Genomic DNA, 57,671 nt, shown 5'->3' with positions numbered 1-57,671 from the left:
GGATGACAACGTTTAACCATTTCTATAGCTTCTTCACCATTACTAGCTAAACCTACTACTTGAATATTCTCCTGACAAGAAAAAACCAATTGTAAGGTTAGACGAGTCAGTTCATGGTCATCAACTACTAGAACACGCAAGGTAGAAAGCTCACAGGATAACATTAACATTGAGGGGAAAGACAAATTTATTCAGAATAACCTCTCTAGTCTATGGGAACACGTGCCAGCACTAACTCTATCCAATGGGTGATTGAAGAAGAATTCAGAATTTATAAATCAGTAATCTTGATGCTCTTTACGAGATGCTTTTGCTAGGAAGATCGCCGCAGGGGTAAGCGGACTCGCTATCCCTATGCTATCTGCTTTTTGATCGGAATTCATTCTGAATTTGGAATCCTGATTCATGAATTCTGTGTGAACCTATAACAAATAACTTAGATAACTTTTAAAAGTTATCTAAGTTTAGCTAGTTGTCAAAGTTAAAGTGACTTATTTTTTAATCAATCAAGTTTGAGATTACACCAGTTGAGCGTAATGCCATATTCATAAGAATTTTTTGTGAATTGGCTTCTGGAGAATCATCATAAGGACGGCGTTGAATGTAAGTGCCATCGGCTTGTAATTCCCAAGCTTGGCGATTATCTGCGAGCATAATTCCCATAATTTCTTGCAAATCCTTTGCAATATCTGGGTCTTTTACTGGGGTAATTACTTCGACTCGACGATCTAGGTTGCGGCGCATCCAGTCGGCACTGCCAATAAAGATTTCCTCCTGTGTATTGTTATGAAAATAATAAATGCGAGAGTGTTCTAAAAAGCGACCGACGATGCTGATAATGCGAATATTTTCACTAATATCTTTTAGTCCTGGACGCAAACAGCAAACGCCCCTGATAATTAAGTCTATTTGCACATCGGCGCGGGAAGCTTCATATAAAGTGGCAATAATTTGTGGATCGACTAGGGAATTCATTTTGGCAACAATGCGTCCAGAAAATCCATTTTGGACATTTTCAATTTCGCGGTTAATTAGTGCCAAAAAGCGATCGCGCATATTCACAGGTGCAACCAGCAATTCTCGATAAGACTTTTGCAGGGAGTATCCTGTCAAGAAATTAAATAAATCTGTGATATCAGCACCTAATTCTTCACGGCAACTAAACAATCCCAAATCTGTATACAGCCGTGCCGTTTTAGGATTATAATTACCAGTGCCAATATGTACGTAGCGGCGTATTCGATCTTTTTCCCGCCGTACCACCATGACAGTTTTACTGTGGGTTTTCAGCCCGACTAAACCATAGACTACATGAACTCCAACTCTTTCTAGTCGTTTTGCCCAGTAAATATTATTTTCCTCATCAAATCGCGCCTTTAATTCCACGAGTACAGATACCTGCTTATCATTTTCGGCCGCGGCGATTAGGGCATTGACTATAGGCGAGTCACCAGAAGTCCGGTAAAGGGTCATCTTGATGGCTAAAACATTCGGATCGTAGGCAGCATGGGTAATAAAGCGCACCACTGTAGCCGAAAAGGATTGATAGGGATGGTGTACTAGCAAATCCTTTTCCCGAATTACAGCAAAAAAGTCTTTTCCTTCGTCCGTTTCCAGCGTATCTGGATCTAAACTTGGTTCCCTCAGCCTTTGCAAGCGTAATGGTACAACAGATTGGCGTGGTGGATCTTTGAGTTCCGGCAATGGCAAGGACATAAAAGACATCAAATCCCGCAGTCCCAAAAGACCATCTACTTCATAGAGATCACTTTCTGTTAATTCCAAATCATGCAATAATCGCGATCGCACTATTTCAGGAGTCTGGGATTGAATTTCTAGCCGCACTGGACTTCCGCCTAGCCGCCGTTTTCGCAATTCCTGTTCAATCGCTAACAATAAATCATCTGCTTCATCTTCTTCTAAGACCAAATCGGCATCACGAGTAATGCGGAACGGATGATATTCTTGAATATTCATCCCTGGAAATAGAGATTCCAAGTTATGAGCGATCGCTTGTTCTAAAGGTACTCCAGTCCAGTGGGCAGGTTTGTCGTTATTTTGGTCTCCCAACTCCGGCGGTATCGGTAAAAATCGTGGGAGAACACTGGGAACTTTAACTCTGGCAAAGAATTCTTCTTCGGTGTCTGGATTTTTGACCACAACAGCCAGATTCAGACTGAGATTAGAAATAAATGGAAAAGGATGACTAGGATCAACAGCCAGAGGAGTCAAAACTGGAAATACTTGTTCCTCAAAATAATGGTTGAGATGAGTTCGCTGTTTTTGATTCAAATCTATGTAATCCAGAATATGGATGCCATGATTTGCTAGTAGAGGACGAAGTACTTGTTCAAAATGTTGATGCTCTTTTTTTACATGAGGAATCAGGGTAGACCTAATATCATCTAGCTGTTGTTGTGGTGTCCGACCATCGGGAGTTAACAGACTGACTTTCGCCTCTACTTGTTGCTTTAAACCAGCAACACGCACCATGAAAAACTCATCCAAATTAGAGTTGAAGATTGCTAAAAACTTGAGGCGTTCGAGAAGAGGCGTGCGATCGTCACAAGCTTCATGTAATACCCTGGCATTAAATTGTAGCCAGCTTAACTCTCGGTTAAGATAATATTGTGGATCGTTTAAATTGATGGGATTGGCGCTTTTCTTCGATTTTGCCATAACGATCTTAGGGTAGCCAGATGTAGCCCATACAGATGGAGAACAATACACATAGTAAATTAAATTGGGCATCCAAGTGAAGCGGTTTGTCCCTAATTGTCGCTTTTAGAAAAATCCTAAAAACTTATTTTTCTTGAGTTTCTTTTTTCTCCTGAGTTTCCTTAGCGGCTGCGGCAATCGGTAATTGAAGATTTTGGTCGTAGACAAACTCTTTATTAATTGCTATTTCTAATTTTGGTAAAGTGTTGCTGCTGGCGATGCCATCTTGAACAGGAACGCGCAATGTATAGTTACCAACAGGAACGGCATCTAGACGGTAAAGACCAAATTGATCAGTCACAGATGATACTACTCGTTTGCCTTGAGCATCAACTAGTTCTACTTCTACATTTGGTATTGGCTGACCTGACACATCAGTAATTTTACCTGCCATACCATATTCTAATCTAACGGGGAAATCTAATTGAGTCACAGCTGCACCTGCTACTTCCGCAACTATAGAAGTTTTCCGCACAGCAACTTCAATTGGTAATTCGTCTGGGTCTAGTGCAATTACATAGACACCTTCTCGCAAGTTACCAACAAAGAAATTACCTTGAGCGTCTATTTTAGCTGTACCGACAGTGCGACCACGGTTATCGTAAACATTGATAATACCTCCACCAAGGTCTGCACCATTTCTGTCACCTTGAACAACCATTCGTCCAGCGATCGCTCCTCTGTCTTTGCTAACTGTGCTATATTCAGCCGGCGACACTCTACCGCCAGCAAATGATAAATCTGATACTAAGGATATGGTCAGGCGATCGTCCCCAATGCCACCAAGAATGTTTCTATTTCTAGAGGGGATGCCTTGATAATCAATTGAGGCGAATAATCCTGGCACTATCCGCATACTAGCACCTACAACCGGCCCAACTTCTCCATCTCTATATCCTAGTCCTAAGCGCCAACTCAGACCTGAAAGGCTAGGAGAGCTATAATTTAGTCCCAAAGTGTAACGAGTCGCTAAATCACCACCCGATTCAGTTCCGAAGGATACTAAATAATCACGGCTTAGGTTATAGCCAAAATCTGTTGAGTAGACATCACCAAAAGAGTTAAAAGATAATCTGCTATTTCTTGTTGGTTGGTAAAAAGCATTTAATGAATAGTTACCAAAATAATCTGGTGTACCTCTAAAAGATAAGTTAGACAATGGACGGAATGAAAAAGTTGGCAGAATGTAATTACTTGAATCACTTTGGTTTTGGTAACTACGGGCAATAAAGCCTAAACTAAAATTATTGCTGAATTTATATCTGACATCTAGAGCATTATTCTTGCGATCGCGTGATCGGTCATTGCTGCTAAAATAGCCTGTTGGATATAATTCAGAAACTCCCAAAATTTGCCAACGAGCCAACTGAATATCCAAATTAGCCGTATAACCTAACTCACTTCTAGAAGTACCGACATTCGCTGATAAAATTACAGGGCTTGCTAAACGCCAAGCAAAACCTGCCTGTGCTTGTGTAGTATCAGGTAATAATTGTGCAGAGCTTTCCAACGTTAAATTATCAGATATACCCTGGCGTATCTGATAAAATCCAGCGAACTGGCCTGATTGAGTTGAAGGAAAATCATCCAATAAATTATTTTGGATATAGTTACCCGTTAATCCTATACCGGCTAACTGCACATTACCGCCTGCTGGTAACAATAAATCTGAAGCATTGAGTCTTAAAGAACGAACTTCTGTAGGTACGCTGAAATTATTGCGGTCAAATACAAACAGTTCAATATCATTACTTTGACCAGTAGGCAAATTGACATCTGCAAATTCATATTCTCCACTTAGTCCTACCTGCCGTTGAGCAATCACAACGCCACTAACTCTTAACTGAACAAAACTGGCTGGGGGAACTACACCACGAAATGTTTGTATAGGTTGGGAACGTCTTGGTAGAAGCTCATTAGCACTATAACCTGTATTAAACCTGTCGGCAGGTAGATTAGTATAACCAATCTGCGCTCCCGTCAAATTGAGATTAGTAGCTAAAGGATTTAACCCAATTTGTTGGCGACCTATTTGATAAAGCATTCGCCCTGAGCGCTTAAAGTAAAAATATTCACTTAATTGGGGCTGGTTAACAAAATCATTCTCTAAACGTAACCGCCACGCACCACCTCCTAAACGCCCACCCAAAAGAGAAGAACTACGCCAGTTTGCATTACCTGAATTACTGTAATAATTTAACTCTTGCCGGAAATTAGATAAACCACTACTAGGAGGTCTAACTTCAGGCTTGAGGTCAATTACCTGATTTCCAGATTCTCCACTGCCTCTGCGCCAAGGTAAATCAACATTCAAAGCTAAATCTGAAGTTTTTAGCTCTATTTCGGTAAGTAGTTTCTCTTTTAGGAAAGTATCACTAATATAAGTAATACCATTAATTTTTTTTAAGTCTGACTCTGTAACAGTTACTATACCTAAAGGTGTTTTCAGTTGGGTTTTTCCGATATCACTATTCTCAATCGTAAATCCAGCAATTTGGGCAAAATCAGACAGTGGAATTAATAATTTCCCTTCCTCTGGAATAACTTCTAAACTTCCAACTTCTTGTCCATTAATGAATACTCCCAACAATAAACTTTTAGCTTCCGCCAAGATATTATTAATAGGAGGATTTGCCGGAGGATTATTCTTACCTGTTGAGCTTTTTAAAACATCACTGCTATGAGGGCTTGGAATAACTATATTATTGTTAATCCTTTGTTCCTTTTCAGGAGATATCGGATTTTTTGCATTATGATTATGAGCGGCACTTCTGATATCTCTTAGAGTACTTTTGATATCACGAATAGCTGAATGCTGAGACGCTGCTGAGGGTGTGATACTTTGAGCTACAACCTGTTGACTAAGTTGCTTGGTGTGAGAATCTAAAGCATTTTCAGTAGTTATGTTACTAGCTGTAATGTTTTCATTGTCTACCTTGTAAGAATCCTGTGATTTATCCGTGGAAAACTCAGGTGGTAATGTTTCTGGTGGTGAAGGAGTTGCAATTGCTCCGGCAAATGCTTTATGTTCTTGACTAATGCGGGTATCTAACTGCGTTTTAAAAGAACCATTCTCTGACTGTATAATTGTAATCGGTGGGGGAGATGCTGAAGGTTGGTAGAGCATAAACTGAAGTACACAAATTTGTATGGGTAGCCTAAGAAACTTCCCGGCTATAAATCATTTATGGGAAGATAAATAAACTTGGTTAGCGAAATTTAAGCTTTTATAAACCCAAAAGCTAAAACACATTTATTTTGCACATTTAAATTCCATCCAACTCGTGGAATGAGCATCTTACCCAGACCAATTAACGCAATTTAAATGTGGAATAGTTTATCTGCGATGCTGAGGATTTTTGAGAGAATTTCTTAATTTTTGAGAAGCGGGCTGAGTTTGAGTGTTGATATTATTAGCTAGTGGAGCATTAATGGGCACTGTAAAAGGTATGCCTTTTTTAATCGCTACACCATTCAGTTCCCCATTGATATCCAAGACATAATTACCAGGGGGTAAGTTTTTAGTAATTGGTAGCAAAACTCGACGACGACTATCAGGTAAAATTGGTGTTGTAGGTAAAAATCCTACATCCACTAAAGGCCCAGCCTTTTTGTCCTTTGGTTTTTCTAAATTAGCTATGGGTTTTGTAGCCTCAGCACCTGGATATTTAGCAGCCGGCCAGATAGCATATTGACCTTGCATATTCACATATGCGTTACCTTGGCTAGAAATATCAAATACGGCATTGAGAGCATTAGGTTTGGTGTTTACGCTTACAGAATTTAATACACCAATTTTCTTGATATCTCCTACATAACCGTATATTGCAACTCCTAGTTTGCCAATTAAAGTTACACCCTTTGTGCGTGAAGTAGTCCGGGGTATTTCTTCAAAATAAAGTACTGCTCGATGTTCCCCAGATTGGGGCTTAACTCTAGGACGGATGGCGAAACGAACGGTTTGTGAGCCACCAGGTGGAATTGTAAATCTAGAGGGAGTAAAAACAATCCATTGCTCTAAAGATTGCTCTTTGGAAGGAAGTATTTGTACTTTATTTTGCTCATTCATTGTCCATGACTGCACATAAACCTTAAGCTCAACTGGTTGAGAATCAAGGTTTAGAACGCGAACAGCTTGAGAACGTGTTTTGTTGCTGTTCATATCTATGTGAAATTTGGGTGGACTCACACCAATATTAACTGCCATTACAGGAGGCATACTCAGAGCTAATGCTCCCATTACACCCAAGGCAATACTTATTGATTTTGGCAACATCTGCATTAAATTATTCACTTGAAAACACACCATAAAGTAACTATTTTCTGAATCCAAGTAGAGAAATTAACGGCGATCTACTATTACCGCTAATTCCCCAGCATATTGGCCTGCAACTTGGGTACCAGAAACGTCCATTTTTAATCGGAATCCGCCTTGTACCAAAGCTGTATTAGTATTGAGATCGCGAGAAATTTCAATGATGGGCAACGGCTCTAGAACAACTTGAACCACAGAATTAGAACGCTGTTCACTGCTAACTGCATTACTCTTGCCATTTTCGGCTTTCATCTCATAAGTGGCATAAAGTAAGTTCACTTGGTCTACAGGAACACGCATTTGCCAAATGTTAGGAAATTCCCGAACAATCAAGGTATTAAATTGGGGAGGTGCTAATAAATCTCCTGGATTAGTTACTGACTCACTTTTGGCAATCACAGAAATTTCTGACTGTGCAATGGGAGGAATTCTCAGCTTTTGGGGAGTCGCTAACTGGTAAATCTCTGTGGGTTCAACAGTGGAGATGAATTGTGCCACAGTCGGTGTTTGTGAACAGGCTAGCATAGCTAGACTGACAGCTATGGAGTTAAGCAGGTAACGTTTGCAACTCTTAGTTGGATACCATGACATATTGCTAAATTATTCACATTCAAATCATGTATACAGGTCAAATCTTTACTGAATTTTGTTGCTAATGGATTTAATATGGGAGATATCCCCCCAGGTTCTGAGGAATTGGGGAGATATTTAAAAAGTTAACCAGTTTACTGAGTTACGTCAGCAGAAAGAGAGCAATCTGTCTTTTGCTTGCCAAGGTTTGAGTCAGATTTCTTTTCCTACTGTCACCCAAAGAAAGGTTAGTTATGGTCTGAAAGCATCAACTGTCAAAACACCTGTGTAGGTTCCCGCTGGTGCAGTAGCATTTAATGTGACATCCAAAGCAATGTCTTTTGGAGTAGCAGCAGTTAAGCCTTCAGCAGTTATTGAGGCAGTACTAACATCACCACCATTAACAACAACTGCAAGATTATTCGCGCCGCTTACAAAAGGACCAGGTGTAATGTCTACTTCATAACTTCCTGTAGGACTGTTAGACCAAACGATGTAGGCACTGGGAATAGTTTTGAGCACAGGTGCTGCGGCTACTGTAAATGGGGATACAATATCAAGAGTACTACCAGCAGATTGACCACTGCCTTCGTAAGCAGCGGGAGTACCACCATTTGAAGTTAATAATGCTGCTCCTGCGGCGCCAACTAAATCAGTTGGAGTAATGGCTACATCAGCAGTTGTGATAGTTCTCAAAAACAGAATCTCTGGGACAGAGACATTGACAGTGATGGGCTGTGTTTGACTACCTGGAGCAATCTGAGCGTTAACAGGAGCAGAAAGAATTGCACCACCTAGAATAGCAGTACCAAAAGCAGCAAGAGCTAAAAATTTGTTCTTCATATTGGAAAACATCTCCCTATTTTTTGTGTTGTATTGTTAGCAAATCTCGTGGACTCGATAGTTTGTCTACAAATGGCTGAAATTTTAGTGAAACCGCAACCAGTTAAATTTCGCTTCTTCTTATATCGACTTTGTTTCTAAAATCACCTCCTGTTTAAAGCACGTATAATTCTGTACCGTTAGTCCCGTTGTCGGCGGTGAAGAACAGCTGTGTACCAACGACAGTCAGCCTGCCAGGGTTAGCATTTCCTGTAGCGTTAATGTTGCTAACCTTACGAGTATTGGCAGTTGTGCCGTCACTGAACCACACCTCCCTGTTGCTGCTTTCACCTTCAGAACCTTCCAAAGGATCAGAAGCTGCAAAAGCCAGGGTGCCATTGAAATTGACGAGACTAGTGGGAATACTGTTATTAGGCTGGCTATTTCCGTCTGTGCCAGCCCAAATATCTTTGACAACTGCTGTGTTAACGTCTGTGCCATCAGTTCGCCACAATTCTAGACCAGTTACTGGGTCGTTGCCAACAAAGTAAAGAATATTACCAACAGCAGTTAGAGAGAAAGACCCTAAACCAACATTAGGTGCTTGTCCATTAGTTCTGATGTTGACGGTTCCGCCAGATGTTCCATCACTCTTCCACAGTTCCAAGTTAAAGTCATTATCGCTATCTGTCACAAAGTACAAAGTGTTACCAACGGCTGTCAAATATGTCGGCGCGAACCTATTGTTCCCAGGTGTAATATCTTTCAGCAAGCTAGCTGTTGTACCACTTTGGTATTTCCAGACCTCAAAACCGCTTGTACCATTGCTGGCAGTGAAGTAGAGTGTACTATCAACTACTCTAAAGTTAGCAGGATATGATTGAGTAGTTCCTCCGACACTAATAACTTGCGTACCGCCTATAGTGCCATCAGTTGACCAAAGCTCACTGTTGTTTTTGGCTGTGAAAAAGAGCTTACTGTTAAAAGCAACGAAAGTGGGTGATTGAGAACTACTGAAACTAGGATTAATATCTACTAAACTGACACTTGTGCTGTTATAAACCCACAGTTTTTTGATATTGCTGCTATCAACTGCTACAAAGAAAAGTTTGTTACCAACAACGGTAAGATTACTGGGGTTAGAACTGCCAGTATTCAGATTAATATCACTAATCCTAGTTACAGACGTGCCATTGTACTCCCAAAGTTCTGTACCAAAAGTGCTGTTAGTAGCAGTGAAGTATAACTTGTTATTGAAAACAATCAAATCATCAGGATTAAAACCATTAGTATTAGTAATGCGGGTATTTGTAGTTCCATTAGTCCTCCATAGTTGAATACCTGTAGTACCATCATTGGCAGTAAAGTACAAAGCGTTATTCCAAGTGGTCAAGTTATCAGGGTCAGAACTACCAGCTCCAGGATTTATTTCCAGTTGTCGGGCTTGTGGCTGCGCCGTTATGTCTAAGTTGTAGAAAGTTTCGGCTGAACCAGAAGGATAGATCCGAATGTAGTATGTACCTGCACTCAGGGAAAGATTGCTGATAGTTTCGTTGCTATTTCCGGTTTGATTAGATATCGCTATTTGTGTATTAACGCTGTTGAATAGCCGTACATCTGCATTGTCACTCAAGCCAGAAAGGCTGAGATTAAAGGAACTGCTGGTATTAAGATTGAACTTATAGTAATCATTAGAATCTATACTGCCCACAAACTCACTGCGGGAAATAGAACCGCTTAAAGTACCTAAATTCTGAGCTGCCCCTTGACTGTTACCAGCTTGGTCTGGGCTTATAGTTTGTGCAACCGCACTTAGAGTATAGTTAGCTGTTGTTGTACCAGCACCACGAGTTACTAAGATGTTGTAAGTACCAGGATTTAAGCTGCGGCGAATTGCATCTAGGGTTGTTCCTGATTGGTTAGTGGTTGGAACAATGCCATTACCATTTTGGTCTTGCAGTGTTAAATTAGCATCTGCTGAGAGTGATGTGAATCGGATATCAACTAAGGCGGTTGAGTTGAGAGTGAACTTATAATAGTCTTGAGTATCATTAGTGTTGACTAAATCTGAGATAGTGGCAGGAAGACTGACAACAGTGGCATTTGCTACAGTGTTTCCTCCTTGATCTGGGGCATCTGCGGTAAAATTAACCTGCAAATTATAGTTAGTCGAGTCTGCGGCTCCATAGACTTGGATATAGTAACTACCTGCGGCTAAAGAACGATTTATAGAATCTTGGTTTGTACCTGTTTGAGTACTAGTGGCGGCAGGTTGAAGAGATTGTCCAGAGCTATTCAACAACTGTATGTCAGCATTCCCACTTGAAGGATTGAGGTTAATACCAATAGTGCCATTATTATTTAAGGTGAATTTGTAGTAGTCGCTAGTATCTGTAACAAAGCCACTACTTGCGACAAAATCAGTTCCACTGTAGCTGCCACCATTGACAAATCCACTAATATCTCTGTTAGTGTTTGCCAGTGCAATTGTATTGTCAGAGATACCACTATCTTGAATGACTTCGGCTGACAGAGTGAGATTATAAGTTGTGCTAACTGCCCCAGTTACTAAATAAATCCGGGCATAGTAAGTGTTGGGAGCTTGGTTATTAAGGGTAAAACGTATATTCTCTGATGCGTTACCAGACAAGTTAGGAGCAGTAATAGTTGAACCATTACTATCTGTCAAGATTAAATTGGCATTACTATTTGCTGCTAATCCATCTAGGCTTAAGGTAACTATACTAGAACTACTAAGAGTAAATTTGTAGTAATCGTCTCTATCAAGACTGCTGAGAGAGTCTTGAAAGGTGTTGCTTGTACTGGTAAGAGAACCACCGATATAAGTTGCAGTATTTAAAGCTGTGGCTGTTGTACTTCCTGGATCGGTGAATCCTGAATAAGTTGGCATAAGTTATCTATTATTTTTTATAAAATAAACACTTGTATTGGCTGAAATTACTTATGGCTTTGCAACTAATGCAAGTTTATTGCTATTAATCAACCACAAATTTTTTGTTACTTCTGGCAAATTATTAAACTGTGTCGTGATTATGCACCCATTCAGAAGTATGGTTTTTCCTTTTGGAATTTAAGTGTTTGTATGTGAATTAGTTGATGTTAAATATTTCAAATTCTGATATTTGTTGTACCTAGGTTTCAAGTTTTAAACACACTGCTGAATCTTCATAGTCTTTCGTTAGCAGTCAATTTGGTTCATTTCAGCGAAAAATAAGTACTAGATGAGGAAAGTTATTGCCATTACGAAGTTGCTCAAACTTTTTGTAGCCAATTGTAATTTTGTTACAACTTTATAAATTCATCCACAAAAGAGTTATGTATTAGCTGTTGCTATGAAATTTTTAATGTTCTTTTGTATTTCTCCTTCAAACTTCACTGCAAATAAAATTTAACTCTCAGGTAAAAGATACTGCCTGCGTAAAAATACTTAATTTATTGATTCTAATTGTTAAAAAAATAAATTAGTTTCTAGAGGATTTTAGTATAAAAGTTTTCCGGTTAGATCCTGACAGAGAGTATTTTAAAGGAGAATAATCGATAATACATATCTGTTTTTTTCTTTATCCAAAGCATTTTTCACAGCATTACAATATGTTTCAAGCTACTCGTCGCCGTCTTGCCCTTTGGTATACTGCTGTCACTGCTGTATTACTACTACTGTTTGCCAGTGGCGTTTATTTATACGTCCGCAGTACACTGATTGAGCGCATTGACGATACCCTTAACCATGTAGTGGAAATAGTGGAGCGTTGTCTCACAACAAGCCCCTGTGCATCTAAGCTCATATTTGAGCCAATTGATGCTGATGCAGATAAATTTCGCATTAATAATCTAGAAGCCAGTTTTCCTGAGAATGCCGACACCGTAGAAGATGACCACATCGACCTTGAATGGTTTAGTCCAACTGGTGAATTACTTTGGTCAACGCTATCTGAACCCCTAAATATTCCTATTCATGCCAACCGCACTGGTGAAACTGTGCGCGTAGTTAAGGGGGAGAAAGAAAAAGGCAAAGATGATAAACTCCTCACTCCTAACTCCCCACTCTTTACTCCCCACTCCCCATTGTTATTACGGCAAGTTACCCAACGGGTGGAAGTAGGGCGGCAAGTATTAGGATATCTGCGTGTTAGCCATCCCTGGTTTGAAGTCACTAAACCTAGTCGTGAGTTAATTTTTGATTTGGCGCTAGGTATTGGTTTAATGGTGGTTTCTGTAGGGGCAAGTGGCTGGTTTCTTTCGGGTAAAGCGATGGAACCTGTAGGTGAATCTTATCAACGCCTCAAACAATTCACTGCTGATGCTTCCCACGAACTTAGAAGTCCAATTACTTTGATTCAAACAAATGTGCAAGTTGCCCTTACTGATTTGGATTTAGCAGAGACAGAAACGACTAATTCTTTGCAGTATCGGCAACAGTTAAAGGTGGTAGAACGCTTAACCCAGCGTTTGGGTAAATTAGTCAATGACTTACTTTTCTTAGCACGACAGGATAGTGGGATTAGCAAAGATATTTTTTCACCTTGTCCGCTAGATGCCTTGCTGATGGAAGTGGTTGAAGAACAACAATTGTTAGTCCCTGAAAAAAAAATCGCCCTTTCTCTAGACTTAGTTGATCCTCCTGCCTCTGAAACTAACCCTGAATTACTGGAAAATTGGTTTACCTTTGTGGGTAATTGGGATCAGCTGGTGCGCCTGTTCACAAATTTAATTGCTAATGCCTTGCATTACACTCCATCTGGTGGACGGGTAAAAGTGGAATTAGCGCGGATAGAGGGAATAAATCGCGTTTCTGGACTACGTTATACCAGTGCCCAGTTGCAAGTTAAGGTGAATGATACCGGAGTTGGAATCCCCGCAGAGGCACTACCACGCTTGTTTGACCGCTTTTATCGGGTAGATCCGGCACGGACTCATACAACTGGGAATACAGCTACAGCTAGCGCTACTGGTTCAGGATTGGGATTAGCGATCGCTCAAGCTATTGTCGAACATCATCAGGGTCATATTCAAGTAGAAAGTACTCAAGGCATTGGCACAACGTTTACTGTGACTTTACCGATAACTCTTGAGTCTTAAATCGCAAATTCAACAATTGTTTCCTGTGACAGATGTAGATAAGTGAATTTATTTACTAATTTTTATGGCAACCATTGCAGATTTAGCCATTAATTTGAAACTTTAGAATGAGATATTTATGTCTGCTAATCTATTATTTCTAAACCTCTAGCTAGAGAACAAAGCTTGAGTATATTGTTAAAATCTAGGTGTTTAGATAAAAGATTAGCCACTAATTAAATTTGCTGGTTGAGAATTTTTTTAATAAAGAAAAATTCAATTAGATCGGGAGTTAATAATGAATATAAAGCCTCAAAATTTTCGTAAGTCTGCTGAGTTATTTGGTGCTATTTGTGGTGGATTAATAATTAGTCTGCCAATAATTCCTCAAGCAATAGCACAACAATCAGTAGGACAAGAATCTACTCCGAAGATTAACCCTTGCCCTAGAATTTTCTACGAAGAACCACATAATAGTCGGGTTGTGGTACCGCAAGGATGTCCTCCGAATGCGCTAACTCAAAGACTAGCTGCTCAAGGGCTTCTTCCCACCTCTGCTACTCCATCACAAGAGCAAACAAGATTGGGTGTCGGCGGTGAATCTCCAGAAACAGGTGTCACGCCACCACGCCCAGCCCCTGGAAATCAAACTCAACAGCCTTCACCAGGGGCGGCTTCGACCGATCAACCACAACTACTACAACCACGGCAAACTCCCAGCGCAACGATCGCACTGGCAAATGGTACTGTTAATGTCAGGTTGGTAAATGACACTGCGGCTAATGTAACTTTCCAAGTGATTGGCGATACGGCACCGCGATCGCTACAAGGTAAGTCAAATGTTATATTGCAAGGTCTAAGGGCACCAGTAACGGTGACGTTTGAACGAGAAGATGGTGGACAGTTGACAGTGACTCCACAAGCTTCTTCAGAGCCAGGAAGTTTGGAAGTTAAATTTAACGAAGCCACCAATGCCGCACAGGGTAGAAGTGCTATGAGAATTGAACGAAACGGTTCAGTATTCTTGAATTAATCAAATTGACTACGAAAGTAGGGGCAGAAATTGCCCCTATTTTCGCTGAAGCATTTTAGTTAGCTGATCTCGCAATTGCACTTCTTGCTTGCTGTCTTCCAATGTCCGCGCCAGTATAATCGCCCTTTCGTAAAAATTACGGGCAGTTAGATAATTACCTTGTTGTTTGTATAACTGAGCGTAAGACTCAAAAGATTTTAATTCTTCTCGCAAATTTTGCAATTCTTTAGCGAGTGCTAAACGTTGCTCTAGTAAATCAAAAGCTCTCTCGTAGCGTCCGACAGCAGTGTGAGCTTTCACTAAACCGTCAATTGCACGTAATTCATTGGTGCGATCGCGGTTAGTTTTAGCTGTCCGCATCGCTTCACCATAGGTAGCAATGGTATCTTGATAATTTCCCGACGCTCGGTAGGCATCACCTAAATTATTCAGGGTATTTGCTTCACCAATGGCATCGCCAGTCTGACGGCGGAAAATTAAGGCAGTTTCATACAATTTAATCGCCTTGTTGTAATCTCCCAACCTAGCAGTTACCAAACCCAAATTGCTCAAAGACAGTCCTTCCCCTTCAATGTTTTTGACACCGTGAGCAATTGCGAGTGCATCTTCAACTGTTTTACCAGCAGTAGAAACTTCTCCTTGTTGCAGGAGAAATGTACCGATATTATTTAGCACAAAAATCTGAGATTGGAAGTCTTTCGTATCACGAGCGATCGCTAATCCTCGTCGTAAAGCATCTTCCGCCTCTTTTAGACTATCAATCTGGATATAAGCCTTTGCAAGCAAATTGTAAGTCAGACCCTGTGCTTTTAGGTCGCCAATTGAGTGATATAGTTCTAGTGCCTGCAAGCAAGATGCAATTGTTTTATCGGCATATCCTGAAGCATATTGTTGTTTACCGATACGTAGCAAGCTATCTGCTTCATCTCTTGATTGTCGTCCAACAGAACTATTTAAAGGACGATGGAGTTGTTGCGTAATATCAACTGCACCAGCAGCGATGGGACTCAGCAAAAAAGTAAACAGTAAAAAGCTGTGTAAAAGCATCTGGGGACGAGAAATCACATCTACACAAACTAATTGCCTTGGAAATACAAGCCGTTGTTTCATAAAAATTACCCGTAAAGTTGCGGGTTTAAGTAGAAGGTCTAAGAAGAAGTTTTAAGTTTATAAATTGAAGACAAAGAATATACGCATTTACACTTAAGCTAGGATTAAGCTAAATCTTCCCCAAAGTATATGGTGCGGATATCTGTGGGTAATTTGTCCTCTAGCATACGATAGCCTTCCTGAAGAAAATTGGCTACTTCGTTGGGAGCGATCGCTTCTCCTTCGGCTTGCAGATAGGCAGCGATTCTTGTTTCACTCCAGTGAAAAGTTTGAGACATTAACACGATTAATCGTAAAACAGGGGGTAGTTGGTCTAATGCCTGTTGTACATAGCACCATAGCGGTGGTGAAGTCGCTTGCAGAGAATAATGAATTGCTTCTGTGGGTGGTAGCTTAATTTCGTTAATACAGAAAGCTGTCATATTAATTAACCAATTTTGCATGGTTAAGGCTGGCTCACCTGATTCAGGGCTGGTTAAATTTAGTCCACCGAGTTCGTAATAGATATGCCGCCAGGTAAGGGCAAACAGATAATCTGCTTGCACTGGCGATCGCGCCGAATGCCGAATTAAGGTATACACTATGGGGCTATAGCGGCAAAAAATCACCGTAAAATACTTTCCAGCATCTGGATTACGCTGAAACAGAGTCAGTAGTTCTTGATCGCTGTGATGAAATAGCGACTTTACCAGAGGATGATTAGCTTCAGGAAAATGAGGAATTTGCACAAGTCTTTGAGTTGATAGTTGTTAAAATAATTTTGGGAATTGCACTCCCGTAGTTAATCGCATAATATCTTGGTGTTGCCCAGTTTGTAGCCGAGACTCAGACAACTTGAGTTATTGATAAACTAGAAACAAGGACTTAATTTTAGTCTTAATCGACAATTATAAAATCGACTCCCCTATAGAATCCTTATTTGTTCATGGTTATAGCAGTTAGTGCGATGTCGTTCCTCCTCAGCCCCCTTACTTTAGGCTCCTTTCTCCCTTCCTTGCCCTTGGATAGCCTGTTTTCCACCCAAGGCATTATGGTAATGCTGCTAGCAGCTTACGCTGGTGCGATGTGGATGTTCCTCACCAGTGCCCCAAAAGTACACACTGTCATGGTGTCAGATTTGGAGATTGCCCGACAATTGTATGAAGGGCTGCTAGATTTGCCCGCAGCTGAGGTGCCCTTGCACTATTACTACAACTACGAACAAACTATAGGCGCAACTGGGATTGATCCGCTATACATGTCTACAGGGCCGAGTTTGTCAAGCAAAGTGATGAATAATGCTACCGAAGGGCTGTGGTATCAATTGAAGAAGAACACCCAGCTACACGTTATTACTGGTGCGAGTTTAGGTAGCAAAAATCAGCAACGCCACGTTTGCTTTGACCACGACTGCTTGGAAATGATTTTAATGCGAGTTGAAACGCGCGGTTTGAAATTCAAGATTCGTAACCAGAAGCCCCTAAACTTTTTGGTCAAAGACTATGAAGGGCGCGTGATTGAGGTGGCTGAGGTAGCGAATTAGTCATTAGATTTTAGATTATTTTAGATTGTGTGGTGCGTAGCTTGCGATCGTAGGTATCGCGCCACACAATCTTTTTTTAGTGGCTAGGCGTAAATAAATTAAAGTTTGTAGTAAGGACTTTAGTCCAGAGAAACCTTGCTATGAGCCAATACGGTTCAGTTAAGAAAAATTGTAGTAGCGCAGCAAGCTTAATGGGTTTGGCTTTAGCAATTCGAGAAACTGAGTTAGGTGAGCAAGTTTTTCCAGAAATCTGTCTTTATACTTTAAGCGAAACTCTAAATCCTGAATTATTACCAAATCTGAATCAGGTTGAGGAGCAGGGCGAGTAATTACCTAAATAATCTTTTATCACCGTAAACCGTGGCAAATAAAAGCAGCCCAGTAACGAGGGTCTGAAAAGGGAAATTGCTGAGTAGAATTTTCTATTTCTATAATTCGTTTGTTCAATTCGGCATACATATTATATTCACGCTTCCATTGTTCATATTCGATAGAATCTGAAGGATGTTTTTTTCTATTTCGTATCAGTTCTTTCTCCCTTACTTCTACTTCATGGAATACTTTCTTTAGGTCTATTTTTGTAAACTCTCGTAGCTGAATTTGGGCTTGCTGTAAAGCTTCAGGACGGTTTTTACCTTCTTGTCGCTGCTGGTAGTAGAAAATGGAAAATAATGCTGTAGCTAAATCATTAACTGACCACAGAGTACTAACTACACTTCTAGCACCAGCGCACAAAAAGCCTGTGGAGAGAGTCAGAATATCATCAGTTAGCGAAGGAGTACCTAAATTAGTTTCGCAACAAGATAGAAACACTTCTATAAGTTGAGGTAAACGCCAGCTTGGTGTCATTAATTGCCCTAATGTGATGCTACCATCAGCTAATTTTAACTGTGATTCTAAAGGATTATCGAGGCGAGATTGGGCATGGTGGCAGGAATGAAGTACTTGAACTTGTTGTGCTAACTGCCGATAGTTATTAGAGGTGGCTTGACTGCTGCCAATTAATCTATTTTCTGGTGGAATATTATACATTTGGGCAAGTTTTTCGCCTTCAAATCTGGCGCAGGGAAGGTTGTCTTCGGCATCTTCCACAGTTCCATATTGTAGAGATATTTCATTAAATTTCCCTACATTGTCGCGTTGTTGACAAAATTCTAAAATTTGGCCACTTGGGGTATAACGAATAAGAAATTTATCTCCTAAATATTCCTGATATTCTCCTGTAGGCAAAGCAGCGAAGGGAATTTGATGGAGTAACAGGTGAGGCACTAAAATTAATTCTTCTATTCTTTGAAGATGTTGGGATATGAGTTCAGATATTTGCAGGCGTTCAGCTAATTCGCGGAGAATGCTATTAATTTGAGTTTCCCATTTTTTGTAATCATTCATATAAGGCAATAACCAATTCTGGTTAATCCAGCCTTGCAACGTCTTTAACCCTTGTCCTGTGCAGGTGTGGAGAGTAATTTGGTGTTTCTGCACGACAAAAATATGGGTGTTGCTGTTGGTAGTGTAGAAACTGAGGATAGCTATATTTGGCTGGTCAATTAGCTTTTGAATTTCTGACAAGCTGAGGGGGTTAACTTGAATTTCGCCAGCTAATACGGGATCTTCGCGTCTGAGATTTTCCCAAACTTGTTGTTTTTGGGCTTCTAAAGATGCGATCGCTTCATTATAAGCTTCCCAAGCAGCGCGTGTTTCACTACGGTTATTTTCAGATTTATGGCTTTGTCGTTCTTGCTCAATTCGGCGTTGCAGTTCTTCGTATTGCTGCAATAACTCCGCAACTGCTGGGGGAATTTCCCCACTTTGGTAGAGATTGTTACTTGCCATTAAGTCTACCAGGCGTTTGGAACGCGATCGCTCTGAGTATTCAAAGGCTTTTTCTATTTGACCAGCATTGATGCAGGCTTGCACCATTTTTTCATAAACATCAATAGCTTCTTCTAAAATTTCTTGACGACGGAATTCAGAAGTTACCCAAGTACGGATTTTTTCAATAGCATTAATTGCTTTTTCATAGCCATAAATAGCTTCAGACCAAAGTTGAGTAGTAAATGCTGCATAACCAAGATTACGAGCGTTTACCCAGCAGCTATTCGGAAAACCATCTGGAGAGTTGATTTTTAAAGCTGCTTTTAAAGCTGCTATACCTAAGACCAAATTCTCTGATTTATCGCCTTTTATACGTTTAATGTAGGTAGTCCCTAAGCTATTTTGAGTATTTGCCCATGTTTGTGGGAAGCTTTCAAAATTACGAATCTGTAAAGCAGCTTGATATGCATTTATAGCTAATTCCAGATTCTCTTCTTCATTTCCTTTAACACGAGCATTATAGGCATTTCCTAGATTGTGTTGAATCTTCGCCCACTCTTCAGGAAACGCCTGTTGGGTATGTATCAGCAAAGCTTTTTGATGGTAAACGATTGCTCGTTCTATATTCTCACTAGGTTTTCCTTCAATCAGCTTTTGGTAGGCAATAGCGAGATTGCCCTGAATTGTAGCCCAAGTTTCAGGATAAGTTTCGCGGTTATATACCTGAAGGGAATTTTCTAGACAAAGAATAGATTGCTTCTGATTCTCAGATGCTTTTCCTCTGATACGCTTACAGTAAACATTTCCTAAATTATTTTGCGTCTCTGCCCAGCTTTCTGGAGCAGCTTCACGGGTAAAAATTTGCAAAGCTCTTTCAAAAAATATGATAGATTTTTCTAGATTATCTTTGTGATCTCCATGTATCCGATGAAAATAAGCCTTTCCTAAACAATTTTGTATGGCAGCCCAAAGGTCACAAGATATTTCGGGAGTATAAACTTGTAAAGCATTTTGATAACAAGTAAGCACTTGTTCCAAATTTTCAGCCTTTTCTCCTCTAATTCTACTCAAGTATATTTCCCCAAGGAATATTTGAACTAAACCCCATTCTTTAGGAAAAGATTGTTGAGTATAGACTTGTAAAGCTTGATCAAGAAGTGAAATAGCTTTCTCTAGGTTTTCTGAGCGGTTTCCAAATTCTCTACTATAGTAAACAAATCCTAATGATCTTTGAATAGCTGCCCAATCCTCTAGAAAATCCTCCTGAGTGTAAACTTGTTGTGCTTTTTCAAAGAAGCTAATAGCAACTTCTATATTTTCAGAACGATTACCCAATATTCTTTTGTGATAAGCTTCTCCTAAAGATTTTTGTAGCCCTGCCCAATATTCTATAAAATTGCCTTGAGTATACACTTGTAATGCTTTTGTAAAACAACTAATAGCAGATTCTATATTTTTTGCTTTTTCAGTATTAATCTGTTTTAGATAAGCAGTACCTAAATTGTTTTGAAGCGCTGCCCATGTTTCTGGAAAGGAATTTAGATGACAAGCTTGTAAAGCTTCTTGACAAAGGGAAATGGCTTTTTCTATATTCTGTTCTTCTTCTCCTTGAAGACGACTGATGTAAGCACTAGCCATATCGTTCTTAATTGCTAACCATTTATCTGGGTAAGCCTGTTTAGTGCTTACCAACAAAGCATTTTCAAAATAAATAATTGCATTTTCCAAATTTTCTGATTTCTCACCGTAGATTCTTTGACAGTAAGTAGCACCCAAATTATGATTGGCTCTAGCCCACTGTTCAGGAAAAAATTCATGAGTGAAAACTTTTAATGAATTCTGAAAGTATTTGATTGCTTGCTCCAGATTATCTCCAAAAATTCCACGCTGTCGCTCTCGAAAAATAAGACCTAAATTATAGTTAATATTTCCCCATTCTGTTGAATCCTCACTACGTGTATATATTTTTAAAGCACTCTGATAGCTACCAAGTGCTATTTCTAAATTACTCTCTTTATCTCCTTGAGTAAACTCACGAATCCAGTAGCTAAAGACAAATATTGCTTTTGCTTTTTTTCGTGCATTACTTTTAGTTAGATTAGGGAAACTAGAAGCTACCCAATCTCGCAATACTTCGGCAAATACATCATTTAACTTTTCCAGGTTTTTTTCTAAAAGAGAGTAAAGTAATTGGCCTTTCTGAAGCCCCTGTTCAGCTACTTGCAATACCTTATCTAAAAAATGCCTGTATACTTTGCGTTCTTTAATGCTAATGGTTTGCGTTTTAAATCCAAATCCTTTTCCCATATTTATATATGCAGCCAATCTCTAGTTAGATTTCCCAAAAACTTCTACCAACTTCTCTAGCAATTCTTCAGCTAAATCCAACAACTCAATTTCATCAATTTCATCACTACTATTTCCGCGATTACTTTCCCCACACGACACATTAGCAGCCAAAACATTTTTCACAGCGAAAATCCTATCTTCTTCTTCAGATAGACTTAAACATTTTTCCAACTCTACAGCAACTTCTTCGATTGTCCTTGAACCCAAACGCTCTCTTACTTTCACCGCTACCGAATCGTCACTTTCCAGCAGTTTTACCAAAGCTGTTCTCAGTCCATCATCCTCAACAGAAAACTTCTCAACGGCTACACGCACATATTCCCGCACGCTCATGTTTGCCGCCAATGCCTTTTGGAAAACTACATCTGGTACATCTACTAGCAATACACCTTCGTTATCGCTAGCTTGATATAAGTCATCCCCTTGTTTGACGGCTACCAGCAAATCTGCACCCAAGGCGTGTAAATAGTGCAACACTGATTCCAACTCATGTTCTTTTAACGCCGATTCTAATTTGGACACCGCAGCTTGCTTTACTCCTAGTTTTTGAGCTAGCTGTGCCTGAGTCAATCCTGCTTTATTACGTATTTCCCGCATGGCATCGGTAAGATATAGGCGCAGATACTCTAACTTTCCTGCCAGAATTACCTCTGGTTCGTCGCTTACCTTTTGCTGCAACCAAACTTGAAAATTAGGCTTTTTCATCACTGTTCCCTCTGCTGCAATTCACGTAACCTCACTCTTGCAGGTTCTTTGTCTCTATCTTTGATAGCGTTGTCGTATTTCTTCATAAAGGCGTGCAGCACCACAAACCTCTGAGGAGTAACAGCCGTTAAGATAAACCGTGGATTATGTTCGCTCTTAGTCATCCGTAACTCATACAAATCATCTTCCAGTTTCTCAAAGATGCCACTGGTAAGTGATGCGAGTCCTTTGTCGCACAGGTAGCGAAGATTAACTTGCAGACGCTTGGTTTCGGAAGCACTCAGTAACGGTTTTGGTGGATTTTCTGGTTGCTCCTCTTCAGGAATCATCCTGATGAAAAAAGCCAGCAAATCTTTGGGGATTTCCCCATTGACATCTAGATAAAGTTCCCAAGTCCAGGTCACTTCATACCTCACAGTATAGTATTCCTTACAAGGAATGTCAATTGTATTATTTCCTTAAAGGAATATTATATAGAATCAGTGAGTGCAACTTAGGTAATAAAAATGGTGCGTTAGGCAAAACCATAACGCACCCTATTGTTTATATGCTTAAGTAGGTCAACTCAACTGTTCAAACTTAAATTTCCCTTTAATCAACTTGTTAAAGTGTTGACCTTTAGACGGTGCATTATCTAAGTCATCCTTGACACTGGGAGGCACTTTGAAATACTCGTAAACACTTCCACTATCAAATTCAATAGTCAGTGTTTGAGTTTTTGGCTCATAGCTAAATTGCTTAATAACGCTGCCTTCTGGCTTGAGTAGTGGGAATGCAATTACATCCCGAATACTGGCACAATCAGTTAATAACATTACCAACCGATCGATCCCAATCCCTAAACCACCTGTAGGGGGCATACCGTATTCAAGGGCTGTCAAAAAGTCTTCATCTACACCTTGGGCTTCTAAGTCACCAGCAGCTTTTCTTTCAGCTTGGGCTTCTAAGCGTTCTCTTTGATCGATAGGATCTGTAAGTTCTGAGAAGCTGTTCCCAGTTTCTCTCCCGACGATAAATAACTCAAATCTTTCCACCAAACCAGGTTGAGAACGGTGGGGTTTTGCTAGAGGCGAAATTTCTACTGGGTAATCAATTACAAAGGTAGGTTGAATTAAATTAGCTTCTACTTTCTCTTCAAAAGCTAAATTCAGTAACTTCCCAATTGATTTGGCTTCATCCACACCAGGAATAGCAGCATTTTTACTTGCTGTTTTTGCTTCTTCCAAACTTTGGAAAGAATTGAAATCTAAGCCTGTAAATTCTTTAACTAAATCGTGCATTGTCACTCGCCGCCAAGGTGGTGTTAAATCTATCGGTTCCCCTTGGTAGGTGATTTGCAGTGTGCCGAGTACGTCTTGGGCGACAGTGGTAATAATTCCCTCAGTCAGCGCCATCATATCGTTGTAATCGGCGTAGGCTTGGTAAATTTCAATCGTCGTAAATTCGGGATTGTGTCGAGTCGAAATTCCCTCATTACGGAAAATCCGTCCCAATTCAAACACCTTTTCAAAACCACCCACAATCAACCGCTTGAGATGGAGTTCTGTGGCAATTCGCAGATACAATTCCATTTCTAAAGTGTTGTGGTGAGTGATAAATGGACGCGCATCTGCACCTCCAGCTTCACTCTGTAAAACTGGCGTTTCAATTTCGAGAAAATCTCGCTGTTCCAAATAACGGCGAATCCCAGCTGTAATTTGGGCACGACGGCGGAAAGTTTGCCGCACTTCCGGGTTAACAATCAAGTCAACGTAGCGCTGACGGTAGCGCTTGGCAACATCCGTTAATCCATGCCACTTGTCGGGTAGGGGTAACAGGGATTTAGTCAGGATAGTATATTGTTTAACGTAGACAGATAACTCGCCCTTTTCAGTCCGTTTAATAGTACCTTTAACTCCCAGGATGTCGCCTGCATCTGTGAGTTGTTTTAAGTGATTGAAGGCATCAGCATCAATATCTGCCATGCTTTCTTGGATGCGATTTTTATCCAAATAAAGCTGAATTGTGCCAGTTTCATCTTGCAAGGTGAAGAAAGCCAGTTTACCGAAAACGCGACGCGCCATAATGCGTCCAGCGATCGCAACTTCTAAATCAATTTCTTCACCACTGGCTAAATCAGCAAACTTTTCTTGCAACTGCGCTGCATGATGGGTAGATTCCCAACGATAGGCGTAGGGATTAGTCCCTAGCTGCTTGAGTTGTTCTACTTTCTCCAGCCTTGCGGCCCGGATATCTTCTTCCGACATGGTAACGAACTAAATAGGGCAAGATTAATTATAGATGCTGCAAAAGTTGAGAGGAAGAGATATTTGTCCTAGAGGGTGCGTGCGTAGGCGTAGCCCAACCCAGGCATCGCTAAAGGAAACACATAATGATACAAACTAGAGTCCGCCTGTGGACTGTAAACGAATATCACTGGAGTATCAAAAGTTTTAGATCGCTCTAAATACCCCGATAAATTGGGGACTTTGATTCTGGTTTCCCCCTCTTTTTAAGGGGGTTAGGGGGGATCTAAAGTGCCTAAAGTCACAATGAGATACTTTTCAAATACCCTCTAAAAATAAAACCTTTATTTCTGTACGATTTTTAGCGAATGTCTAGACAAAATAGCCTTCATTTTCAAGTTAGTAAATTGGACGATCGCCTTAACTAAATCTTGCTGTTCTGGTTGTAAATTTAGCTTTACTAGGGCTTGATTCATATTATTACCAGCCCGGAGATTGCGATTAAGTTGGGCGCGTTGTGATGTGTTTAAAACTGCCTCAATTTCTCTGTTTCTTCTTTGACGCACAGCCTGGAGTTCTTGGCTTTGTAAGGGAGTCAGATTAATATCCGACAAGGTGGAGTAACTTGCAGTTTTGGTAATTTGGGCGAAAATGACTCCAGAAGTAGTATGGAGTTGAACCGGTGTAGCTAAGGCAATTCCCGGCATGGAAAGGACAAGAGCTAGAATAGTAGCGAACACAGAAAGCCGTTTTGTCAAGTGAATTGCCATATTGATAAATGCCTACATCTAAATTTAATGCTCAGATATAGTTAAGCAATATTCAAGTTTTTAATTTTGAATATTGAATTTATCCTACCCCAAAGAGTGCGTTAACGTGGTATAATTAGCATCTTGCATCAATATTAAGTAGGCTAGGCACTATTTACTAATACCAGTGCCCGCCCTATGTGATTGCTCCTTAATTACGAATCCGTATCAGGTCTTCTCATTCTGTTAATTTCCCGTCGTAATTCCTCAATTTGACGGCGCAAATTATCTGTTTCATTTGGGGAAGATTCTGCTGCAACATTTACTGAGCCAGAAGCAGGCGATCGCTGATAATTCCCTCGGCGAATTTGCTGGTATTCTTCGGATACTGCCCACGCCCGTAAGTAATGCAGGCGTTCAACGGGGAAAGGATGACTTAACATCGTACCCTGAGCGCCGTTGTAAATCAAAAATTTATATATCTGATTCAGTCCATCTTCATCCAGTGCCTGATAATTTTCTGACTGCTTGATAAATTCTTGTAAACTACATTCATTGGCATATTTGTGACTACCGCCAGAGAGCTTCATCATGGTTGACATTACAGGATTCAAGTCATCCATTACCAGTAGTGCGGCGCGATCTGACGATAACTCGGCTTTACGCCGCCACTCAAAAAAGGCGTAAATCAAGCCTTGTGTTACAAGATTACCGAGGCCAAAGGTCAATTCGCCCAAGGCAGAAGCAGCACTCATCGCCCACATCGCCATTTGAATTAAAATAGTATGACCACATTTAATATGCCCCAGTTCATGGGCTAGCACCACCCGAATCTCAGCTTCGTCTAGTAAGTCTAGTATCCCTGTATTTATAACTATGTAAGGATTCTCTTGCCCCAGTGCATAGCTATTTGCTTGGGGATCTTGCGAGACAAACAGCGCGGGTTCTGGGTAAATGTCCAAATCTCGGACGCATTCCCGAAACATCTGGTAAATAGTGGAATACTGACGCGGCCCGACTTGGATGGTGTTACCCATTAGATAGACTAATTGAGGGCGTTCGTAGATAAATTCCACAAATTTACGAGCGATTAAATCAAATCCCGGTAAATTTCGTAAAGCTTGCTCGGCTTGGCGATCTAGTGGATGCCTGAAGGCTTCGCTGGAAATTCCTGTGTAAATTGGCATAATTCAGGGTATTGGGTGATTGATCATTTGTCATTGGTCATTAGTCATTAGCAAAGGACAACTGACAAATAACAAATGACAAGATAATAGAAATGGGGCAATTGGAAGTAAAAATCACTTTGTATGGAATTAAAAGCGTGTGATTGAGGCAGAAGTTCATTTGTCACTACATAACTTTTTGCGATCGCAAGCGGGGTTCCCTTCCTGGCCCCATCATTTGACGATGGCACGGTTGGTAGCACGCGCCTTGCGCCTGGGACGTAGTGCCCTAATTCAAGTAGGAGCAGTTTGTGGCTATCAAGGGCGGTATCGCACTAGTTTTGTAGCATCAGCCCTAATGTGGCACGGCCCTGTAATTATTGTTGCTCAAGAACCAGTGCAGCAACTTCTGCTGCGGATAGAAATTCCCCGTCTACAGCAGTGGCTACCAGCCAATAAATCAATTAGAACAGGTGACGCTTGGCCTGATCCTGAGTTCCAAGGGCTACTGTTAACCTCTCCAGAAGCTTGGTTAAGAGGACAATTTGCTGGTGGCGATCGCTTTCCCGAAGGCATCCCCACAATTATTGATGGGGTAGACGATCTCGAAGATTGGGTACGCGATCAACTTACCCAAGATATTCAACCCCATGATTGGGACGAACTCATATTGGCTTGTCCAAATCAAGCTGAGGCAATTAGCGAAGCACGGATACAACTAACGCACGAACTTTTTCAGCATCCTGTTAATCCATATCACTGCTATCTAATTTCCCAACCAGAAATAGAGATTTTAAGCCGTCTTTGTTTAGCTTTAGAGTCAGCACGATCACTGCCAGAACCCTGGAAACAATTCTGGCAACAATTTCAAACCCTTAATGAAAATCTTTCCTCCCCTGCCTCTGCTGCCTCCCCTCCCCTCTTCTGGGCGACTATAGCCCATAGACAAGGTTTATTTTCTTTGCACTATGCCCCAATGGAATTAAGAGAAATCCTCTTACCCTTATGGCAGCGACAACCAGTAGTTTTAATTGGCAGCGCTATAGAACCGGAAACTGAGGCTCCTCTTTTCCGACAGCGCCTTGGTTTGGAAGATTTAACTTGCCTGAAGTTCTCCTCGGAGAGTCAAGCGGAAGCAATTCAACTGTATGTACCCTATAAATTGCCCTTACCTAACACGCCAGAATTCCAAGCGGCATTTATTCATAAAGTCCGCACACTGGTTTGTCTAAGTGCTACAGCACCGGGGTTAACGGTTGTCTTGGTGGGGGATGTACCACTCAAGGCTCAAGTGGCGACAATTTTGGCTTCAGAATTTGGTTCACGAGTGCAGGTAGAAAAAACTTGTTTAGATGAAAATGGTATTTTAATTAGCGGTTGGGAATTTTGGCGAGAACATCAGCGAGTCTTACCAGCACCCCATTTGTTAATTATTGCTACTTTACCTTTACCATCTTTAGAAAATCCGCTAGTCGCTGGTAGGGTAGCTCTTTATAAGCGATCGCATCAAGATTGGTTTCGTTTATATTTATTGCCAGCAGCCTTGAATGAATTACAAAGAGCGATCGCGCCAGTCCGAGAAAGTCAAGGCATTGTTGCTTTACTTGATAGTCGTGTAGTTAATCGTAGCTACGGCGCTCAAATTCTCTCTGCTTTAAGTCCTCTGGCACGCATTAACTATCTTGACCCCAGTTTGTTTTCTAATACCGATGAAGAAAATTCCGCTTAAAGTCATTCTCATGCCCCATTCCCCAATTGTCTATAGCCATAATTCCTGGCAAGATAAATTTAGAACCTAAGTAAAAATTGAATTGCTGATTATGGGTGAAGCAAAGCGTCGCAAAACCACACAAGGGGAAACATACGGTCAAGAGACTCGAATCTTGCCTTGGCTTCCCATCACAAAAATTCAAGGCGAACAATTTGTCAGCTGGACAACTCGTGGTGCTTGGATAGGCATTATCCTTATGGTTATAGGATGGGCAACTATCCGTTTTATTGGCCCAGCCTTCGGTTGGTGGCAAGTAGTCTACTAAATCCTGCTGTTAATTTTCTCGCTCCAAGAAACCTTGAATCTTACTCCCCTTCCCTTGTCGGCTATCCATTAGTCTTATTTTTAAGTGAGTTGTAGTTTTGTTGATAAAGATCCGGGTAGTGGATAGCCCGCAAGCAAGGAGGTCATTAAAAGGAGCCAATGCGATCTTTTCCCAAAGGGAGAGGCTAGCACCCAGATGTCTCGCCAAGTGAGCAACTGGCGTGAGGGGTGCAATGGCTTTGGGAATCATAACTATTACCCGCCGGACATGATTGCTACGAATTATGAATTAGCCCGATCGCAATACACTTCACCAAAGCTATGATCGGCATGAATTTCAACCACTAGATCAACTGCTGTTGCATCTTTTACCAAGGGCTTGATAAATAATTCCGGGTGAAGCGATCGCCAAAAATAATTGACAAATTCCTCTATCTCTGCATTGGTCATCCCCGACTTACCCGCAGCAATCATCTGCTGTTCCGCCTGTTTGCGCCACTCCAAAGAACAGCGGTAATCAGTTGGACATAGCACAATTAAGCTGTCCAATCGATCCCACAGTGGTAAATAATCATGGAGGCGAAGATTCATATCACGGGCAAATGCTCTATCTTCATTTGTGACAATTGGCGGTGGTGCAGTATCAAATACATCTGCATTAATTGGTCGTACACCCACAAACCAACCTTCAAATAGTACAATATCTATACCTGTAACCATTTCTGAAGTAGTGCGATCGCCAGCGCCTTTGTATGCAGATTTATCAAACCGGGGAACCATAACTGAACTTTGCGACTGACAGATATGATCTAGTACATCTAAGCCTAAATCTATATCGTGGGTTCCTGGTGGGCCGCGCCAAATCAAGCGGGGATCTTGCTGTGTTAAGACCAAGCGATCGCTGTAAGTTTTATATAAGTCATCCAAAGATAAACTCAGAGTCCGGAATCCCAACTGATTCAGAATCAAACTGAGAACCTTAGACATTGTAGTTTTACCAGTGCCTTGTCCTCCTAATATTCCTTGAATCAGAGGGCGTTCCAACTGTTGGCGCTGCGATGCTAGTTTGATCCCCAAAGGCAGCCACAAGTCCCACAAAACCTGTAACATTTTCTTGGGTTCGATTTGGAGGGTAGTTTGGCAGAATTGGCTAAAAGCTGGGAGGACAGATTTTAGTAAATGCGATCGAAAAGCGATCGCTTCATCGACATTTTCCGGCGTGATCCCAAAAGCTTTTGCCCTTAACCTATCTGCTAGTGCTGCTTCTCTTGCTTGCTGCTGCCAAGTTTCAGTTACAGTTTCTGAAATTAAAATTTCACCCAGCCACAAACTCATAATTTCCCCTTATGCCCCTCTGTCCCCCTGCGCCTCCGCCCCCTGTCCCCTTGTCCCCTTGTCCCTTTGTCCCCTTGTCCCCTTACCCCCTGCTCCCCTGCCTATTCTCACGATCCCAGCTTAAAGGCTTCAAGAAACAGGCTGTAGGTGAAACCAACTTTGAGGAGATTTAGTGAGTCTACAAAGAGCGATCGCCTAGTAAAAAAGCTCTGACTGTAAAATATTCTACTAGTAACTTCCGTTAACACTACTAAAAAACCAGCTACCACAATATCTAATTCTGCCCGTTGACCAGCTGTAGTGGAAACTGCGTTTCCCAGAAAAAAACCAAACAAAAAACTAATTATCAGTAACGATAATCGCCGCCAAGGATTTAAAAACCATTGCCCCAAGCGTGTAGCAATGGCATCCAACAAGTTATTCAGACGAGTGTTTTGCATCAGATAGACTTCTGGGAAAAAGTCAAGATATCTTGAAATATCTTTATATTATTAAAGAATATATTGGTTGTAGCCTAAGCTTATTTGTTAATATTATAGATATATGCTGGGTTTCCAGCGTTAATTTAAATTTCCACATCCTATCATCTTTAAGGAAGCACAGGCGGTTTCAAGGCTGCTTTTTCTAACTCAAGATGAAATATATTTATCATCTGGGCTGGCAAAAGACACTTTGTTGTCTCTGCTAGTATCTTTACGATATTTTTATTTTTCTATACAAATACATTGACTAGTTCGGTATCTAATTTTCTTGTTTTTATCCAAGCCTACGGTCAATACACAAAGCAATTAGTGTCTGTAACTGTTGTTTTTCGGACATCAATGAAATAATTTCCTCCAAATATTTTCTAATCAAAATGATACTTATAATACATTGATGTGCTTAATCTGAATAAAATCTATCTTAAGCTACTTTTCATAATTGTCTTTCGTGATAATAGGCTACTATTTGGTCAAGCCTAGACAAAATATTTATTTCTAAAAACTATCAATATGAAATCTTTAGTGTATCGTAACGTCGGTGTTACAGCCTGTTGCTTGGGACTGCTTGTTGCTCTGGTGGGATGCTTTGGAGTGAGTGTATCCTTTGAGTCCACAAACCCAGATACATCTTCACAACTGCCAAGTGAAACTCAAGAGTGGGAGACAACTTCTTCTAAACCTGTTTCACCTGAAAAAAGTATTTCCGCTAATCTATCTACTCCAACCAATAAAGTAGAACATAGTAGTAAAGAGAATACTTATCCTGTCTTAGCAGAGCGTGATAAATCAGCAAGCAAAGCTAAGAATCAAGGGACTTTGCGGATGAGTAATCAAACAAATCAACCTGTACGCCTAGCTCTACTGGCACGAGAGTCGGTAGCAAAAGGTTCTGGTACTAAACAGACTCAATATGATGTACCGGCACATTGGGATTTTGCCCCCCAAGAAGGTAGTGAGAAGGGACTGCTTTTATCTCTACCTCAGAATAATTTAAAGCTGGAGAAGGGAGATATTTTAGTTGCCTTTGCACAAGATGGCTCCCGTCGTTATTGGGGCCCCTATGTTGTTGGTGAAACTCAATTACCTAAATGGAATTCCCAAAGCAGAGAATGGCAACTAGTGCTGAGTCCATAATCTATAACATTCAGAATTGAATTTTCTGTTTGAAAATGTGCTTATTAAGAGTTATGAAAACCTAGAAGCTGGAGGGGCAATTTATGTATTGCTCCTACGTTAATTAATCATAGCTTCATATAGAATCGGTATGAGGATTGCTAAATAGTTACCATAGATAACTTCTGCATTTAGCCTTGTAGATTGACTTTTGTTTCATTTATTTTTACTATTAAACCCCATTATGGTATAGGGCTAGAGTAAATACGCTCATCTGATGTTGCTAATAAATAGAGCAATCGGGGCAATCTCGGAAAAACGACTTATTAAGCGTGCTCATTACATTGTTTGAAGTTATGTAGCCTTTTGATTACGGCCTATCAAACACTGCGGTAAACTATGCGTTGATTATGATTCTTTCGCAGAGAAGAACACTCGAAAGGAGCGGTTTTTTCAATGTCTCACACCGTAAAAATCTACGATACCTGCATTGGCTGCACCCAATGCGTCCGCGCTTGCCCTACTGATGTACTTGAGATGGTTCCTTGGGATGGCTGTAAAGCTGCTCAAATTGCCTCTTCACCCCGTACAGAAGACTGCGTTGGCTGTAAGCGCTGCGAAACCGCTTGTCCCACCGACTTTTTGAGCATCCGGGTTTACCTGGGCGCTGAAACAACTCGCAGTATGGGTCTGGCTTACTAAAAAGCTAGTGCCGAGTGCTGAGTGCTGAGACAAAAAGAAGTAAATCAAAAAAGCTAATTTCTTGATTCTTCACTCAGAACTCGGAACTCGGAACTTAAGACTTTGAAGTGTGTCAATATCAAGCACCTTTAGCATCGTAGAGTGGACACTACCTGCTTTACGAAATTTTAATTTTAGATTGGGGATAAAAATCTCTGGGTACTTAAATCCTAGAAGCGTATTTGTACTGTCAGGTCAAAAGCTGACTGTGAATCTGCTTTAAAAGCCCAAAATCCATAACAATACCTAGTGGTAGAGGGAGTAATATTACTCCCTTTTTTCTTTGCAAAACGTCGAGTTTGTGCTAAACACTATACTGGATTTAATCATCCTGAAAAAAAGTGGTGTGAACAATGTGCGGAATTGTTGGATATATAGGCACTCAAGCGGCGACAGACATTTTACTGGCTGGGCTGGAAAAACTAGAGTACAGGGGCTACGATTCTGCTGGAATCGCCACTGTTTGGGAAGGTGAAGTTAATTGTGTGCGGGCAAAGGGCAAACTGCATAACCTACGCTCTAAACTAGAACAAATAGAAGCCCCCGCCCAGATTGGTATTGGTCACACTCGTTGGGCAACTCATGGTAAGCCAGAAGAATACAACGCCCATCCCCATTTAGATACGGCAAAGCGAGTGGCGGTGGTACAAAATGGCATTATCGAAAATTACCGCGACTTACGCGAAGAACTTAAAGCAAAAGGACACCAGTTTGTTTCTGAAACTGATACTGAAGTAATTCCCCATCTCATAGCCGAATTTTTAAAGAATATTCCCCCTTCATCTTCCTCATCCCCCTTTTTAGAAGCAGTTCGCCAAGCCGTTAACCACTTACACGGGGCATTTGCGATCGCAGTTATTTCTGCTGACTACCCCGATGAATTGATTGTTGTTCGCCAACAAGCGCCTTTGGTAATTGGTTTTGGGCAAGGGGAATTCTTTTGTGCATCTGACACGCCTGCGATCGTTGCCTACACCCGTGCGGTGCTACCTTTAGAAAATGGCGAAATTGCTCGTCTCACTCCTTTAGGCGTTGAGATTTACAATTTTGCTGGCGACAGGTTGAAAAAACAACCCCGCCTGCTCAACTTCAATCCTGCATTGGTAGAAAAGCAGGGATTCAAACACTTCATGCTCAAAGAAATTCATGAGCAACCAGGGGTAGTCAGAGCTAGTTTAGATGCTTACTTCAATCCAGCCGAATCTACCGAATCACCAATCAATCTTGGTTTACCTGCGGATTTATACAACGATTTAGAACAAATTCAGATCCTTGCCTGCGGTACAAGTTGGCACGCAGCATTAATCGGAAAATATTTACTCGAACAATTAGCAGGAATTTCTACTCAGGTACATTACGCTTCTGAGTATCGCTATGCACCATCACCCGTGACCGCTAACACGTTGATTATCGGTGTTACCCAATCAGGTGAAACAGCCGATACCCTAGCAGCTTTGACAATGGAAAAAGAACGTCGCCAAGGGAGAGAACCTAAATATCAAGCGCGACTACTGGGCATTACCAATCGCCCCGAAAGCAGCCTTGGTCATCTAGTGCCGCATGTCATCAGTACCTTAGCAGGAATTGAAATTGGGGTAGCGGCGACAAAAACTTTTACTGCTCAACTGATGGCATTTTATGCTTTGGCATTGGATTTAGCCGCCCGTCGTCAAACTGTTTCAAAAGACACATTAGATCAAATTATTAACGGGTTACGGCAGATTCCTAAAGAAATTGAAGCAACTTTGGAAAGTCAGGAACGTTTAACCGAACAGCTAGCCCACGAATTTGCCGAAACCCAAGATTTCATTTTTATAGGAAGAGGAATCAACTTTCCCATTGCTTTAGAAGGGGCGTTGAAATTAAAAGAAATCAGCTATATTCACGCTGAAGGGTATCCAGCTGGAGAGATGAAACATGGCCCGATCGCACTTTTAGATGCGAAAGTACCAGTAGTTGCGATCGCAATTCCTGGTAGTGTGTACGAAAAAGTTATTTCTAATGCCCAAGAAGCCAAAGCCAGAGATTCTCGGTTAATTGGCGTTACTCCTGTCAACGATGGCGAAGCTGCGGAAATCTTTAACGATCTTCTTCCCGTCTCTCATGTAGAAGAATTACTTTCTCCGATTTTGACAGTAGTTCCTTTGCAATTATTGGCTTATCACATTGCCGCCCGTCGCGGTTTGGATGTCGATCAGCCAAGAAATTTGGCCAAGTCAGTAACGGTGGAATAGTTTATTAATAGAGGTAGTAGCTGTTGTACAACAATAAAAAAGTCGTATAACAAATAAAATAATCATACAACTTATCCTGTAGGTGAATATGCAAGCATCTACAGGAATTTTTATGAGACAAATACAACAGTAATCTAATACCGATACAATACTACTCGGTTAAGGATTTTGAACTCAGAATTGGGTTTGGAGAAAAGGTTAAAGGGGAAGGGTTAAAGGTTTTTTCTTTCCCTTTTCCCCCGCCCCTTATCCCCAGAGGGGACCCCACCTTCCCCTTTTCCCCTTAACCGACAAGTATTGAATACCGATAAAAAACACTTAGGAAGAATGTGAACGATCGCACCCTCTGCGATGACATTGGTTCTAAGAGCAATTAGAATGTTCCCTTCCCTGCGGGACGCTACGCGAACGACTTCACTCAGGAAACATTTTCTTTAGGGAACGTTTTGCTTAAGGAAATCAATTACTGCTACTGCGATTGTACTGATTAAAACAGGCGATCGCTTTTAAAAGTCAAACAATGCACTGATTAAAACACGCGTAGGCGCTGCCCAATCCAGGCATCGCTTCCGCTCCCTTACACAAGAACGCTCCCTGAGCGAAGTCGTTCGCATAGCGTCCCGCAGGGAAGGGAGCAGCTTCCGCCAAGACGTATCCGTGTTTCGTGCAGCCTGTAGCAGCTTCCGTCTTAAGAGTAGCAGCTTCCGCCAAAACGTATCCGTGTTACGCGCAGCCTGTAGCAGCTTCCGTCTTCCCTGTAAGAACTTCTGCCAAGACGTATCCGTGTTACGCGCAGTCTGTAGCAGCTTCTGCCTTGACGTTATGAGAAACAGACTTGTATTACAGCATTTTCCCTTAAATAAAATACGCTTTTAAGGCACAGTACTGCTATGCCTCAACAATAAATATGGTTTTGATTGGTAAAAAATGTTGTAACGTACTTAAATTTTAGGCTTTTTCAGAAAAATCAACAATTTCACGTATGACAACTTCTTCAACAATTGTCCACTATAGAGTTATCAGTAATCTAGAAAATGCGTATTAATTATGGCAAGGGCAAAACGCAACTCACGTACTCTTGGCAAAGCTGAAGTACGTTTAGCAAGCATTAAATCTATTAGTCCAACTCTCGATGTCGGAGAAAAGTTAACAGTCAAAGATTATACTGAAAAAATCGAAAGCCTCCGAAAATCTCTAGAAGCATACAATACCACCCTCTCTACTATTGATGTCTTACTAACCCAGATCGTTGAAAATGAACAAGATTTGGCAGACTATTCTGAAAAGATTTTGCGTGGTATTGCTTATAAATATGGTAACGATAGCCATGAATATCAGATGGCTGGCGGTGTTCGGAAAAGCGAGCGCAAGCGTGCTGTACGTCAAAGCGTGGTTTTGTCGAAGTAAATAGGCACTGCGATCGCATCCCTCGCAAATTCAGGCTATTAATTCAGCTTTGTACTTGGAATGTGATCGCCACTAAATATTGGAGCAAATATTCCCAAATCCTCACAGGGAAGTCATTTGCAAAATTGTACAACTTTTTTATTTGTTTCTGGATGGTAGCATGATGAAATTGTAGAACTTTATTTTTTAAAAACTTCTCAGTAGCTAACGATATAATAGTGCTTGTAGACGCGCAAATTGTACAACTTTTTTAGTTGTTTACACCAACCACTTTTAAAACATCCTCTTAGTGGTTTAAAAACTATTTTTAATTAGGAATACACAAAGACACAAACAAAAGAATACATAATTAAAGTTCATCTGTGGTTTTTTGCCTTAAGTCTCATGAATCGTCAGCTAGCTATTGAAGAACCAATATTTTCTCATCTACCAGTCTTACCGCAAGAAGTGATTGCAGGTCTAGCGGTATCTCCCGGAGGCCATTATCTTGATACGACGGTAGGCGGTGGAGGTCACAGCCGTTTAATTTTAGCAGCCGCACCAGATGTAAAATTAACGGCAATTGACCAAGATGAGGATGCTTTAGCAGCAGCGAGGAAAGAATTGGCAGAGTTTGGCGATCGCGTACAATTTATTTACAGCAACTTTGCTGACTATGAGTTTCCCCCCAATACTTTCGATGGTATCTTAGCCGATTTGGGGGTAAGTTCTTACCATTTAGACCAAGCAGAACGGGGTTTCAGCTTTCGCCAAGCTGCAAATTTAGATATGCGAATGGATAGAGGGCGATCGCTAACTGCTGCTGATGTGATTAATAATTGGGATGAAGCAGAATTAGCTGATATTTTCTTTAAGTACGGTGAAGAGAGATTATCGCGGCGCATTGCTCGTCGTATTGTAGAACGCCGGCCGTTGCATACGACTACAGAATTGGCTGATGCGATCGCTTCTTCAGTGCCTCCGAAATACCGTTATGGGAGAATTCACCCCGCTACCCGGGTTTTTCAAGCTCTGCGAATTGTCGTCAACGATGAGTTAAAATCCCTAGAAACCTTTTTGGATAAAGCACCAAATGCCCTTGTCCCTGGCGGCAGAATTGCGATTATCAGTTTTCATAGTCTGGAAGACCGCCCGGTGAAGCATGGTTTAAGAAATTCACCTTTATTAAAAGTCTTGACAAAAAAACCAATTATTGCACAAGAAGAGGAAATTAGTAAGAATCCGCGATCGCGATCGGCCAAACTCAGGATAGCCGAAAGAGTTCTGAATATTGAGTAAGGGAATGAGGAGATAAAGAAACAGTGAGCAGAAGAGACAGAGGTAGTTTTTCATTCTCTCCAATGCCCAATGCCCAATTCCCTAAAACAACAATCTGCTAATCTAGCGTTGTTGAAGAGTTAAAAAATAATAAATGGAAATTAGTAATCTGTTTACAGCAGGTGGCGTAGTTATGTGGCCTCTCCTGGCATTCTCTTTGTTAGGTGTGGCGCTAATTATCGAGCGGATCATCTTTTGGGTAAGAATAAATAATCGCCAAAACAAGGTAGTGCGAGAGGTGCTACAGCTTTATCGCCTTGATAATGTAGTTAGTGCTTTAGATAAATTGCAGAAAAATGCTGATTTACCCATTGCTCGAATTTTTTTAGCAGCTTTAGAATTAGAAGAGCCGACACCAGAGGAATTTCGTTTGGCATTAGAAAGTGAAGCACAAGCCGAAATTCCCTTACTTAAGCGATCGCAAAATATTTTTGAGACAATTATTGGTCTTGCGCCGTTGTTGGGACTTCTCGGCACTGTCTTAGGATTAATTAACTCCTTTGCCTCTCTAAATATTGGAGATGTGGGAGGTACTAAAACAACAGGTGTAACATCTGGAATTAGTGAAGCTTTAGTATCCACAGCATCAGGATTAGTAGTAGCAATCTTTACACTATTATTTGCTAATACCTTCCGGGGACTCTATCAGCGTCAGATAGCTTGGATTCAAGAATATGGTGGACAGTTAGAATTACTCTACCGCCGTCGCTACGAAAGAGGCGATAAATCCTATGCGCCTACCAGATAAAGCGGAACTGAATAATTGTAAATTAGTAATCGCTAATATTAGTTCACTATTTATTACCGATTTTGATCTGCAATTTTTGACTCTAATAGTGTTCTAAAATAACAAATAGCTTTTTTCGCTACACTTTTCGAGGAAATATTCCATGACTATTTGGGTAAATGAGCAAATTGATCCGTCTGGGATGATTCATGCCTGTATTGCCACTTGTAATGAATCTCAAGCTAAAGAGTGTCATGATTCCTTTCAGAATAATTTGACCGAGAAGCAAAAGGCAGCAGGTTGGGTAGCGCAATTGCGGACAGTTGATTCTTGGGATGAAGTGCCGGTAAATTCTTTAAAACTCAATTAATTGGGTGAGATAGAGTTAATTTTTTGGGGTTTTAATCGAACGGATTTCAGGAACGTAGGCGTAGCCCGCCAGATGCATCGCTTGTCTACACTTATGCTAATGCCTACAGCGATCGCAACAAATCCTATGACAACAGGTTAATAAAGGATAAAATTCGGATTAAAATTCTCAAATTATTATCTTATGCTTCTAAAAAAAGTAACATAAGAGAGGAAAATGATGATTTTTCTGAACTTTTAAGAGCTATCATCTATACCGTAGATTAAATTAAAAAATTTGCATAAGCCGAATCAATTTAGTGAACTATCCCAAAGTTTACACTTCGGAGCAAGCCTGTCCCATTAATTTAGTTGGCGAAACAGGACAAGCGGTTCAAATTTCAATTCATGCTCCCAGTCAATATATCTGTGCCAACTGCGAACGGATATTACCGGATTGGAAACGGCAACCGTTTTTACGAGTAGTGATTGTCTTGCAACAATCGCGTTATCAATTAGTCAAAAAGACGGCAGAAGTAGAGTCAGAGAAAGAACGCTTACGAGAAAAGTTTATGCGATTTGGCTGTGATTTAGCATTTAATCTGCGCGATCGCGGCTATTTAACTGACCTGATCGACCCTCGTACAGGCTACCCTTTACTATCTCATCCTGGAGCAATTCCCCATGATGACACAGCAGTTGTCAAAGCTTTGCTTAACTATCCAGTGATTAAAAATCAATGCCGTGTACTAGTGCATCCCGAATGGGGTACAGCAGTTTATCCTAGCATTTTGATATCAGAAGCTCCCCCAATTCTGATCGAATGGGTTACTAAAGGTATAGCATCCATGCATGGGTGGAAAGAAATTGATTATTAGTTATTAGTCATTGGTCATTAGTCATTGGGCATTAGTTATTTCTACCTCATCCCTTTATATATACTGGAAATGAGGAAAATAAAAATAGATATTGCGGTATTTAGAGATTATGGCGTACTAAAAAAGACTTACTTTTACGGTCTAGGCTATTCCATTCATCTGGCTAGAATCATTGGTGTATAAAAGCTTGGTAGAAAGCAAAGCCAATATTCTGTAGTGGTTGAGATAGGCATAATGTATCAAAAGATGTGTTAGAACCTACTGATGAATAGAACTCAGCCTAATCACGTGAAAATTCGCCTAGTCCAACCGCAAGATAGAAATCAGATTTTCGATATCCAAAGAGATGCTATACAGATACTTTGTTCCCAAGATTATAATCCTGAACAGATTCAAGGCTTATTGAACGATAAACAGTTAAATGATTTAGAAGGGAAAGATACAAAAGATATAGTTTTTGTTGCTGAAATTGGAGAAAAAATTGTTGGTTTCTCTGCGTACTCCAAATATTGGGTGAGTGCAATTTATGTCCATCCTCAATATGTGCGACAAGGAATTGGTACAGAGTTACTAAAAGCAATGGAACGCAAAGCTTTGTCCGAAAACATCAATACATTAGCTGTTTGTGCATCAATCACTGCTAAACCTTTTTATGAAGCATCTGGTTATCAAGAGTTTGGCGAAACTTACATAATTTCAAGTACTGGAATTTATATACCTTGTATCCGTATGCAAAAATGGCTATCTTCAGCTACTGAGGGAGAACAGCCGCAATCAGACGATTTAACAGCCATTTGCAGATTTTTGCAATGGATACTGATTGGTAAATAAATCGCCAGGAATAAATTAAATTATGTGTTTTACAATCTCCAGAAATCTCTGTATTGTTGGGGATGTCTCGCTGCTGTGCCAAATCATTGCAATGGCAACTTTTGGGCTGACTGGCTCGATATTTTTATAAACTACCCCAGTTCGTTGCAAATTTTGTAAAGATGCCGGCACGATTGCAATACCTATTTCGGCTGCCACTAGGCTAACAATTGTTTGCATCTGAATGGCTTGTTGACTTACAGAGGGACTAAAACCTGCTTGCTGGCAGAGACTAATAATTAAGTCGTAGAGTCCAGGCGCTAATATTCTCGGAAATAAAATAAAGGGTTCATTAGCAAGCGATCGCAAACACACATAAGGTTGATTTGCTAACAAATGTGCTTCAGGTAATGCTACTATCAGCGACTCTTGAAAAATTATTTCCCAGCTAAATGTATTTTCCTCCACAGGTGGACGAACAAACCCTACATCTATCCGACCTGTGCGTAACCACTCTAACTGTTGATCTGTAGTCAGTTCATGCAACTCTAGACTCACACCAGGAACACAATTCCGAAAGGTTCGCAAAATGCTTGGCAAGATATTATACGCGGCAGAACTGACAAAGCCGATCGCTAATTCTCCGAGTTCACCGCGACTAGTTTGTTGCCCGACTTGGATTGCCTGCTGCAATTGCCTGAGAATTTGTTGGACTTCATCCAGAAAAACCACCCCCGCTTCTGTTAAATTCACGCTTCGTTTTGTGCGATGAAACAGTTCAAAGCCCAATTCCTTCTCTAGCTGGCGAATTTGTTGACTTAAGGGAGGTTGGGCAATGTGCAATCTTTCTGCTGCCCGTCCAAAGTGCAGTTCTTCTGCCAAAGTGACAAAGTAGCGCAGGTGTCGTAGTTCCATCTGTTACCTGAACTTGTATCTTTTAAATATTAGTTAAGGTCAAAATATATATTGGACATAATTAATAATATTTTTTATTGTGATGATTATGCAGTCACCAATCTACCGAACTTGGTTGACGACTAGCAAAACAATACTCTGCAATGTAATTTCATAGTTTATGAATAATCTTCCATTACTCGACAATAATTGGAATACAGACCTGTATGAGGATAAACACGCCTTTGTCTGGCAATATGGCGAGAACTTGCTGAAAGTACTCAATCCCAAGCCAGGAGAATCCATTTTGGATCTTGGCTGTGGGACTGGGCAACTAACAGAAAAAATTGCTCAAGCCGGGGCTGAAGTGACTGGAATCGATCGCGCATCCTCGATGATTGAGACAGCAAGACAAAACTATCCCCATCTACGCTTTAATGTTGCTGATGCCAGAGATTTTCAAGTATTGAAACCATTGGATGCTGTATTTTCCAACGCTGTTTTACATTGGATTAAAGAAGCAGATGCGGCGATCGCTTCCATACATCAAGCGTTAAAACCTGGGGGGCGTTTTGTCGCAGAATTTGGTGGTAAGGGAAATGTTCAAGCGATCGTCACAGCTTTGTACAGTGCTTTAGAGGCGATCGCTATCTTCCCACAAGCACTGAATCCTTGGTATTTCCCTAGTATTGGTGAGTACGCTACCCTACTAGAACAACAAGGCTTTGATGTTACTTATGCCACCTTGTTTGCTCGTCCTACTCCCCTAACAGAAGGCGAAGCAGGGATGGCGAACTGGCTTGAAATGTTTGCTGATGCTTTTCTAGCAGGACTGTCTGCTGACCAAAAAATACAAGTAATTCGCACTGTAGAAGAGCATCTTTTGCCGACACTGTATCAACAAGGTAATTGGACAGCCGACTATCGGAGAATTCGTATCGTTGCCATCAAACTTTAGATTGCTTGACAATCAGAGTATGCAATTACACTATACAAAGCTTACTTAGAATTTGGTATGAGAAGTAATTAAGGAAAAATAAAATCAGCTATTTTTCGGTCGCCGCAGTTCCTTGGAATTAATCGGGCCGAGAATTTGGTTAAGGCTACGCAACTGTTCTGCTGTACCCATACCAATCAGCCGATCGCCCGACATTAAGACTGTATCGCCAGTGGGACCACCGATGAGAGCCCCATCAGCGCGGCGAATTGCCAGAACTAATGCCCCTGATTGCGATCGCAATCTCGCCTTTTGCAAACTTTGACCGACAAAGGGACAAAAAGCCGGGTCGAGTAAAAATTCTTCCATATACAACTGACGGTCTGCACCTGTCAAAATCCCGTCTACAAAGTCCAAAACCTGGGGTCTGAGTGCCGCAGCAGCCATCCGCTTCCCACCAGTAATATAGGGGGATATCACCTCATCTGCACCACCGCGTCGTAACTTCTGCAAAGCTTCTTCTGTACTTGCGCGGGCAATCACCCGAATTCCTAAATTTAGTGTTTTGGCTGATAAAACAATGTATAAATTTTCAGCATCGGAAGGCAGGGCTGCAACAATACAAATCGCCCGTTCAATACCAACTTTCAAAAGTGTGTCATCTAATGTAGCGTCACCTTGATATGCCGTGTAACCTTCTGTCTGTGCCCTTTGCACAGATTCCATATCTGAATCAATCACTACAAAAGGTGCGCCTTCTGCTCGAAATTCCTTGGCAATTTGACGACCAGTCCGACTAAATCCACAGATGATGTAATGTTCTGTTAGGGATTCCATTAACCGCCTCTGTTGTTGTAGCCGAATTCCTTGTTGAAAGTAGCCTTGAATGATCGCTTCTGTAAATCTGTTGACAATGTAACCAATATTGACTACACCCAACAAAATCAGGGCAATCGTAAACAATCGTCCTCGGCTACCCAGTGGATGAGTCTCACCGTATCCCACAGTTGCTAGAGTGATGACTGTCATGTAAGCCGCATCTTCCCATGTCCAGCCCTCCACTAATGAGTACCACGAAGTGCCAATGAGGAAAACACCGCCAAGAGCGATCGCCCCGGCCATTAACTCCTTTTGGATACGTTGATATTTTTGCTCAAGCGTTGAAAATGACGTAACAATAGTACTTTTAGCCTACTTTTTCTAGTTTTCTACTAACTTTATAGCATTAGTCTTTTTTAGTACATTTAAACTACAATTTATCCAAACTCAATACTCCTAATACTTAAAAATATTCATCTTTAACTTTACATGAAGCTCTAATCCCTAGAAGCCTATTTAGGCAGGTAAACGATCTGCTCGTCGTCAACGTACTCGTTAGCGATCGCACCAACATCGATTAGGCGGTTCTGGTGCTTATACCACTCGACACATTAGAACCCTTAAAATTATTTTACAAAAATGGCTATAAGCGTGCCAAATGACCCACTACAATTTTTTTGCAACTAATAAAGAGTTTGAAGTTTTACCCAAGCGTATTGGGCTATAAGGCTCGTAAAAAAATACTAAAATTTTCTCTTCACACCCCCTGTTTCCCCTGCTCTTTTCACGATGATCTCACTTTTTCGTGTTCCTCCCCCCTTAACTGAAAAGTATTGGGGCGCAAGGCTTTGTACCCCTACAAATTTACAAATAATAGTCCCTTATGAATCAATCAATACAAGTTTACGAACTTCAGAATTGTTTCCCTGAGAGCGACGTGATGAGGCAGCAGTGAGCAAAAACTTCCAAGACTTAGGAGAAAATATAGATGGATCTATCATTGAAAAAAAGCTCTTGAGGTTTTTTTGCTTCAGTGATACTAAAATCCAATGGAGTTTCAGGTAATTTTTTATATCTTGAAAGCCGGGAATTTTTGAGCGATGTTGCTCATTTACCAAGGCATAAATTTTTTCTTTCATCAAAATATTTGTCGCCAACCGCCGAGACAAAGAAAACTTTTGATTATATGCACCGGGCCAAATAGTTCGGTACGCAAGACACTGGTTAAAGAAAATAGCATCACCAAACTGGGCAATCCTAATCCACGAATCGATATCATCACAGTTAGCATCAAGTGTGGAGTCCCAACCACCAGTTTGTAGAAAAGCATCACGTCGGCAAGCCACTTGTACAGGCGTACCAAAGGGTACAAGCTCTAAGAGCATACCGTAATGAATATCGGCTTGGGGGACATAAAAAGCTAAACCAGGGCCAACTTGCGGGGTGCGACTGAGTTCAACTTCATTGCCATCTACCTGAGCCGCGACACAAGAACAGATTACAGCATCGGGATGAAGTGCGATCGCCTTAGCCATCTCTTCTATGCAGTTGGGAGCTAAATAGTCGTCATCATCTAAAAACTTAATCCAGTCGCCACTAGCTTTGGCAACTCCAGCATTTACCGTTGCTGCATGACCAAGGTTCACTTGATTCCGATGGTAGACAACCTTGTCCCCTAAGCTTTTGAGATATGTTTGGGTATCATCAGAAGAACAGTCATCGGCAACAACCACCTCACACTCAATGGTTTGGTTCCAAGCCGACTCAATTGCTCTTTGCAGCAAGTTCAAGCGATTATAGGTACTGATGACGACACTAAATTTCATAGATTTACACCTTTGGTACGGCATTTTGCAATATAGCTTCGATCTACCGAGTTTTGTCTCAGTAAAATTCTCAATCTCCAATAAGTAGAAGTAGACTGAAATAGGATTATCGATTTATGATTGATGATCGTGGGTTTTTTTTAAGCAGACAGACAGAAAGACTATGAGCGCTCAAGAGATTATCCGCTCCATTGAAGCGGAACAGCTAAAATCAAATTTGCCCGACATTTATGTGGGCGACACCGTAAAAGTAGGAGTGAAAATTAAAGAAGGCGAAAAATACCGGGTACAACCCTACGAAGGAGTAGTAATTGCCAAACGCAATGGTGGCATCAACGAAACTATTACAGTCCGTAAGGTTTTTCAAGGTGTAGGCGTTGAGCGCGTATTTCTGTTGCATTCTCCCCGGATTGACAGCATCAAGGTATTACGTCGCGGTAAAGTCCGCCGTGCTAAACTGTATTATCTCCGCGATCGCGTAGGTAAGGCAACCCGGATTAAGCAACGGTTTGACCGCCCTTTGTGATTCGTGCTTCTTTCATTATGGGAGAAATCTCAAGCGGCATCTGCCGCTAACTTGTTTTCTCACCGAAATTGAAGTATGATAGAAATCGCGTGTTGCGTTAAGCTAAAATTTAGTTCAGCGCAATAAGTAAATAAAAAACAGCTTGTGCGCTCTTAGTTCAGTTGGTAGAACGCAGGTCTCCAAAACCTGATGTCGGGGGTTCAAGTCCTCCAGGGCGCGCTCAAGAGCAAAAAATAAAGCCCGAAATAATTACGCAACTGCTATATTAGCAGTTAGTGATAATAATTTCGGGTAAACTTATTGTATTTGCAGTTGTTTTGCTTTCAATTAAGTAAAATAGAGTCGAAACTGTAAAACTGGAAGAACAAATTTTAGATTTTAAATTTTAGATTTTGGTGAAGCAGCCCGGTCTTCTCTACGAAACGCTTCGCTAAGGGGTTTTCCCCCATGAGTGACTGCTGAACCCGAAGGAGTTGACAAAAAATTCAAAATAAATGCACAACCCAGAATCTGAAGTTAAGTACCTTTGCCTTAAAGCATAGGGTAAATCTAAAACCCAAAATCCAAAATTGAGTAAGAAACCGGGGGATAAAGGGTCGTGGCCAAAAAAAGTGAAGCAGAATTGCCAGAAAACACAAATGGTTTTAGCTTAGGCAACTTCATACAGGGAACCAAAGAAGAACTTGACAAAGTAGTTTGGCCCAGTCGGAAGCAGATAGTGAGCGAATCCGCCGCTGTGTTGTTAATGGTGGCACTCTCCGCATCTTTGATATACTTGGTCGATGGATTGTTTGGTTGGGCAGCAAAACAGGTGTTCTGATGACTTTTGCAACAGACGAACCTCGCAACTCCACGTTGCAGTCGGAGGAAACAGGAGAAACAGCAGAAGCAGCGTCAAAAGAAGCACGCTGGTATGCTGTACAAGTAGCTTCAGGCTGTGAAAAGCGTGTAAAGACTAACTTGGAGCAACGCATTCAAACTTTTGATGTAGCTGACAAAATTATCCAGGTAGAAATTCCGCAAACGCCAGCGGTGAAAATCCGCAAAGATGGCAGTCGCCAGCATACAGAAGAAAAAGTTTTTCCTGGCTATGTGCTGGTGCGGATGATGATGGATGATGATACCTGGCAGGTGGTACGAAACACCTCTCATGTAATTAACTTTGTTGGTTCAGAACAAAAACGTGGTAGCAGCAAGGGTCGCGGTCATGTCCACCCGATACCACTGAGTTCTTCGGAAGTTGAACGCATATTCAAACAAACCAGCGAACAAGAAGCTGTTGTCAAAATTGACATGGCTACTGGTGATAAGATAATGGTGCTTTCTGGTCCATTTAAAGACTTTGAAGGCGAGGTAATTGAAGTGTCTCCAGAACGGAGTAAACTTAAAGCCTTGCTCTCAATTTTCGGCAGGGATACACCAGTAGAATTGGAATTTAATCAGGTAGAGAAACAGAGTTAAATACAAATGGCGAAGAAAGTAGTGGCGGTCATTAAACTGGCCCTGAATGCTGGAAAAGCCAACCCAGCACCGCCAGTTGGGCCCGCCTTGGGTCAACATGGCGTTAACATCATGATGTTCTGCAAGGAGTACAACGCCAAAACAGCAGACCAAGCTGGAATGGTGATACCTGTAGAAATTTCGGTTTTTGAAGACCGGAGTTTTACGTTTGTACTCAAAACGCCACCAGCATCAGTGCTGATTCGGAAGGCGGCAAAAGTTGAAAAAGGCTCGAATGAACCCAACAAAAAGAAGGTTGGGTCAATTACTAAAGCCCAATTGCAAGAAATCGCCCAAACGAAACTCCCCGACCTCAATGCCAACGACATTGACGCGGCAATGAAGATTGTGGCAGGAACGGCTAAGAATATGGGTATAACAGTCAAAGATTAGTCATTGGTCATTAGTCATTAGTGAAAGACGAAGGACAAAGGACAAATAAAAAATTATCGGGGGAGAGGCGAGGCTTCGGAATTACCCCAGGAGAAAAAAATGGCAAAAATATCGCGTCGTTTGCAGACGCTACAAGCAAAAGTAGAAGACAAGGATTATCATCCTTTAGAAGCTTTAGCCCTTCTCAAAGACACAGCAACAGCTAAATTCGTTGAAGCTGCGGAAGCGCATATCCGGTTGGGAATTGACCCCAAATATACAGACCAACAGTTGCGAACAACCGTAGCACTGCCTAAAGGCACAGGACAAATTGTTCGGGTGGCAGTGATAGCCAGAGGCGAAAAGGTAAACGAAGCCAGCAACGCTGGGGCTGATATAGTCGGGTCAGAAGAACTGATTGACGAAATCCAGAAAGGTAGAATGGATTTTGACAAGCTGATTGCCACACCAGATGTGATGCCACAGGTGGCAAAGCTGGGTAAGTTGCTAGGTCCCCGTGGTTTGATGCCATCGCCCAAAGGTGGAACCGTAACATTTGATATAGCAAGTGCGATCGCAGAATTCAAAGCTGGTAAATTAGAATTCCGAGCTGACAGAACTGGTATCGTTCATGTTATGTTTGGTAAGACAACCTTCTCGCCTGAAGATTTATTAGTCAACCTGAAGGCATTGCAGGAGACGATTGACCGTAACCGTCCTTCAGGAGCTAAAGGTCGTTATTGGCGCACATTTTATGTGTCAGCCACAATGGGGCCATCGATTAAAATTGATGTCACTGCCCTACGAGATTTAAAACTGAGCGAAGTAGGTTAATTTTTAGTCATTAGTCATTTGTAAAGACAAAGGACAAATGACTAATCATAAAATCGAATAGGCAAAGCCGGAGACAGCAGGTGCTAATAGCTTAAATATCCTGCCGAGGTTAAAACTCTAATTGTCAAAATTACCACCCCTAAAAGTGTGATAACTATGGCATCACGAGTCTTAATACTCAACCCCGGCTAATTTAACCGGGGTTTGTTGTTTGGGTTTTCAGGTTTAAAAGAAACGTACAAGTAGGGCACTTCCCCGATTATTTTAAGGAGGTGAGATTGGAATGGGTAGAACACTAGAAAATAAAAAAGAAATAGTAGCTGACCTCAAAGAAACTTTGAGTGAGTCAACTCTGGCACTGGTAATTGACTATCAGGGGCTAACAGTTTCGGAAATCACAGACTTACGGCGGCGGCTACGTCCTAGTGGCACTGTTTGTAAGGTGACGAAGAACACCCTGATGGGCATTGCTATTGAAGGTGATGAGAAATGGCAGCCTTTGTCGGAATTGCTCAATGGTTCTTCCGCTTTTTTGCTGGTAAAAGATGATTTTTCATCGGCAATTAAGGCATACCAAGAATTCCAAAAAGTTACCAAGAAGACAGAACTTCGTGGTGGTGTCCTGGAAGGTCGTCTACTCAAAGAACCTGATGTCAAGGTACTAGGAGACTTGCCATCTAAGGAACAACTCATCGCGCAAATTGCTGGGGCTATCAACGCCTTGGCTACCAAGATTGCTGTGGGTATCAACGAAGTTCCTGGCTCACTGGCTCGTGCTTTGAAGGCTGTGGCCGACCAAGAACAAAGTGGTGGTAGCACCGAAACTGCTGCTGTACAAGATAGCAGCGCCCAAACCGCTACTGAAAATGATAGCAGTACTGAACCTGCTGCTGAATAAACTTTGTGGTTCATCAGTCAAAAGTCAAAAGTCTATAGTTAAAGACTAATGACCCATGACAAATAAATAATCAAAATTACAGGAGTTATATCAATGTCTGCTGCAACCGATCAAATTTTAGAACAACTAAAAACCCTTTCTTTGCTGGAAGCTTCTGAGCTAGTCAAGCAAATTGAAGAAGCTTTTGGCGTAAGTGCTGCTGCACCTGTTGGCGGTATGATGATGATGGCTGGCCCTGGTGGTGCTGCACCGGCTGAAGAAGCTGTTGAGCAAACTGAGTTTGAAGTGATTCTCGATTCAGTCCCAGCTGATAAGAAGATTGCTGTGCTGAAGATTGTCCGCGAATTGACCGGTTTGGGTCTGAAAGAAGCAAAAGACTTGGTAGAAGCTGCACCCAAGGCAGTTAAAGAAGGTATTGCTAAGGATGCTGCTGAAGATGCTAAGAAGCGCATCGAAGAAGCTGGCGGTAAAGTGACTATTAAGTAGTCACAATTATATTACCAATCTTTATATTAAGGAGTCTGAGTCAGGCTCCTTTTTTTATCGAAACATAATTCAGACTTGTAACCGAAAAATCGTTAGAACTCTGCCAAGTGTAAAAGATAATGTTAATTTAGCAGCCGATTGATGCGATCGCGCTTTACATTCAAGGATGGTAATAAATTTCTATTTAAAGAAGGGTTAAGGATGTAAAACAATCATAATTTACACCCAAACTCCTAAGTCCTAAATTTTATGCTTCTTCTGAATTTTCACTCTTACGTCCTGGGGATGCTTCGTAAAGTGCATCTAGATGTTGACGCGCATCTTCAACGTTAATCGAACGCATTACCAAAAGCGGCTCTTTAATTAAGTTACCCGCACTATCTAATAACTCTGGATGAGGTACAAACTGTTTTTTTGATGAATAATAACCGTATTTACCTTGATTATTTATTGGTGAGGAATTCGTTGGGTAAGTTCGCTCGCGATCAAAACTGAACATGATCAGGTTACGAATTAAGTTGCCAACAGCCATAAATGCAAGGATTGTAAAAGCAAGAATGTAAAGCAGGTGTAACATTAGATTTTCCTCCAGAACAACAATTTTTAAAACTTTATTTTGTAACGCTTTGTTTCGCCGACACTGTGACTCACAGTTAAGATGACTATTTTACGCACTTTTGTGCGCTTACATTTATATGAAGCTATTTGTCAACCGTTATTTTACTTACGGTAGCATAGGATACATTATCTTGTTAATCCAAATAATGTTAAGAAATTGTTAAGCTTTTTGTACTATCTCTTTGATGACTGGTTTAGCATCTTGTCGTTAGACATTAGCTAAATAGTCTGCGGAAATTTAACAGATGCTCCCATCTATTTAGACTTCACGCTCTTGACGAAAGCGCATTGCAACATTCCAGCATTCTGTTACTAATTGATGCCAAGGCATTAACGTTGCCATATCAATTCCGACTTGTTTATCGGTAGCAGCAAATAGCATTTTGGCCGTACTTAGTTCTTCTTGCGCTTGTTTAACACGTAAGAGCAAATCAGATTGTTCTTGGTCACTCATAAATGATAGCTGCTCAGTTTCGAGTAAATGGCGCGATCGCGTAAACCAATGCTGAAAATCTTCTAGCAGTGGTTCTAAAACCGTTTTCAGCAACTCAGTCCCTGGTAAATTTGAGTCTGACATAAATAAGAAGGATTTTTCCAACTTTCTTACTAATATTAACGTTATTTACGTTTCTTAATATTCTTTTTATTTATTCTAATCTACTAATTTCGGTAAATGTAAAATAAATGTAACAAATAGTACAGATTTTATTATATAGTCTTGCTAATGGGTCTGTACAGTTCCTTTGGAGAGACCGTATATATATATATCGAATGGGGGAGTAGCTGACACCGAGTTGCAATTCATAAGATAATTTAGCGATGTCTACGACGGGCTACGCCTACGCCTGGAATCCTGAATTTAATACTCAGCTACCCGATCAAAAATTTATCGAAACAGAATTCAGGAGTCAGGAGCCAGAATGGGCTAAACGCCCCGCTTCCGCTAACAGAATGAATTTTGTGTGACTGGCGGATAGCGCAGCGTAAAGCCTTCTCTACGAGAGGCTGCGCCAACGGCATGGCTTCGCTTAGAGCGAGTCTGCGAGCGTCTGAATCAAGGGGTTTAAGACCCCGACTAAATCGAAGATTTAGTGGTCTTCATCAGTGGCGAGTCTGAATCCCCCACTGATAGCGTAGCGTTAGCGAGTCCGCGAGCGTCTTGATTCTGAATTCTTCTTCAACTTTATCCCTGACGAAAATTAATTCGGTAGTTGGAAGATAAAGCTGAACTGGCAAAAACCAAAGTCGCTATAGTTGAGTAAGCCTACAGATTCAGATAAATCACCTTTTGTAATCACTTCGCCAACGGTTCAGCAGCCAATGTCGCCAAATTCATCAAATCAATCACAACAGTCAGAACAAGTTGAAAAAATCTATTTACCGCGTACCAGCGAATCGGAGAACTTAAAAAAGATTCGTCACACTGCTTCCCATGTAATGGCAATGGCGGTACAAAAGCTGTTTCCCAAGGCGCAAGTTACAATCGGCCCTTGGATAGAAAACGGTTTTTACTATGACTTCGACAGTCCAGAACCATTTAGCGAAAATGATCTCAAAGCCATCAAAAAAGAGATGGCGAAGATTATCAATCGCAAATTGCCAGTAATTCGGGAAGAAGTCAGCCGCGAAGAAGCCGCACGCCGGATTCAGGAAATTAACGAACCTTATAAGCTAGAAATTCTGGGAGATATCAAACAGGAACCAATCACCATTTACCACCTGGGGAATGAATGGTGGGATTTGTGCGCGGGGCCTCATCTGGAAAATATCAGTGAATTAAACCCGAAAGCAATTGAATTAGAAAGTGTTGCGGGCGCTTATTGGCGTGGGGATGAAACTAAAGCCCAATTACAGCGCATCTACGCCACCGCTTGGGAAAGTCCAGAACAACTGGCTGAATATAAGCGGCGTAAAGAAGAAGCGCTACGGCGAGATCATCGGAAACTTGGGAAAGAACTGGGATTATTTATATTCTCTGATTTAGTAGGGCCGGGTTTACCTTTGTGGACACCAAAGGGTACTTTGTTGCGGAGTACCTTAGAAGACTTCCTCAAGCAAGAACAATTAAAACGGGGTTACTTATCTGTAGTAACACCTCACATTGCCAGAGTAGATTTATTTAAAACCTCTGGACATTGGCAGAAATATAAAGAAGATATGTTCCCCTTAATGGCAGATGATCAAGAAGCTGCTGCACAGGAACAGGGCTTCGTTATGAAGCCAATGAACTGCCCCTTCCATATCCAAATATATAAGAGTGAGTTACGCTCTTATCGAGAACTACCAATGCGCCTGGCGGAATTTGGTACTGTTTACCGCTACGAACAATCAGGCGAATTAGGCGGTTTAACGCGGGTGCGCGGTTTTACTGTAGATGATTCTCACCTGTTCGTTACTCCAGAACAGCTAGATAGCGAATTCCTCAGTGTGGTGGATTTGATTTTGTCGGTGTTCAATAAGCTGCAACTGAAGAACTTTAAAGCTAGACTCAGTTTCCGCGATCCTGCTAGCGATAAGTACATCGGTTCTGATGAAGTTTGGGACAAAGCCGAAGGTGCGATTCGCCGTGCAGTTGAAACTTTGGGGATGGAACACTTTGAAGGGATTGGAGAAGCGGCTTTTTATGGCCCCAAACTTGACTTTATCTTTAGTGATGCCCTAGATCGGGAGTGGCAATTAGGAACTGTGCAGGTAGATTACAATTTGCCTGAACGCTTTGAGTTGGAATACGTCGCTGAAGATGGGGTTCGCAAACGTCCAGTGATGATTCACCGTGCGCCTTTTGGTTCGCTGGAAAGGTTAATTGGGATCTTAATTGAAGAATATGCAGGTGATTTTCCTTTGTGGTTAGCGCCTGTGCAAGCTAGATTACTACCTGTGGGTGATACACAGCTAGACTTTGCGAAAGATGTGGTAGCGAAGATGAGAGCCTTGGGCATCCGTGCAGAAGTTGATACCAGTGGCGATCGCTTGGGTAAACAAATTCGCAATGCAGAGAAAGAAAAAATACCCGTAATGGCTGTGGTGGGGGCGAAAGAAGTGGAAACCAACACCTTGAGTATCCGTACCCGCCCCTCCGTGGACTTGGGAGTTATCCCTGTCGATGAGGTAGTGGAAAAGATGAAAGATGCGATCGCTAAGTTCGAAAATTTCTAAAATCTAACCGCAGACGCACACTGATTATAATTAGTGTGCGTTTTTTTGCCTGGATTGCAGCATTGGCTAACTGGTAGGTTTCGCAATTTATCGCTCATGTAGAGACGCGATTTATCACGTCTTGAAAGACCAATTATCTACACCAATAACCTTTAACCCAAGCGTAGTGAGATATAAGGCAATACGCTTTAAGCGCCACTTGTACAAAATCGTGGGTTTTGAGACGCGATAAATCGCCGTCTCTACAAGTGTTTTGGTAAGGGTGCGATCACGTTCTACTTGTAAGCTGAAACCCTAATTTTCTCGTTGACGGAGATAAAAGGTGGATTCATCCAATTCAAATACTCATTTTAATTTTAACTTTTCATGGGATTTGAAAGGTCAAAAAGTATTACAGACAACAAAAGTTTTCTCAATCACCGCACCCAAGAAAACTTTCTGATTTATTCAAGACTGATAGCATAGATTTAAAGACTTGTGGAATCTGCTCATCCTAAACAGACTAGACTTGCATAAATTAATGTCAATAATTTTTGACTAACATTATGAACCGCTTTACCTCTATTTTGCTGGCTGGCTTGATAGCATCTGCATCAGCTTTGGCTATTTCTCCAAAAGCTGAGGCTAATACACCAGCGTCTTATCTTATTGAGTTAGATAGCTACGGCTATCAACGCAACGATGATGGTAACTACGAACGTCATAGTCGTCACTACAGAAATGGTGATTATGACCGCCAGAACGGCCTTCGCAACATTCGTGGCAACGATCGCCGTTATGACCGCGATAACGATCACCGCTTTGACCGCGATAACGGTCGCCGCTTTGACCGCGATAACGGTCGCCGTTATGACCGCGATAATGGTCGCCGCTTTGACCGCGATAATAACCGCCGCTTTGACCGCGATAATAATCGCCGATATGACCGCGATAATGATCGCCGATATGACCGCGACAATAACCTTCGTAACATTCGTGATAATAACTTTCGCTATGAGCGCGATCGCAACTGGGGACGTGATTAATCCTTCCGCCGATCTATCAAGTTAAAAAGGCGGTTATAAACCGCGTCTACACAAACAAAATCCGCCTCCGTGGGTTCCAGATAAGGGGCTTAAGCCCCTTGTTTCCTTAATTCGCGTTGGCGGAATCCCATGATTCATAAATTGTCTCTACAGCCTGTAGTTTTGCGTAAGTCCTAAAGAATTGACCCTCAGCCTAGAAGTCTCTTTCTTAATTACGAATTAATATCACGCTCTTGGCCGCAACAATTGCACGAAGGTATCACTCACAGTATGGTCTTTGGTATCGGCGGCGTATTGAACTAATTTTTCCTTCAGTTCTTTGGCTGCATCTAACGGGAGTAAGGTTGCTAGCAAAAAGTAGACACCACGAAAACGGGGGTCGTCCATGTGGTCAAGGAGACGATTTTTAGCTTCCTCACTCTCGCCGAGAAAGTTTTGCACCAAAAAGAAATCCATAATCTTATCGTGGCGGAAGTACCATTCTCTCTTGGCTTCGCCTTTTTCGTCTTGCCACTGACGGCTGACAACCATTTTATATTTATCGTCTGACAATGACTGTAATACCTGGTAAAATTCATCCGCAGGTAATGCTTGCTCATCATTCAGCCGCATTTGATAGACTGCATCGGAGAATTTTTTTAGCGGAAATTCCTGGTTCCACTCTTGCAAATATTCTCTTGCCATCAATTGATATTGATGTTGTTGCAAGTGAAACAAATCGGGGTATTCGCCTTGGGATAGCATCAGCGCTACCACAGTTAAATCCATTGGATTAGAGAGAACCTTCTCAATCGCGCTTAATTCTTGTGGTGATTGCTGATTAGTGAGAGCTTTGGTTAAAAAACTAGCAGTGGCTTGCTCATAATTAGTACCTTGAACTTTGGCATTTTTGGGCAATCGTGGCTGACGGGAAATCAGAAATTCCTGAATTTGTGGTTCCTCAAGGGGGAGCAATTTATATATTTTGGCGGTTGAGGGTGGTGTCCACTCTAGCGGTTGGGTGGTCATGATGATGTTACCCCGGAAATAGCTTTCGGCAAACTGACAGATTTTTGCTCTGGTGTCGGCAGTAACTTCATTGAGTCCATCAATGCAAATATCTAATGCACCACTGTAAATTAAATTCTTGAGAAAATCAGCATCTTGTGCTTGTCCGTGTAGCTTGGCTTGAATTGCCTCAATTACCCCTTTGTCACACTTATGTGCAGGTAGATAAACCACAAGCCGCCCAGAAGTTTTTACTAAATAGCGCAGATACATAGACTTACCCAAGCCAGAATCACCTTCCAAGATGACTTGTCCTTTGATGTTAGGTAGCGCTTGGGTAATTGGTACGGGTTCATCTACACCGGGAACTTTCACTTTAGAATTGGGGAAGTAAGCTTCGGGGTTAAAACTATCTAACCCGGCATCGGCTAGTAGGGAAGGCTTGAAGGGTTCAAATAACTTTTCGCGGAAAAAGGGAACCCAGGTGAGAATTAAGCCGACGTAGCCGACACCGAGAATGCGCCTTACCCAAGGATTCCAGAAGAAGATGGCTTGAACTTGGGGAAATTTGGGATAAGCGAAGATGAGGGCTAGCCAAAAGGCAGCATGAATCAAAATAGTAGTTCTGGCGTTGAACAACCACTGCCAAGTTTTGAGGTTAACTATTACTGATTGCAGCGAATCAGCTTCGTTGTATCCGGCGTTTTTGAGGTTGTTGTAGTGAGTTTCTAAAATAACAATATCTTGTGGTTGCCAAGAGACTTTTCTCGCAACTACAGCAATTTGCTTTGCTAAGTCTTCGCGTAATCGTGTTAAACCTTGGCTGGGTTCCCAGACTTGGGCAAAGATTTTGAGAGTTTTATCACCTTGATTGTGACTTAATTGACGAGGAATCGTTTTGGTGTTAGCAAAACTCAGCCATGTAAGCAGCGTTTTGACTTCATTAGTGCCGCCACCCAGGAAATAGCTTAAAAACCGCCACTGTTCAAATTCTGATTGACCTGCGTAATAAATGCTATCTATAATTACAACGATATTATTCAGGTTGAGCTGTTCTATCTTTCCCAATGCATAAGCTGCACTGTAACGAACTTCGAAGTCAACGGTTTTATCCTTGAGGAGGTCGAGGATGTCTTTGACGTAGGGTTTGGCAGCCTCCCCCAGATTTCCCAATGCATAAGCTGCACCGGAACGGACATTTGAGTCAACAGTTTTATCCTTAAGGATATCAGCAATATCTTTGACGTAGGGTTTGACAGCCTCCCCCAGATTTCCCAATGCATAAGCTGCACTGTAACGAACTTCGGAGTCAACAGTTTTATCCTTGAGGATGTCAGCGATGTCTTTGACGTAGGGTTTGGCAGCCTCCCCCAGATTTCCCAACACGTTCGCTGCACCGTAACGAAAATAGGAGTCAACAGTTTTATCCTTGAAGAGGTTGAGGATGTTTTTGACGTAGGGTTTGTCAGCCTCCCCTAGTTTTCCCAAGGCCTCTGCTGCACTGGAACGAACATCGGTGCCATTGATGATTCTAATATTAGAAGTATCATTCAGGAAAAAGTTGAGGATGTCTTTGACATAGGGTTTGGCAGCTTCCCCCAGATTTCCCAATGCCACTGCTGCATTGTAACGAAGAGAATAATCAAAGGTTTTATCTTTGAGGATGTCAGCAATATCTTTGACATAGGGTTTGGCAGTCTGCCCCAGATTTCCCAATGCCTCTGCTGCACTGGAACGAACATTTGAGTCAACGTTTTTATCCTTGAGGAAGTCAGCGATATCTTTGACGTAGGGTTTGGCAACTTCTCCCAGATTTCCCAATACCTCTGCTGCACTGGAACGAACAAGTGAGCTAACGGTTTTATCCTTGAGGATGTCAGCGATGTCTTTGACGTAGGGTTTGGCGGCCTCCCCCAGATTTCCCAATGCCTCTGCTGCACTGTAACGAACAAGTGAGCTAACAGTTTTATCCTTGAGGAGGTCGAGGATGTCTTTGACGTAGGGTTTGGCAGCCTCCTCCAAATTTCCTAATACCTCTGCTGCAATGGAGCGTACATCGGAGTCAACAGTTTTATCTTTGAGGATGTCGAGGATGTCTTTGATGTAGAGTTTGGCAGCCTCCCCCATATTTCCTAATGCCTTTGCTGCACTGGAACGAACATTTGAGTCAACGTTTTTATCCGTGAGGAAGTCGAGGATGTCTTTGACGTAGGGTTTGGCAACTTCTCCCAGATTTCCCAATGCCACTGCTGCACCGTAACGAACATTTGAGTCAACGTTTTTATCCTTGAGGAAGTCGAGGATATCTTTGACGTAGGGTTTGGCAACTTCTCCCAGATTTCCCAATGCCACTGCTACACTGGAACGAACATTTGAGTCAACAGTTTTATCCTTGAGGATTTTGGCAGCTTTCAGTGCAATATCCTCTGGTTTGTGAACCACCAATTTCAAATTTTTTAGATCGTATTCATTGAATTTTTCAAAAGCGAGTTTCTTTACTCCGTTATGCCCATCATCAAGGGCAGCTACGATACCGTTAATCTGCCATGCTTCTGGTTTGGGCTTGGGCGGTTCTTTCGCGCTTACCCAAGGTAGCGCGAGGAGGAGTGTCAACAGCAGGATAAAGGGAAAAAGGAAAAAGGGCGACGATCGCTTTTTAATTATGTGCAAATACATTTGTATAATTCGTAATTCGTAATTCGTAATTCGTAATTTTTTTAGAAATAAAGGCTGTTTCTGCCCTTTCTTTAGTAGAAAAAGAGAAGGGAGTTAGGTTTTTTACTAGTCAATCAGGAACCGCTACAGTTATCTTTTTACCGTCTGATAACTCAACCTAGCTAAAAATGGAATATTAATGTAAATACTACAGGTACAGGAATTTAAAAAGATACACCCAAAGTATAATAATGAGCTATCCTGAGCGATGGTGCGTAGGCGTAGCCCATCGTAGACATCGCCTACTCAAACCACTGCACCAGATAATAACAATACCTAGTTCAATTGTTAGCGATCGCTAATGTCTTTTGATAACCTCTGCAAACTACTGTCCGAAAAACATCCTGCTACCTTTGCCAGTTGGGTTTTGGGTACACCACAAACAAGCGTCACAGTTCTCAAAACCGAATTGAGCATTGAACCGATTCGTGCTGATTACGTCACATTCCTACAGCTACAAGGACGCATTCTGC

General features: G+C 41.5%; 50 protein-coding genes, 1 tRNA gene and 1 other annotated feature (2 of these 52 cut by a window edge). Of the genes, 28 read left to right on the top strand and 23 right to left on the bottom strand.

The window, feature by feature from the left end; all coding sequences use genetic code 11:
- The 7 genes from IQ274_RS21005 to IQ274_RS20975 all read right to left on the bottom strand — a co-directional run.
- Positions 1-170, bottom strand: partial view of a response regulator gene (locus tag IQ274_RS21005; protein ID WP_163928274.1) — the start only. 247 nt of this gene lie to the left of the window's left edge; only the first 170 of its 417 coding nucleotides appear in the window; the start codon lies at positions 168-170; its stop codon lies beyond the left edge, outside the window.
- A gap of 328 nt (positions 171-498) precedes the next feature.
- The gene (gene ppk1, locus IQ274_RS21000) at positions 499-2,679 is read right to left on the bottom strand and encodes a polyphosphate kinase 1 (protein ID WP_194143313.1); all 2,181 of its coding nucleotides are present in this window, start codon (positions 2,677-2,679) and stop codon (positions 499-501) included.
- A gap of 124 nt (positions 2,680-2,803) precedes the next feature.
- Positions 2,804-5,845, bottom strand: coding sequence for a carboxypeptidase regulatory-like domain-containing protein (locus IQ274_RS20995; RefSeq protein ID WP_194143312.1), 3,042 nt, complete (start codon positions 5,843-5,845; stop codon positions 2,804-2,806).
- A gap of 210 nt (positions 5,846-6,055) precedes the next feature.
- A complete protein-coding gene (locus IQ274_RS20990) occupies positions 6,056-6,994 on the bottom strand; it encodes a molecular chaperone (RefSeq protein WP_163928288.1) in 939 nt (312 codons plus the stop codon).
- A 66-nt stretch (positions 6,995-7,060) separates the two neighbouring features.
- The gene (locus IQ274_RS20985) at positions 7,061-7,624 is read right to left on the bottom strand and encodes a hypothetical protein (protein ID WP_163928267.1); all 564 of its coding nucleotides are present in this window, start codon (positions 7,622-7,624) and stop codon (positions 7,061-7,063) included.
- 231 nt (positions 7,625-7,855) lie between these two features.
- Positions 7,856-8,446, bottom strand: a complete 591-nt coding sequence (locus IQ274_RS20980) for a hypothetical protein (protein WP_163928265.1) — start codon at positions 8,444-8,446, stop codon at positions 7,856-7,858.
- A 154-nt stretch (positions 8,447-8,600) separates the two neighbouring features.
- Positions 8,601-11,336 (bottom strand): pre-peptidase C-terminal domain-containing protein, encoded by a 2,736-nt coding sequence (locus IQ274_RS20975; protein WP_163928263.1) that lies wholly within the window; start codon positions 11,334-11,336, stop codon positions 8,601-8,603.
- A gap of 701 nt (positions 11,337-12,037) precedes the next feature.
- Between IQ274_RS20975 and IQ274_RS20970 the strand changes: the two genes are divergently transcribed.
- Both IQ274_RS20970 and IQ274_RS20965 read left to right on the top strand, forming a co-directional pair.
- A complete protein-coding gene (locus tag IQ274_RS20970; RefSeq protein WP_194143311.1) occupies positions 12,038-13,525 on the top strand; it encodes a sensor histidine kinase in 1,488 nt (495 codons plus the stop codon).
- A gap of 277 nt (positions 13,526-13,802) precedes the next feature.
- Positions 13,803-14,537: a hypothetical protein gene (locus IQ274_RS20965; RefSeq protein WP_194143310.1), complete on the top strand. Its 735-nt coding sequence runs from the start codon at positions 13,803-13,805 to the stop codon at positions 14,535-14,537.
- A gap of 36 nt (positions 14,538-14,573) precedes the next feature.
- Here the strand turns inward: IQ274_RS20965 and IQ274_RS20960 are convergent, their stop codons facing one another.
- Together IQ274_RS20960 and IQ274_RS20955 are read right to left on the bottom strand one after the other, a co-directional pair.
- Positions 14,574-15,584: a tetratricopeptide repeat protein gene (locus tag IQ274_RS20960; RefSeq protein ID WP_163928286.1), complete on the bottom strand. Its 1,011-nt coding sequence runs from the start codon at positions 15,582-15,584 to the stop codon at positions 14,574-14,576.
- A gap of 167 nt (positions 15,585-15,751) precedes the next feature.
- Positions 15,752-16,375 (bottom strand): sigma-70 family RNA polymerase sigma factor, encoded by a 624-nt coding sequence (locus tag IQ274_RS20955; protein WP_194143309.1) that lies wholly within the window; start codon positions 16,373-16,375, stop codon positions 15,752-15,754.
- Positions 16,376-16,572: 197 nt separating this feature from the next.
- On the opposite strand from IQ274_RS20955, the gene IQ274_RS20950 reads away from it, so the two are divergent.
- Together IQ274_RS20950 and IQ274_RS20945 are read left to right on the top strand one after the other, a co-directional pair.
- A complete protein-coding gene (locus tag IQ274_RS20950; protein ID WP_193949977.1) occupies positions 16,573-17,169 on the top strand; it encodes a glyoxalase-like domain protein in 597 nt (198 codons plus the stop codon).
- A 140-nt stretch (positions 17,170-17,309) separates the two neighbouring features.
- Positions 17,310-17,498: a DUF29 domain-containing protein gene (locus IQ274_RS20945; RefSeq protein ID WP_228058279.1), complete on the top strand. Its 189-nt coding sequence runs from the start codon at positions 17,310-17,312 to the stop codon at positions 17,496-17,498.
- 19 nt (positions 17,499-17,517) lie between these two features.
- On the opposite strand, the gene IQ274_RS20940 is transcribed toward IQ274_RS20945, so the two are convergent.
- From IQ274_RS20940 to IQ274_RS20915, 6 genes are all read right to left on the bottom strand, one after another.
- Entirely contained in the window at positions 17,518-21,291 is a 3,774-nt protein-coding gene (locus tag IQ274_RS20940; RefSeq protein ID WP_228058278.1) for a CHAT domain-containing protein, read from the bottom strand.
- A gap of 21 nt (positions 21,292-21,312) precedes the next feature.
- On the bottom strand, positions 21,313-22,038 hold the full coding sequence (locus IQ274_RS20935; protein ID WP_163928253.1) for a helix-turn-helix domain-containing protein: 726 nt from the start codon (positions 22,036-22,038) through the stop codon (positions 21,313-21,315).
- Positions 22,038-22,442, bottom strand: coding sequence for a type II toxin-antitoxin system RelE/ParE family toxin (locus tag IQ274_RS20930; RefSeq protein WP_163928251.1), 405 nt, complete (start codon positions 22,440-22,442; stop codon positions 22,038-22,040). The genes IQ274_RS20935 and IQ274_RS20930 overlap by 1 nt, the downstream gene beginning before the upstream one ends.
- A 156-nt stretch (positions 22,443-22,598) precedes the next feature.
- Positions 22,599-24,284, bottom strand: coding sequence for a lysine--tRNA ligase (gene lysS, locus IQ274_RS20925; protein WP_194143308.1), 1,686 nt, complete (start codon positions 24,282-24,284; stop codon positions 22,599-22,601).
- Between the two features lie 323 nt (positions 24,285-24,607).
- Positions 24,608-25,033 (bottom strand): hypothetical protein, encoded by a 426-nt coding sequence (locus tag IQ274_RS20920; RefSeq protein ID WP_190934868.1) that lies wholly within the window; start codon positions 25,031-25,033, stop codon positions 24,608-24,610.
- A 194-nt stretch (positions 25,034-25,227) separates the two neighbouring features.
- Positions 25,228-26,199 carry a M48 family metallopeptidase gene (locus IQ274_RS20915; RefSeq protein ID WP_194143307.1) on the bottom strand — a complete coding sequence of 324 codons (972 nt, stop codon included), beginning with the start codon at positions 26,197-26,199 and terminating at the stop codon, positions 25,228-25,230.
- A 139-nt stretch (positions 26,200-26,338) separates the two neighbouring features.
- Here IQ274_RS20915 and IQ274_RS20910 point away from each other — a divergent pair, with 139 nt between their 5' ends.
- Positions 26,339-27,907, top strand: a complete 1,569-nt coding sequence (locus tag IQ274_RS20910; RefSeq protein WP_163928244.1) for a helicase C-terminal domain-containing protein — start codon at positions 26,339-26,341, stop codon at positions 27,905-27,907.
- A 91-nt stretch (positions 27,908-27,998) separates the two neighbouring features.
- Entirely contained in the window at positions 27,999-28,214 is a 216-nt protein-coding gene (locus tag IQ274_RS20905) for a DUF2839 domain-containing protein (RefSeq protein ID WP_114081445.1), read from the top strand.
- Positions 28,215-28,495: 281 nt separating this feature from the next.
- Here IQ274_RS20905 and IQ274_RS20900 read toward each other — a convergent pair whose 3' ends face one another.
- The gene (locus IQ274_RS20900) at positions 28,496-29,548 is read right to left on the bottom strand and encodes a glycerate kinase (RefSeq protein ID WP_194143306.1); all 1,053 of its coding nucleotides are present in this window, start codon (positions 29,546-29,548) and stop codon (positions 28,496-28,498) included.
- 107 nt (positions 29,549-29,655) lie between these two features.
- Complete coding sequence (locus tag IQ274_RS20895; RefSeq protein WP_012411493.1) at positions 29,656-29,988, bottom strand: DUF565 domain-containing protein; 333 nt, start codon at positions 29,986-29,988, stop codon at positions 29,656-29,658.
- 552 nt (positions 29,989-30,540) lie between these two features.
- Between IQ274_RS20895 and IQ274_RS20890 the strand changes: the two genes are divergently transcribed.
- The 9 genes from IQ274_RS20890 (at position 30,541) to IQ274_RS20850 (ending at position 39,626) form a co-directional block, all read left to right on the top strand.
- The gene (locus IQ274_RS20890) at positions 30,541-31,164 is read left to right on the top strand and encodes a hypothetical protein (RefSeq protein ID WP_194143305.1); all 624 of its coding nucleotides are present in this window, start codon (positions 30,541-30,543) and stop codon (positions 31,162-31,164) included.
- 435 nt (positions 31,165-31,599) lie between these two features.
- On the top strand, positions 31,600-31,845 hold the full coding sequence (psaC, locus tag IQ274_RS20885; protein WP_012411495.1) for a photosystem I iron-sulfur center protein PsaC: 246 nt from the start codon (positions 31,600-31,602) through the stop codon (positions 31,843-31,845).
- A gap of 392 nt (positions 31,846-32,237) precedes the next feature.
- Complete coding sequence (glmS, locus tag IQ274_RS20880; protein ID WP_163928236.1) at positions 32,238-34,118, top strand: glutamine--fructose-6-phosphate transaminase (isomerizing); 1,881 nt, start codon at positions 32,238-32,240, stop codon at positions 34,116-34,118.
- Positions 34,119-35,165: 1,047 nt separating this feature from the next.
- Complete coding sequence (locus IQ274_RS20875; protein ID WP_163932378.1) at positions 35,166-35,525, top strand: hypothetical protein; 360 nt, start codon at positions 35,166-35,168, stop codon at positions 35,523-35,525.
- Between the two features lie 384 nt (positions 35,526-35,909).
- Entirely contained in the window at positions 35,910-36,803 is an 894-nt protein-coding gene (rsmH, locus tag IQ274_RS20870) for a 16S rRNA (cytosine(1402)-N(4))-methyltransferase RsmH (RefSeq protein ID WP_163932375.1), read from the top strand.
- Positions 36,804-36,936: 133 nt separating this feature from the next.
- A complete protein-coding gene (locus IQ274_RS20865) occupies positions 36,937-37,590 on the top strand; it encodes a MotA/TolQ/ExbB proton channel family protein (protein ID WP_163932372.1) in 654 nt (217 codons plus the stop codon).
- A gap of 142 nt (positions 37,591-37,732) precedes the next feature.
- Positions 37,733-37,939: a glycogen debranching protein gene (locus IQ274_RS20860; protein ID WP_114081438.1), complete on the top strand. Its 207-nt coding sequence runs from the start codon at positions 37,733-37,735 to the stop codon at positions 37,937-37,939.
- 298 nt (positions 37,940-38,237) lie between these two features.
- The gene (locus IQ274_RS20855; RefSeq protein WP_194143304.1) at positions 38,238-38,795 is read left to right on the top strand and encodes a methylmalonic aciduria and homocystinuria type D protein; all 558 of its coding nucleotides are present in this window, start codon (positions 38,238-38,240) and stop codon (positions 38,793-38,795) included.
- Positions 38,796-39,059: 264 nt separating this feature from the next.
- Entirely contained in the window at positions 39,060-39,626 is a 567-nt protein-coding gene (locus IQ274_RS20850; RefSeq protein ID WP_194143303.1) for a GNAT family N-acetyltransferase, read from the top strand.
- 15 nt (positions 39,627-39,641) lie between these two features.
- Here IQ274_RS20850 and IQ274_RS20845 read toward each other — a convergent pair whose 3' ends face one another.
- The gene (locus IQ274_RS20845; protein ID WP_194143302.1) at positions 39,642-40,520 is read right to left on the bottom strand and encodes a LysR family transcriptional regulator; all 879 of its coding nucleotides are present in this window, start codon (positions 40,518-40,520) and stop codon (positions 39,642-39,644) included.
- 160 nt (positions 40,521-40,680) lie between these two features.
- Between IQ274_RS20845 and IQ274_RS20840 the strand changes: the two genes are divergently transcribed.
- On the top strand, positions 40,681-41,457 hold the full coding sequence (locus IQ274_RS20840; RefSeq protein ID WP_194143301.1) for a class I SAM-dependent methyltransferase: 777 nt from the start codon (positions 40,681-40,683) through the stop codon (positions 41,455-41,457).
- Between the two features lie 84 nt (positions 41,458-41,541).
- Here IQ274_RS20840 and IQ274_RS20835 read toward each other — a convergent pair whose 3' ends face one another.
- Both IQ274_RS20835 and IQ274_RS20830 read right to left on the bottom strand, forming a co-directional pair.
- A complete protein-coding gene (locus IQ274_RS20835; protein ID WP_163932359.1) occupies positions 41,542-42,558 on the bottom strand; it encodes a potassium channel family protein in 1,017 nt (338 codons plus the stop codon).
- 578 nt (positions 42,559-43,136) lie between these two features.
- A complete protein-coding gene (locus IQ274_RS20830) occupies positions 43,137-44,081 on the bottom strand; it encodes a glycosyltransferase family 2 protein (RefSeq protein WP_163932357.1) in 945 nt (314 codons plus the stop codon).
- Positions 44,082-44,244: 163 nt separating this feature from the next.
- Here IQ274_RS20830 and rplS point away from each other — a divergent pair, with 163 nt between their 5' ends.
- The 8 genes from rplS (at position 44,245) to rplL (ending at position 48,697) form a co-directional block, all read left to right on the top strand.
- Entirely contained in the window at positions 44,245-44,607 is a 363-nt protein-coding gene (rplS, locus tag IQ274_RS20825) for a 50S ribosomal protein L19 (RefSeq protein WP_012412089.1), read from the top strand.
- Positions 44,608-44,753: 146 nt separating this feature from the next.
- Positions 44,754-44,826, top strand: a tRNA-Trp gene (locus IQ274_RS20820).
- Positions 44,827-45,205: 379 nt separating this feature from the next.
- The gene (secE, locus tag IQ274_RS20815; protein ID WP_012412090.1) at positions 45,206-45,427 is read left to right on the top strand and encodes a preprotein translocase subunit SecE; all 222 of its coding nucleotides are present in this window, start codon (positions 45,206-45,208) and stop codon (positions 45,425-45,427) included.
- Positions 45,427-46,068 carry a transcription termination/antitermination protein NusG gene (gene nusG, locus IQ274_RS20810; protein WP_012412091.1) on the top strand — a complete coding sequence of 214 codons (642 nt, stop codon included), beginning with the start codon at positions 45,427-45,429 and terminating at the stop codon, positions 46,066-46,068. Before secE ends, nusG begins: the two co-directional genes overlap by 1 nt.
- 6 nt (positions 46,069-46,074) lie before the next feature.
- On the top strand, positions 46,075-46,500 hold the full coding sequence (rplK, locus tag IQ274_RS20805; RefSeq protein WP_012412092.1) for a 50S ribosomal protein L11: 426 nt from the start codon (positions 46,075-46,077) through the stop codon (positions 46,498-46,500).
- 99 nt (positions 46,501-46,599) lie between these two features.
- On the top strand, positions 46,600-47,313 hold the full coding sequence (rplA, locus tag IQ274_RS20800) for a 50S ribosomal protein L1 (RefSeq protein ID WP_012412093.1): 714 nt from the start codon (positions 46,600-46,602) through the stop codon (positions 47,311-47,313).
- 49 nt (positions 47,314-47,362) lie between these two features.
- Positions 47,363-47,531: a sequence feature (ribosomal protein L10 leader region), on the top strand.
- A gap of 65 nt (positions 47,532-47,596) precedes the next feature.
- A complete protein-coding gene (gene rplJ, locus IQ274_RS20795; protein ID WP_194143300.1) occupies positions 47,597-48,211 on the top strand; it encodes a 50S ribosomal protein L10 in 615 nt (204 codons plus the stop codon).
- 93 nt (positions 48,212-48,304) lie between these two features.
- Positions 48,305-48,697, top strand: coding sequence for a 50S ribosomal protein L7/L12 (gene rplL, locus IQ274_RS20790; protein WP_012412095.1), 393 nt, complete (start codon positions 48,305-48,307; stop codon positions 48,695-48,697).
- Between the two features lie 247 nt (positions 48,698-48,944).
- Here rplL and IQ274_RS20785 read toward each other — a convergent pair whose 3' ends face one another.
- Complete coding sequence (locus IQ274_RS20785) at positions 48,945-49,274, bottom strand: DUF2973 domain-containing protein (RefSeq protein WP_163932347.1); 330 nt, start codon at positions 49,272-49,274, stop codon at positions 48,945-48,947.
- Positions 49,275-49,574: 300 nt separating this feature from the next.
- On the bottom strand, positions 49,575-49,892 hold the full coding sequence (locus IQ274_RS20780; RefSeq protein WP_012412097.1) for a DUF2605 domain-containing protein: 318 nt from the start codon (positions 49,890-49,892) through the stop codon (positions 49,575-49,577).
- A gap of 242 nt (positions 49,893-50,134) precedes the next feature.
- Between IQ274_RS20780 and IQ274_RS20775 the strand changes: the two genes are divergently transcribed.
- The 3 genes from IQ274_RS20775 to IQ274_RS20765 all read left to right on the top strand — a co-directional run bounded on the left by IQ274_RS20775 (position 50,135) and on the right by IQ274_RS20765 (position 53,496).
- Positions 50,135-50,281 carry a hypothetical protein gene (locus IQ274_RS20775; RefSeq protein ID WP_194143299.1) on the top strand — a complete coding sequence of 49 codons (147 nt, stop codon included), beginning with the start codon at positions 50,135-50,137 and terminating at the stop codon, positions 50,279-50,281.
- 354 nt (positions 50,282-50,635) lie between these two features.
- A complete protein-coding gene (thrS, locus tag IQ274_RS20770) occupies positions 50,636-52,471 on the top strand; it encodes a threonine--tRNA ligase (protein WP_194143319.1) in 1,836 nt (611 codons plus the stop codon).
- 545 nt (positions 52,472-53,016) lie between these two features.
- Positions 53,017-53,496, top strand: coding sequence for a hypothetical protein (locus IQ274_RS20765; protein WP_228058277.1), 480 nt, complete (start codon positions 53,017-53,019; stop codon positions 53,494-53,496).
- 225 nt (positions 53,497-53,721) lie between these two features.
- On the opposite strand, the gene IQ274_RS20760 is transcribed toward IQ274_RS20765, so the two are convergent.
- The gene (locus IQ274_RS20760; protein ID WP_194143298.1) at positions 53,722-57,159 is read right to left on the bottom strand and encodes a HEAT repeat domain-containing protein; all 3,438 of its coding nucleotides are present in this window, start codon (positions 57,157-57,159) and stop codon (positions 53,722-53,724) included.
- A 340-nt stretch (positions 57,160-57,499) separates the two neighbouring features.
- Here IQ274_RS20760 and IQ274_RS20755 point away from each other — a divergent pair, with 340 nt between their 5' ends.
- Positions 57,500-57,671, top strand: the beginning of a protein-coding gene (locus IQ274_RS20755; RefSeq protein WP_163932341.1) for a DUF4351 domain-containing protein. Its footprint extends 698 nt past the window's final position; the window shows 172 of its 870 coding nt (coding positions 1-172); its start codon is at positions 57,500-57,502; its stop codon lies beyond the right edge, outside the window.

Origin of the sequence: Nostoc sp. LEGE 12447, from assembly GCF_015206985.1 — a bacterium.
In the GTDB taxonomy this organism is placed as follows: Bacteria; Cyanobacteriota; Cyanobacteriia; order Cyanobacteriales; family Nostocaceae; genus Nostoc.
Note: the sequence above shows the minus strand (reverse complement) of the source record. Positions and strands in the feature narration are given on the sequence as shown.

Excerpts from the sequence above, each read along its gene's own strand:
- ppk1 (WP_194143313.1), bottom strand. The coding sequence starts at position 2,679 with ATGGCAAAATCGAAGAAAAGCGCCAATCCCATCAATTTAAACGATCCA.
- IQ274_RS20995 (WP_194143312.1), bottom strand. The coding sequence starts at position 5,845 with ATGCTCTACCAACCTTCAGCATCTCCCCCACCGATTACAATTATACAG.
- IQ274_RS20990 (WP_163928288.1), bottom strand. The coding sequence starts at position 6,994 with ATGTTGCCAAAATCAATAAGTATTGCCTTGGGTGTAATGGGAGCATTA.
- IQ274_RS20985 (WP_163928267.1), bottom strand. The coding sequence starts at position 7,624 with ATGTCATGGTATCCAACTAAGAGTTGCAAACGTTACCTGCTTAACTCC.
- IQ274_RS20980 (WP_163928265.1), bottom strand. The coding sequence starts at position 8,446 with ATGAAGAACAAATTTTTAGCTCTTGCTGCTTTTGGTACTGCTATTCTA.
- IQ274_RS20975 (WP_163928263.1), bottom strand. The coding sequence starts at position 11,336 with ATGCCAACTTATTCAGGATTCACCGATCCAGGAAGTACAACAGCCACA.
- IQ274_RS20970 (WP_194143311.1), top strand. The coding sequence starts at position 12,038 with ATGTTTCAAGCTACTCGTCGCCGTCTTGCCCTTTGGTATACTGCTGTC.
- IQ274_RS20965 (WP_194143310.1), top strand. The coding sequence starts at position 13,803 with ATGAATATAAAGCCTCAAAATTTTCGTAAGTCTGCTGAGTTATTTGGT.
- IQ274_RS20960 (WP_163928286.1), bottom strand. The coding sequence starts at position 15,584 with ATGCTTTTACACAGCTTTTTACTGTTTACTTTTTTGCTGAGTCCCATC.
- IQ274_RS20950 (WP_193949977.1), top strand. The coding sequence starts at position 16,573 with ATGGTTATAGCAGTTAGTGCGATGTCGTTCCTCCTCAGCCCCCTTACT.
- IQ274_RS20945 (WP_228058279.1), top strand. The coding sequence starts at position 17,310 with ATGAGCCAATACGGTTCAGTTAAGAAAAATTGTAGTAGCGCAGCAAGC.
- IQ274_RS20940 (WP_228058278.1), bottom strand. The coding sequence starts at position 21,291 with ATGGGAAAAGGATTTGGATTTAAAACGCAAACCATTAGCATTAAAGAA.
- IQ274_RS20935 (WP_163928253.1), bottom strand. The coding sequence starts at position 22,038 with ATGAAAAAGCCTAATTTTCAAGTTTGGTTGCAGCAAAAGGTAAGCGAC.
- lysS (WP_194143308.1), bottom strand. The coding sequence starts at position 24,284 with ATGTCGGAAGAAGATATCCGGGCCGCAAGGCTGGAGAAAGTAGAACAA.
- IQ274_RS20920 (WP_190934868.1), bottom strand. The coding sequence starts at position 25,033 with ATGGCAATTCACTTGACAAAACGGCTTTCTGTGTTCGCTACTATTCTA.
- IQ274_RS20915 (WP_194143307.1), bottom strand. The coding sequence starts at position 26,199 with ATGCCAATTTACACAGGAATTTCCAGCGAAGCCTTCAGGCATCCACTA.
- IQ274_RS20905 (WP_114081445.1), top strand. The coding sequence starts at position 27,999 with ATGGGTGAAGCAAAGCGTCGCAAAACCACACAAGGGGAAACATACGGT.
- IQ274_RS20900 (WP_194143306.1), bottom strand. The coding sequence starts at position 29,548 with ATGAGTTTGTGGCTGGGTGAAATTTTAATTTCAGAAACTGTAACTGAA.
- IQ274_RS20895 (WP_012411493.1), bottom strand. The coding sequence starts at position 29,988 with ATGCAAAACACTCGTCTGAATAACTTGTTGGATGCCATTGCTACACGC.
- IQ274_RS20890 (WP_194143305.1), top strand. The coding sequence starts at position 30,541 with ATGAAATCTTTAGTGTATCGTAACGTCGGTGTTACAGCCTGTTGCTTG.
- psaC (WP_012411495.1), top strand. The coding sequence starts at position 31,600 with ATGTCTCACACCGTAAAAATCTACGATACCTGCATTGGCTGCACCCAA.
- glmS (WP_163928236.1), top strand. The coding sequence starts at position 32,238 with ATGTGCGGAATTGTTGGATATATAGGCACTCAAGCGGCGACAGACATT.
- IQ274_RS20875 (WP_163932378.1), top strand. The coding sequence starts at position 35,166 with ATGGCAAGGGCAAAACGCAACTCACGTACTCTTGGCAAAGCTGAAGTA.
- rsmH (WP_163932375.1), top strand. The coding sequence starts at position 35,910 with ATGAATCGTCAGCTAGCTATTGAAGAACCAATATTTTCTCATCTACCA.
- IQ274_RS20865 (WP_163932372.1), top strand. The coding sequence starts at position 36,937 with ATGGAAATTAGTAATCTGTTTACAGCAGGTGGCGTAGTTATGTGGCCT.
- IQ274_RS20860 (WP_114081438.1), top strand. The coding sequence starts at position 37,733 with ATGACTATTTGGGTAAATGAGCAAATTGATCCGTCTGGGATGATTCAT.
- IQ274_RS20850 (WP_194143303.1), top strand. The coding sequence starts at position 39,060 with ATGAATAGAACTCAGCCTAATCACGTGAAAATTCGCCTAGTCCAACCG.
- IQ274_RS20845 (WP_194143302.1), bottom strand. The coding sequence starts at position 40,520 with ATGGAACTACGACACCTGCGCTACTTTGTCACTTTGGCAGAAGAACTG.
- IQ274_RS20840 (WP_194143301.1), top strand. The coding sequence starts at position 40,681 with ATGAATAATCTTCCATTACTCGACAATAATTGGAATACAGACCTGTAT.
- IQ274_RS20835 (WP_163932359.1), bottom strand. The coding sequence starts at position 42,558 with ATGGCCGGGGCGATCGCTCTTGGCGGTGTTTTCCTCATTGGCACTTCG.
- IQ274_RS20830 (WP_163932357.1), bottom strand. The coding sequence starts at position 44,081 with ATGAAATTTAGTGTCGTCATCAGTACCTATAATCGCTTGAACTTGCTG.
- rplS (WP_012412089.1), top strand. The coding sequence starts at position 44,245 with ATGAGCGCTCAAGAGATTATCCGCTCCATTGAAGCGGAACAGCTAAAA.
- nusG (WP_012412091.1), top strand. The coding sequence starts at position 45,427 with ATGACTTTTGCAACAGACGAACCTCGCAACTCCACGTTGCAGTCGGAG.
- rplK (WP_012412092.1), top strand. The coding sequence starts at position 46,075 with ATGGCGAAGAAAGTAGTGGCGGTCATTAAACTGGCCCTGAATGCTGGA.
- rplA (WP_012412093.1), top strand. The coding sequence starts at position 46,600 with ATGGCAAAAATATCGCGTCGTTTGCAGACGCTACAAGCAAAAGTAGAA.
- rplJ (WP_194143300.1), top strand. The coding sequence starts at position 47,597 with ATGGGTAGAACACTAGAAAATAAAAAAGAAATAGTAGCTGACCTCAAA.
- rplL (WP_012412095.1), top strand. The coding sequence starts at position 48,305 with ATGTCTGCTGCAACCGATCAAATTTTAGAACAACTAAAAACCCTTTCT.
- IQ274_RS20785 (WP_163932347.1), bottom strand. The coding sequence starts at position 49,274 with ATGTTACACCTGCTTTACATTCTTGCTTTTACAATCCTTGCATTTATG.
- IQ274_RS20780 (WP_012412097.1), bottom strand. The coding sequence starts at position 49,892 with ATGTCAGACTCAAATTTACCAGGGACTGAGTTGCTGAAAACGGTTTTA.
- IQ274_RS20775 (WP_194143299.1), top strand. The coding sequence starts at position 50,135 with ATGTCTACGACGGGCTACGCCTACGCCTGGAATCCTGAATTTAATACT.
- thrS (WP_194143319.1), top strand. The coding sequence starts at position 50,636 with ATGTCGCCAAATTCATCAAATCAATCACAACAGTCAGAACAAGTTGAA.
- IQ274_RS20765 (WP_228058277.1), top strand. The coding sequence starts at position 53,017 with ATGAACCGCTTTACCTCTATTTTGCTGGCTGGCTTGATAGCATCTGCA.
- IQ274_RS20760 (WP_194143298.1), bottom strand. The coding sequence starts at position 57,159 with ATGTATTTGCACATAATTAAAAAGCGATCGTCGCCCTTTTTCCTTTTT.